A 43,500-nucleotide genomic window follows, 5' to 3' on the forward strand; every position below is an offset into this window, starting at 1 on the left:
CGCGGACTATAGCGGCCGCGGTCCCAATTGCAACGCTGGGACGCCCTTTCATTTAGGCCGCTTGCGGCAGCCGCCAAGGCCCGATAAGGCTGCGCTATCAGGAACTTGAGCGATGGCCAAAAAATCCAGTAAAACCGCGGCAAAAGCCGCCTCCAGGAAGCCCGCCAAAGCCGCGACAAAACGCCCTCCGGCGGTGCCGGCGGACGGCCAGGCGTTGCGCATTGCGGACGCGCTGGAAGCCATTGCCGCACGGCTCTCGGCCAATGCCCAAGTGGCCAGTTCGGCCGATTCTCTGCAGCGCGCGGATGCCTTCGTCTGGCATCCGGACGGGCGGCTGTCGCCGGTGCCGAGAGTCAGCCGGGTCGAGATCGGGCTCCTGAAGGGCATCGACCGCATGCGGGACATCCTGATCGAGAACACCGAGCGCTTCGCCGACGGCCTGCCGGCCAACAACGCGCTGCTCTGGGGCGCGCGCGGCATGGGCAAGTCTTCGCTGGTCAAGGCGGCGCACGCCAGCATCAATGTCGACCGCAAGCAGGCCGACCGCCTCAAGCTGATCGAGATTCACCGTGAGGACATCGAAAGCCTGCCGGCGCTGATGGACCTGCTGCGGGAGTCGGATTTCCGTTTCATCGTGTTCTGCGACGACCTTTCGTTCGACGGCAACGACGCCTCCTACAAGTCGCTGAAGGCGGTGCTGGAGGGCGGCATTGAGGGACGGCCGGAGAACGTCATCCTATATGCCACCTCGAACCGGCGGCACCTGCTCTCGCGCGAAATGATCGAGAACGAGCGCTCCACCGCGATCAATCCGGGCGAAGCGGTCGAGGAGAAGGTGTCGTTGTCCGACCGCTTTGGCCTCTGGCTCGGCTTCCACCGCTGCAGCCAGGACGAATACCTTGCCATGGTCAAAGGCTACTGCGACCATTTCGGCATCGGGATCGCCGAGGAAGAGCTGGAGCGCGAGGCGCTTGAATGGTCCACTACCCGCGGCTCGCGTTCGGGCCGCGTGGCATGGCAGTTCACGCAGGAGCTGGCGGGACGGCTCGGGGTGAGGCTGGCGGGCAGGTGATCCCATCACCGGGTTTGACTGCGCTCGCGCGCCAGCAACAGCCCGATCAGTGCGAAAGCGGCCTTATGCGCCGTTGAGGAATTGCAGCGGGTCAACCGGTGAAGATCCCTTGCGGATCTCGAAGTGCAGCTGCGGCGAGCTCACCTCTCCCGATTGACCCGATTTGGCAATGATCTGGCCGCGCTTGATGGTGTCCCCGCGCTTCACCAGCAGTTCACTCGCATGGGCATATGCGGTGACGTAACCGTTGGAGTGCCGCACCAGGATCAGATTGCCATATCCCTTCAGCTCGTTGCCGGAATACGCGACGATGCCGTCCTCGGCGGCCTTCACCGGCGTACCCTCGGGCACCGCGAGATTGATGCCATCATTGGCCTTGCCATTGGTCTTGGCGCCATAACCGGTAATGACCTTGCCGCGCACCGGCCAGCGGAACGACGGCAGCGCGCTGGTCGTCTCGGCCGGCTTGGCGGCCGCCGCCGGTTCAGCCGGCTTCTCTTCCACCTGAACGCCGGACTGGGCCAGGCGCGCGCTCTGCTGCTGCGCGGCCGGCGTGAGGGAGCGCGTGACAGGCGGCGACATGGCCGCGACCTGCTGCGCGGGCGCAGGCGCCGGCTGGACAGCCGCGCTCCTCGCGCCGGGCACGGTGAGCTTCATGCCGATTCCGAGCTTGGCGGACGTATCGAGATTGTTCGCCCGGGCGAGTTCGCCGACCGGCACATGGTTGCGGCGGGCGATGCTGTGCAGCGTGTCGCCGCGGTTGACGACGTGCACGCTCGAGGCAGTTGCGACCGGCTTGGTCGCCGGTGCCGCCACGGCGGGCGCAGGTGCGGCGACGGCCTGACGTGGCGGAATGACGAGTTGCTGGCCCGGCGACAGCGCGCGCGGTCCCTTGTAGCCATTGGCGCGCAGGATATCGGCCGTTGACACGTTGTAGCGCTTGGCGAGGACCTCGAGCGTGTCGCTGGTGCCGACGATGATGGTGGTGCCGCCAGCATGGGCCGGCGGCGTTCGGGTCGCTGCGACCGATTTCGGCGCGACGGCGCCGGTTGTCTCGAGCTTCGGCTGGGCCGGCGGCGTGTAGGAAGAAAGCCCCCGCCCGCCTCCGGACACGCCATGGCTCGGCGCCGGGTAGGACTGCGGCGCAGCGACCGAAGGCGGCGGCGTATGCGGCCGGGAATATTGCGGCAGTTCGCGGCGCTCGACGGGCGCGGCCGGTACCGACGCCGTGGCTTCGGCCTGGGAGGCAAAGGGATTGGGGAAGTTGGTTGCCTGGAAGCGGGTCGACGAATCGGCGCTACACCCCGCAAACCCAACCGAAATAAGCGCCAGTGCCGCGGCCTGCGGCACCCGGCGCGAGCGAAGCAACTCGGCGACACGGGACATGGTTACTCACTCGTACGCAACAAAATACTGTCTTGAGTAAACACGTCCCGAGTAAATAACGGCTTAACCCCCCGATAAGGCCTTGGAAGCAACGGCCAATCCGGCGTTTCCTGAAACGCTCTTGCATTTCGAAATCGCTGATGCCGCCTGTTAGAGTTCGCGGGCAACCCCCGGCAGCGCCGGCACAAAACGCACGTCGACCAGCTCCTTGCGTTCGAACCCCGTCTCCGTCCTGCGCATGCGGACCAGGGTCTGAATGCCGTGGTGCGGTCCGACCGGGGCGATCAGGATGCCGCCGGGCTCCAGCCGATCGAGCAGCCTGTCCGGGATGTTCTCCATCGCTGCGGTGACGATGATGCGGTCGAACGTGCCGAGATCTTCCGGGATGGCGTAGCCGTCGCCGAGGATCACCTCGACGTTGTCGTAGCCGAGCTTCTTCAGCCGCTTGCGGGCACCGTCGGCGAGCGTCCGGTAGCGCTCGATGCTCACCACCTCCCGGCACAGCTTCGACAGCACGGCGGCCTGATAGCCGGAGCCGGTGCCGATCTCGAGCACCCGATGCTGCTTCTGCAAGCCGAGCTGCTCGGTCATGTAGGCGACGACGAAAGGCTGGCTGATCGTCTGCCCGCACTCGATGCCAAGCGCGCTGTCGCGATAGGCGTAGGCGAGGTCACCCTTCTCGACGAACGCTTCGCGCGGCACCTCCTCCATGGTGCGCAGCACCGCCTGGTCGCTGATGCCGCGGCTGCGCAGCGTCAGCTGGAACATCATCTTTTCCGGCGGGGGTTGCTGGGCGGCCATTGCAGGTCTCGATGGATTCCATACTGTAGGGCCTGTTCCCGGCGAGGAACAATCCCGGGGCTTTGACGTTACTGGCTCCGGCTACATCTACATATAGCGATCCGGCCGGGGCAGCCTACGGGCACAATGCCGTGCCAGCGCCAATCGACATTGCGCGTCCGTGCTTTATTTGCCAACCTCGACGGGAAGTGGTCAGGGATTCCAGCGATGACAGCGACACGCCCGGTGGGCGGTTCTGTATTCCTCGTCGAAGACGAGGTGATGATCCGGATGATGGTCGCCGACATGCTGGAGGAACTCGGCTACCGCGTCGCGGCCGAAGCCGGCGAGATCGGCGAGGCGGTCAAGCTTGCCCAGACCACCGATTTCGATTTCGCCATTCTCGACGTCAACGTCAACGGCAAGGTGATCTCGCCCGTCGCCGACCTGATCAAGGCGCGAGGCCGCCCTTTCATTTTCGCCACCGGCTACGGCTCCTCCGGCCTGCCCGAGGAATATCGCGACCGTCCCGCGTTGCAGAAGCCGTTCCAGCTGGAAACGCTGGCGCGAATGATCGACGCCACGCTGAAGGACGCCGCGGCGTAGCTCGCGTGTCCCCCGGCGATGCGAAACATCGTCCGGCGCGACGCCCCGCAGGGTGCTGGACACAAAATCGCGAAAACAACCCCATGCAAAGTAGCTGCGGCCCAAGTTCAGGTCCGCCGGAGACCAGTTAAGGGGATCAGCGTTCCGCCACACGAACCATGCCGGTTTCCTTGATCGTCGGCATCCACAGTCTTGCCAGCACCGGGATCACCAGCAGACTGCAGATCGGCGACAGCAACATGCCGCCGACAATGACGCAGGCCAGCGGCTGCTGCACCTGCGAGCCGATGCCGGTCGAGATCGCCGCCGGGACGAGGCCGATGCACGCCGACAGACCGGTCATGAAGATTTGCCGCATCCGGGTTTCGGCGGCGCGGATGATCGCGTCCTCCGTCCCCATGCCTTCCTCGATGTCGCGGCGGATGTAGGACATCAGCAGGATGCCATCCATGGCGGAGACGCCGAACAGCGAGATAAATCCGACCGCAGCCGATACGCTGAAATTCAGGCCGCCGATATAGAGCCCGAGAATCCCGCCGGCCACCGCGAACGGGATGCCCGACAGCGCCAGCAGGCTGTCCCGTATCGAGTTGAACAGGCTGTACAGCAGCATCAGGATCAGAAGCAGGCTTAACGGCACAATGAGCGCGAGCCGCTTCTTGGCCTCCACCAGCGCGCCGTATTCGCCCGACCAATCCATGGAGTAGCCCTGGGGTAGCGGGACGTTCTTCTGAATCCGGTCCTGCGCCTCGGTCACGGTCGAACCGAGATCGCGGTCGCGGACGCTGTATTTCAGCGGAATGAAGCGCTGGCTGTTCTCGCGGTAGATATAGGCCGCGCCGCTGACGAGCTTGACCTCACCGAGATCGCCAAGCCGGATATAGGCGGTCGGCGTCTTCGAATCCGAATTCGGCAGCGCTACCGGGATCGCGCGGATGGCATCTACATCCCGGCGGAACTCCGGCGCCAGACGCACCGTCAGGGCGAAGATCATCTCGCCTTCATAGACCTTGGAAACTTCCTGGCCGCCGATCGCGGCCTGGACGACGGAATTGATATCGGCGACGGAGAAGCCGTAGCGCGCGGCCTTGGCGCGATCGATCCGGACGATCAGGTTGGGCTGACCGAGCAGATTGAAACTGGCGGGGTCGGCGACCCCACGGACGCCGCCAAGTTCGGTCTTCACCGATTTGGACAGCCGTTCCAGCTCGACGAGGTCCTTGCCGAAGATTTTGATCGAGTTCTCGCCTTTCACGCCGGAGACGGCTTCCTCGATATTGTCCTGGATGTATTGCGAGAAATTGAAGTCGACGCCGACGAATTCGCGGTTGAGCCGCTCGCTCATCTGCTTGACCATCCGCTCCTTGGTCAATCCAGCAGGCCAACTGTCGGCCGGCTTGAGCGGGACAAAGAACTCGGCGAGGAACGAACCGTCGGGATCGGTGCCTTCCTCGCCGCGCCCCTGCTCGGAAAACACGGTCTGCACCGGCGGATAGCTCGAGATCACGGCTCGTATCCTGGCCACTGTTTCCATCCCCGCCTCCAGCGTGATGGTCGGCGGCATCACGGCCCGGATCCACAGATTGCCCTCTTCCAGCTTGGGCAGGAATTCGGTGCCGAGCCGCAAGCTCAGACTGAGACACAACGCCAGAAACACCGCGGCGATGACCGCCGCGCGGCGATAGTTTCGGACGGCACGCGCCAGAACGGCCTGGTAGAGCGTACGGACATGGCGGACCACGAAGGTTTCGACTTCCTTCACATGCGCCGGCAGCAGGATCGACGCGAGCACCGGCGTCACGGTAAAGGTTGCGATGACGGCGCCGATCAGCGCATATGCATAGGTCCGCGCCATCGGCCCGAAGATCTGGCCTTCCACGCCCTGCATCGTGAACAGCGGCAGGAAGGCCGCGATGGTGATGATCACCGAAAAGAAGATCGCCTTGTCGACCTCGACGGCGCCCGTCAGGATCCAGCTCAACTTGTCGCTCTGCGTTGCAGGGCGATCCGGCGACGTCCGCGCCGAATGGTGCGCGATCTGGCGGAAGATGTTTTCCACCATGATCACGGTGCCGTCGACGATAATGCCGAGATCGATGGCGCCGACTGACAGCAGGTTGGCGGACTCGCCCCGCATCACAGTGATCATGACAGCCAGAAACAGCGCCACCGGAATGGTTGCCGCGACGATTATCGCGCAACGCAGGTCGCCGAGAAACACCCACTGGATCAGGAAGATCAGGGCGACGCCGAACAGGAGATTGTGCAGCACCGTCTGAACGGTGATCGCAACGAGGTCGCCGCGATCGTAGAACGGCACGATCTTGACCCCGGGCGGCAGCGACCCGTCGGTGTTGATCCGTTCGACCGCCGTCCGTACCCGCTTGACCACGTCCATCGTGCGTTCGAACTTCTGCATCAGAACGATACCAGTAACGACGTCGGTCTTGTCGTCACGGCTGGCGATACCGAGTCGAGGTTCGAAGCCGATCTGGACCTTGGCGACGTCGGATACCAGCACCGGCACGCCGCCCTGCTGGGTCAGGACGATATTGCCGATATCGGCCATCGACGTGATGACGCCGATGCTGCGGACATTGACCGATTGTTCGCCGATCGCGATCGTGCGGCCGCCGACATTGGAGTTGCTCGCCGAAATCGCGGTCATGATCTGCGGCAGCGTCAGCCCATAGGCCATCATGCGGTCGAGATCGATCTCGGCCTGGAACTGCTTGGTCTTGCCGCCGAGCGCGGCGATGTCGGCGACACCGGGCACGATGCGCAGCTTGCGCTCGACCACCCAGTCCTGCAGCGACTTGAGCTGCATGACGTCCATGCCCGGCGGTCCCACCAGCTCGTAGCGGAAGATCTCGCTGATGCCGCCGGCGGGCGAGATCACCGGCATCACGCCGGCCGGCAACACGACGTCCTTCAGCCGGTTGATGGTCTGCTGACGCACAAAATGATAGTCGCGGCCGTACTCGAACTGCAGCCGGATGAAACCCAGCCCGTAGACGGTGTTGGAGCGAATGAACTTCAGGCCCGGCGTGCTGGCGACCCCGATCTCGATCGGGATCGTGATGTAGCGCTCGACTTCCTCGGGGGACTGGCCCTGCTGCTGGGCGATGATCTCGATGATGGGTGGCGCCGGGTCGGGATAGGCCTCGATGTTCAGCGTCAGGAAGGTAACGTATCCAAGGCCGACAAAGGCCGCGAATGCGACCATCACCAGCAGCCGCCGGGACAGACAAAATCCAATGAGATTACGCAGCATAAAATGTTCCGGGAACCCGAATCATTGACGCCACTCGTTATCGACAAAAATCGCACCGCGGGCGACCACCAATTCGCCGATGGCGAGGCCCGCGCGAATCTGCGTCAAGCCGTTCTGCTCAATTCCAATTTCGACCAAACGGCGCTTGAACAGCATCGGCTCGGTCTCGACCCACACCGTCGCAACGTCAGCTTCGCGAATGACCGCGACGGTCGGCACCGCCGGGGCTTCCGCGGCCGCTTCAGTCTCGATCTTGAAACTCGCGAACATGTCGGACTTGAGCGCGCGGTCTGAATTGTCGATCTCCGAGCGGACCATGACACGGCGCGTCGTCAGGTCGGATGCCGAGCCGATCATGTTGATGCGACCCCTGAATACCCGGTTCGGCGCAGCCGAAACCCTGGCTTCGACCTGCTGGCCGACACGTACGAATGCGATATCCTGCTCGAAGATCTGGGCCTTGAGCCACATCGTCGAAAGGTCGGCGACAACAAACAACGCCTCGCCCGAATCGGCCTTGACATACTGACCCGGCCCAATCTTGCGCGCGATCACGGTGCCGTCGATCGGCGCGACGATCCGGGTGACGCGGGTGAGAGCACCAGTCTGCTCGAGCGCCGCAACTTCGGCATCGGTGCGGCCGAGGATGCGCAGGCGGATGCGAGCGGCCTCGAACGCCGTGTCGGTCGATCGCATGTCGCTCTCGGCGGCGGCGAGTTGCGCCTCGGCCTGCTGCAGGTCCTTGGACGGAGCGGCCTTACCCTCGTGGAGATCGCGCACGCGCTTCTCGACGATCTGCGCCAGGTTGAGCTGGGAGCGCGCCTTGTTCCTGGCGGTCTGGGCGGCGATGAATTCGTTCTGCGGCGCGACCTGTTCGAGGCTGTCGATTTCGAGCAGCGGATCGCCTCGCTTGACCTGGCTGCCGACGTTGGCGATCAGGCGGATAACCCGGCCGGAGAACGGCGTCAGAACGTTGGTGGTGGCGTCTTCATTGAACACGATATGACCGATGGCCGATCTCTGAACGCGGAAGGCGTAGGGCTCGACTTTTACGACTTCAAGCTGGTGCATCTGATCGGCGACGACACGCACATGATCGCTACCCTTCTTGGTGCCTTCAGCCGCAAACGATGTCGCCAGCGCCATGCCAAACATCATTGCGAGCAGCCGATACGTTGTGGCTGCCGTCGCCGAGGTCATGAACGAGCGTCCTCCCAAAGCTTCCTCTTTTGCACTGCAGCACGAAGTTGCCGTACTTCCTTCAGATTCGACGCGGCATAGCGGACGTAGCAGCAATTCACCAGCAGAAAACGGACGTCCGTAAAAACCCCGTTTGCGGGCGAGCGCGGCGAAGGTTAGTAGATGGCGACGCCGCGGCGTCTGCACCGAAGGGCTAATGCTTAACAGATTTGGAAATCTTGGCCGTTCCCGGCTGGCCGCAGGTGTGGGCCTGATCGCGCTTGGCGCGGTTGCCGTTGCCGGGCTGCTCTATTCAAGGAGCGGGCAAGTCGGCCATTCGGACGTGTCGAGCCAATCCCGCAAGGGCATGCAGCGCTACGCCCTGACGCCGGCCGAATGGGCCGGCCTGACCATCCGGCCGGTGACGGTGCGATCCTTCCGCGAAGAACATGTGACGGAAGGCGTGATCGCAGTCGACGAGAACCGCTCAACGCCGGTGTTCTCGCCTTATTCCGGCCGGGTCACCAAATTGCTGGCGCAGCCGGGCGACAGCGTCGTGCAGGGGCAACCGCTGTTCGTGATCGAGGCCGCCGACAACGTGCAGGTACAGAACGAATGCATTGCGGCAATGACAGGCCTCAACAAGGCCAGATCGGCCCTCGAGCTCGCGCAGCAACAGGACAAGCGCGCCAAAGACCTGTTCGACGGTAGGGCCGTTCCGTTGAAGGATTATCAGCAGAGCCAGGCGGCCCTGGTCCAGGCGCAGAACGATTTGCGCTCGTCGCAGGCGGCACTGGAGGCGGCGCATAACAAGCTGCGTCTCCTCGGATTCACGGACGAAGCGATCGCGACTTTTCAGGAAAAAGGCAGCATCAATCCGGAGACGACGATATATGCGCCGATCGCGGGCACGGTGGTCCAGCGCAAGGTCGGCCCCGGTCAATACGTCAATGCCGGCGCCACCGATCCAGTGTTCGCAATCGGCGATCTCTCGAGGATCTGGCTGGCCGCCTTTGTGCGTGAGACCGAGGCCGCTTCCGTCGTGGTTGGCCAGGAACTGACCTTTGGTCTGACGGCCTTGCCCGGCCGCGTCCTGACCGGCCGCATCGATTACATCGCGGCGGCGATCGATCCCGCCACCCGCCGGCTGCCGGTCCGTGCCACGGTCGACAATGAAAATGGCCTGTTGAAGCCTGGAATGTTCGCAACCGTGACAATCCACGCGCCCGGCGAACAGCCCTCGGTCGGCGTGCCCAGGGTGGCGCTGATCTACGAAGGCGACCAGGTCCGGGTATGGGTCGCACACGAGGACAAATCGATCGAACTCCGCCAGATCAAGACCGGTCTCACCAATGGCGACCTCGTCGAGGTTCGTGGCAATTTGAAGCCCGGCGAGCAGATCGTCACCAACGGCAGCCTGTTTGTAGGCCGCGCTGCGTCCGGCAGCTAATCTCCAAGCTCCGAGCTGAATAGAACGCCTTGTCTGCAGGCGAAATATCCCGGCACCGTGGCCGTCATCCGCACCGGCGAACTTCAACTGCGACCGGTAATGACCTGCAAACTATCGCTACAGCAGGATGGCGCCCGGTTCGCAACGCTCGGTTGCTGCGCTGCGCCCCGGACACGGGAGCTATTTCAGCGTCTTCGTCAGCGCTTCCGAAAACGCCTCGTCGGTGCGGTCGAGCCGCAGCGGCGTCACCGAGACGTAGTTCGCCGCCAGCGCCGCCAGATCGGTGCCCTCGGCCGGCACATCCATCATCGCGGCGCGCTCGAAACCGATCCAGAAGTAAGGATTGCCGCGGCCGTCGCGGCGCTCGTCGACCTTGAGGAAACCGAGGTTGCGCTTGCCCTGCCGCGTCACGACGACGCCGCGCACCTCCTCCGGCGTGCAGGCGGGAAAATTGACGTTGATGACGGTGTTCTTCGGCACGCCCGCCTTCATCACCTTGCGAAGGACGTCGGGCGCGAACGTCAACGCGGTCTCCCACAACGGCATCTCGCGCGTCTCCATCGAGAATTCCTGCGACAGCGCAAACGAGGGCAGTCCCAGGATCGTGCCTTCCAGCGCGCCGGCGATGGTGCCGGAATAAACGACGTCCTCGGCAACGTTGCGGCCGCGGTTGACGCCGGACAGCACGACGTCGGGCATCCGGTCGGAGAGGATGTGGCGCGCCCCCATGATGACGCAATCGGTCGGCGTGCCCCGCACCGCGAAATGGCGCGGCCCCACCTCGCGCAGCCGCAAGGGATCGTTCAGCGACAGCGAATGCGACACGCCGGACTGGTCGAGCTCGGGCGCCACGACCCAGACGTCATCGGACAGCGCACGCGCGATCTCCTCGACCGCCTTCAGGCCGGGCGCATGGATGCCATCGTCATTGGTGCAGAGAATTCGCATGCTTCTTCAAGGCCTTTTCGGGTCGATTGCTCGGTACGCGGGGCCGGTTTATCCGCCTATAGCCGGCAACGCAAACCCATCAAAACCGGGCGATCTGGCCATATCGGCGATATCCGCCGGGGTCTTGCCCGTGCTATCGATGGTCATTCCGCCTGCATGCTCGGCATTGAATTTCCGCTCGGCTTCGGGATTTCATCGTGGCCCGCCTTTTGACCTTGATGGCCATTTCAGTTTGCGGCGCGCTGCTGGCGCCGGCCGGCGGATTTGCGCAATCGGACCAAGGGAGCCGATGCTTTCCCTGGCAGGAGCTTCGCGACGGCGCCTGCGTGACCAAGCCCGCGGAGGCAGCGCCTTCCGGCCAATCGCGCCAGCTCACGAAGACGCCGCGCGACGATCCGCCGGCGGCGGCGCCGGTCACCGTTCCGCCTGCCGTCGCCGTGCCGACCGCGCCTGTCGCGCCGCCGCTTGGCGCCGCCGCTGCACCGGTTGCTCCTCCGCCGGTCGCAGTACCGCCAGCCGCGGCCCCATCCGTCGCCATTCTTTGCGACGGCGGGACTGCCGCCGGTGGCGCCTGCACCTGCCCGGTCGGGTACACCCTGCTGCCGGCGACGACGGGCGGCGGCGGCACCTGCGTTCGCAGCAATGCCGAGAATTGCCGCGGCGGCGTTCTGACGGTGGCAGGCATCTGCCTCTGCGACGGCCGCGTGACGATGTCCAGCGAAGTCTATGCGCTCGAATTCCTCGGCGGCAAATGCGTTCCCAAGCGGTGTCCGGACAAGTCCTTCCTGAAGGAAGGCAAATGCGTTGCCAGCAACGACACCCGCTTCTCCTTCACCTGCCGCACCGGCTACCTCCCCGACGATTCAATTTCGGGCACGGCCGCAACCGGCCTGCGCTGCGTGCCGGATCCGACCTTCTGTCCGCCCGGGTCGAGGCGGAAGGACGGCACGTGCAAGACGTCCGCGATCGCCATCGATTGTTTCGAGGGCCGCTGCACCTGCGGTCCCAATGCGGACTGGGTGAACTATCTCTGCCAGTGCACCGCGCCCTATCGCAACGTGAACGGAACGTGCGTGACGGCAGCGGCGGACTCGGAGAAGAAAAAGCCGGAGCTGCAATCGGCCGATCCGTCGCCCAGGCGCAAGGCGTGCCCGCGCGGCACCGTGCGCACGCAATCCGGCAATTGCGTTGCCGCGCGGCCGAGACTGCCGAGCGCGGGCGAACTCGGTACCTACTACGAGCGCGCCTATCGCTATCGCGAATATCCGCAGGGGCAGCCGTATAATTTGCGCTAATCCTGGATGGAATTGGGTTGAATCGATTTGGGATTCCCAAAGGCTGGAGGAAACTCGTTTAACCTGCCAACAAAAAGCTCATCAGAACCTATGCATGACGAATCTGCCGGCGAGCTACCGCCATGAAAGCGCGCGCTGCGGCGGTCTGATAGCGATGCGTGTCCCAAAGCAGAGCGCCCGAGCGCTTGATCCACGGCGGTCCGATCGGGACGACCGCGAGATCCTTGCGACCTCCGAGACTGCGATCCGCAAGGACGGTTGGGAACCCACCGTCCTTTGCGAGTTCGATCAGAGCCTCGACCGAGTTCATCTCTACCTTGATGTCGAGCTTGCTCCCAGGGCCGAGCGCAGCATCTAGAATCCGTCGAGTCGCGAAAGCGCTCGTCAGCAGGGCGAGAGGAAGGTGCCTGAGAGAGCTGATTGGTATCGAGCGGCGCGATGACCATGCGTGGCCCTTGGCAACCACCAGCGCGAGACGCTCCTCGAACAGCACATCGACACCCAATGCCGGATGCTCCGGTGGAGCGAATGCGATGCCAACGTCTAGCTTGCCGGAAAGGATTGCATGCTCGACACCAAGGGCAGTGGCTTCCTCGACCTTGAGGCTGACACCTGGATGACGCTTGCTGAACGCCGCGATAACCTTTGGAAGAAAGGCAGTGCTGTAGGTATGGATTATGCCGATGGACAGCATGCCGCTCGTGCCGCTCTCGAGTTCGGCAATCGCGATGCGGGCCGCTTCGGCGTTTGCCAACAACCGGCGGGCATGGTCGCACAGCAAGCGCCCTGGTTCGGTCAACTGCATGCCGCGCCCGGTACGGTCGAACAGCACGCTTGCCAGATCGCGCTCAAGCGCGCCGATCTGTTGCGATAGTGTTGGCTGCGAAACATCGAGCGCACCGGCCGCCTTGGCCATGCTGCCGTGTTCGGCGACCGCCAGAAAATATGTCAAGCGCCGCAAATCCATAGTCAATTATAAATTCCTATCGATGCGATAGTCCATAACGGATTGTCCAATAGCTGGACGACCGGCAAGGTATCGGAGACCGAACGCAGGCGAGAAAGCCTCGCGGTCTGGGACGAAGCACTTGGGAGGCACCGCCATGCGAGACGATCAACGCCATCATCATGACGCAGCCAAATTCGACCGCGCCACGCGGCGCTCGATCCTGCTCGGCATCGCCAGCGTCGGCTCGGTTGCAACCTCGGCCGCCGCGGCTCCGCACCTGCTTCCCGGTATGAGGCTGGCGCCCACTCCAAGCATCGACCTCATCAACGACAAGTCGGCACACGCGTTGCCGAAGCCGCTCGTCGCGACCGCCAATGACATTCTGGGCCCATTCTGGCGCGCCGGCGCGCCTTTCAGCACGAGCATCGTTCCGAAGGGAGCAAATGGGCGCAAAGTCGCGCTTTCCGGAACGGTTCGCGATACCGACGGCAAACCCGTGGAGGGCGTCGTCCTCGACTTCTGGAACGCGGACGACGCCGGCAAATACGATCTGGAGAACCCGTTCCAGGCATTAATGCCGAACGAGTACAGGTATCGCGGCCTCGTCAAGTCCGACGGCAACGGCAAGTACACGATCGAGACAATCGTCCCAGGCAAGTACCGCATACCGCCGCGATTGCCGGGCTTCGAGTCGTTTGACGGTTTGCTGCGTCCCTCGCACGTCCACCTGATGACAAGCCACAGCGGTACCGTGCCGCTGATCACGCAGATCTATTTCACCGGAGATCCCGAGATCGCCAAGGACCCCTGGGCATCGAGGTCGAAAAGCATCGTCAACCTGGACAAGGCAGGCGATGCGCTTGCGGCACGGTTCGACATCGTTCTGCTGCGGATGGGTTAATCGTGAAATGACGGCAAGAGACAAGCACGGATGATTATCGATCGGATCGAGGCGATACTGGTCGACGTCCCGACGAAACGTCCCCACAAGTTGGCGTTTGCCACGGTTGCCGAGCAAAACTATGTCATCGTCCGCGTCTTCGCGGACGGTGCCGTGGGAGTTGGCGAGGCCGCTACCATCGGCGGGCCGCGATGGGGCGAGGAGTCGACGGAAGGTATCAAAGCGGTGATTGACGGCTACATCGCACCCGTGCTCGTCGGCCAGGATGCCCGCAATCTCAACGCCGTCGAGACGCGAGTTGCACGGGCGGTGCACGGCAACGCGTTCGCCCGCGCCGCTGTGGTAATGGCCGTGTACGACATGGTCGCCCGCGCCGACGGCGTCAGCGTCGCGGGCCTGTTGGGCGGGGCGCAGACCCCGTCGCTTGAACTGATCTGGACGCTTGCGTCCGGAGACACCGACCGCGACATCGCTGAAGGCGAGGAGATGTTGGAAAGCCGCCGACACCGGCACTTCAAGATCAAGATTGGCTTTGGCGATCCCGAGCGCGACGCCGCCCACGCTGTGAAGTTGGCGCAGGTGTTTGCCGGCCGCGCCTCGATCCGCGTCGATCTCAATCAGGCATGGGACGAACCCACCGCGCGCCGGCTGCTGCCGAAACTGGCCGGCGCCGGCGTGGCCCTCGTCGAGCAGCCTTTGCCGCGCTGGAATGTGGAAGGTATGGCCCGGTTGTCGGCAACCAACCCCGGCATCGCCATCATGGCGGATGAGGGCGTCGCTTCATCCCATGACGCCCTCGCCCACGCCCGCCTGCGCGCCGCTGATGCATTCGCGCTCAAGGTGACGAAATCCGGCGGCTATGCCGAAACGCGGCGCGTCGCGGCGATCGCGGAAGCAGCCGGCATTGGTCTTTACGGCGGATGCATGCTGGAAACAGGTATCGGCACGGCGGGTTACCTGCAGCTGTTCGCAACGTTCAGCCATCTCGCCTGGGCGTGCGAGCTATTTGGACCACGTCTGCTTCAGCATGACATAGTCGCAACCCCCTTGGCGATGCGGGACTTCGCCATCCACCTGCCCGACGGCCCCGGCATAGGCGTCGCAATCGATCCGGACAAGCTCAACTTCTATCGTCGCGACGGTAACCGCCAATCCAGAAAGGCCGGGTGAAAGGCATGCTGTACATGGTCGAGATGACGGTGGAGTTACCCTCGGACCTTGCACCGGAAAGGTCGAAGGAACTGATTGCGGCAGAACGTGGATATGCGCAGGAGTTGCAGCGACAAGGGACGTGGCGGCACCTTTGGCGCGTGACCGGCCGCTACGCCAACGTCTCGATCTTCGACGTTGAAAACCATGATGCCCTCCACGACACGCTGACCCGGCTTCCGCTGTGGCCGTATCTGAAAATTAGCGTCACGCCTCTCTCCAAGCATCCATCCTCGATCGATTGACAACCAGCGAGCTTCTCGTCATGCCAACCATCTCCCGCCGGAGCATTCTTGCCGTTACCACAATCGTCCTGTCCGTGCTCGCTTGTCCGCCGGCTGGCGCGCAGGAGTTTCCGAGCAAGCAGATGCGGCTGATCGTTCCATTCGCTGCCGGCGGCGCTGCCGACATAATCGGACGCACCATCGCCGACAAGCTCGGAGCGCTCTATGGCAAGACGGTCATCGTCGAGAACATGGCGGGTGCCGGCTCCAATATCGGAATCAATGCCACAGTAAAGGCGGAGCCAGACGGCCACACGCTGGTGCTGGGTTCGATCGCCGTTGCCGTCAACCCCTTCCTTTACAAGCAGATGCCGTTCGACCCGGCTAAGGATTTGGCTCCACTCACGCTGGCCCTCGAGACGCCCAACATCGTCATCGTGCCTGCCACCTCGAACGTGCAGACTCTGGCTGACCTCATCGCCAAAGCGAAGGCGGCTCCCCTGAACTACGCGTCGGCGGGCATCGGCTCGTCCCTGCACCTGGCGGCCGAACTCTTCAAGCAGCAGGCCAAAGTTGACCTTGCGCACGTCGCCTATCGTGGCAGCAACCCCGCGCTCACCGACCTCATCGCTGGCCGCATGGACGTTATGTTCGACAACGCATCGACAGCGCTGCCGCAGATCGAGGCCCGCACCGTCAGAGCCATTGCGGTTACTACCAAAGCGCGCCTCGCAACTTTGCCTGACGTACCAACCGTCGCCGAAGCCGGCGTGTCGGGCTACGAGATGGGCAATTGGTGGGCATTCTTCACTTCGGCCAAAGTGCCGTCCCCCATTACCGCCCGCCTTTCCGCCGACTTGCGCAAGATCCTCATCGACCCCGACGTTCAACGAAAGATGGCGCAAGTTTCCGGGCGCATTATCGCGTCCAGCGCCGACGATCTGGCAGCGCATCTGACCGCAGAGACCTCGAAATGGAAACGAGTTGTCGAATCGGCCAGCATCGGTGCGAATTAATAGGCGTTCGATCTAAATTAGCTTACCGTCGCCGCAGCGCGCGCCATACCCGCAGCAATTTCGCAGGATGGGAAAGAATGCGCATTTCCGGGAATGAAGGCGCAGGCGTTGGCGGATTGACCGGTTCTGGCGCTGCCTCCATGGCGGCGATCGGCGAGGCTTTAACGAGGCTGCCGAGCGCGGGCGAACTCGGTACCTACTACGAACGTGCCTATCGCTATTGCGAATATTCGCCCGGGCAACCGTACAATTTGCGTTAAAGCGTGATGAGATCAGGTTGAACTGAAGCGGCATCGGGATTCACCTCTCCCTTGGGAGAGGTGAACCGAGCCCGCCGGACGATCGATTCAACCAATCACCATCGCGCTCTCACAGCGCTACCACCTGCACAAGATCGTCCAGGTCGACAGAACCGGCACTTCCGCATGCGTCACGGCGCGGCAGCTGTGAGGCGGGCGAGGCGCAGCGCAGGAGGCGGATGGGGATGGTGAAAGCTTGCCCAGACCGGCTCCGGCTCAGGCGCTGCCAGATTGGCGCCGAACAATCGCGTCAGCGCCGATGCATAGATCTTCGTGCCGGCGAGACTGGCCGCGTGGCGGTCTGCGGCACTCTCCCATCGGCGGATCAAACGAGTCTCTAGCGGCCGCACGAACAATCCCAGCGCGGGCAAGGCCAGCAGCAGCATCGCCGCGCTCTCCTGCGGCGCATCTCCACCGCCAAGCAGCGCTGCGGCGAACGCCGCGCCCAACGCAGCAATCAGGCGCCAGGCGATGAACCACTCCCGGTGGCGCCCCGCGAGGTGACCCGCTTCGTGGGCAGCCACGGCGAGAGCCTGTCCGGTCGTCAATCCGGCAACAAGCGTATCGTCGAGAACGATACAGCGCCCCGCCACGATGCCCTGCGCGCGCGCATTCATCTGGTTCGACCGTCGCGACTCGTTCGCAACTCGCACCTCGGTTCCCTCCAACCGCGACTTCCGCAGCATCGCTGCGATCTCGGTCGCCAGTGGTCCCGGCGCAATTGCGGACAGCGTGCGCCCGGATGGCGGCACAAGCTCCCGCAGGATGAGCGCGCTCGCGAAACCGGCCCAGGCCACCAGCCACCACCCGGCTTCCGGCATGGCCAACCCTGCGAGCGCAGCAATGGGAACGCTTAGTCGAGCTTCCGAATACAGTAGTCGCCACCGCTCCTGAAAAAAGCTGCGCCAATCCGGTTCACGGCCTCGAGCCCTGGCGGCCACTGGAATGTCGAGCAAGGCAGGCAGCACCGCTGCGATCGGCAACAGCAGCGGTCCGCTGAGCCGGGCGAGCGCCGCCGCTCCTCCCAGCGCAGCAGCCAAGGCAAGGAGCGAGCTGGCGGCTCCTCGCCAGGCGAACTGCCTGACCCGCCCGGTCTCCCGCGCCAGCACGGCTCCCGTTGTTCGTCGCCCGAGCCATGCCACGGCACGGCGGGCGATCCAAAATTCGATCGCCACCGCACTCACCGCCAGTCCTGCGATCGTCGCTGGAAGCAAGTCGATCATGATGCGACTTTCAATGAACCTACGACCTTAGGCCTATTGCTGCTGCAAGAGTTCGCCAAACACAATGACGGCGCAGTCGACAAGGATGACTGCCGCAGGCAGTGCCGGCGAACGACGCGGAAACGGAAAACGCCCATCGGGAGGATGCATGTCCGAGGTCACTCGACCAAGCCTAACCGACATTGTCGAACTCCATCCAATGTATTTCTTGCGGTGGGAAGATTCCGAGCAGGCGCACGTTCTTCTCTATCCCGAAGGAATTGTGAAGCTCAACTCCTCCGCCGCCGAGATTCTCAAGCGAGTAGTCGGCGGCCGCCGGATCGACGAGGTGGTGGCGGAATTGACCGCGCTCTGCGACGGCCAGGACGTTTCCGCCGATATTCTGGAATTTCTGGAGATTGCCAATGACAAAGGCTGGACCCGCGTTAAGGCTTGACGGTCAGGGCAAGCCGCTTTGGCTCGTCTGCGAACTGACCTACGGCTGTCCGCTGAAATGCCCGTGGTGCAGCAACCCGCTCGACCTCGGCTCCGCAAAGAATGAGCTCTCCACCGAAGAGTGGATGCGGATCATGCGCGAGAGCCGCGCGCTCGGCAGCCTGCAACTCGGCTTCACCGGCGGCGAGCCGTTGATGCGCCGAGACCTCGAGGAGCTGGTCAGTGAGGCCGATCGCCTCGGCTACTACACCAACCTGATCACCTCCACCGTCGGCCTGAGCGCCAAGCGATTGGCGCGGCTCAAGGACGCGGGCCTGAAGCAAATTCAGGTCAGCCTTCAGTCCCACGACGCTGCGACCACCAATGCCCTGGTGGGAGCGCCGGTCCACGATCACAAGATCGCCATGATCCGGGAAATCAAGGCGCAGGGATTTCCGGTCGTGTTGAACATTCCGGTCGTGCGGCAGAACATCGCCCACACCAGCGCCTATCTGGAGATGGCGCTGGATCTGGGTGTCGACTACGTGGAATTTGCCAACGTTCAGTACTACAACTGGGCACTCGTCAATCGAGACGAACTGATGCCGACTCTCGAGGAGCTGAAGGCATCGGAAGCGGCAATCAATTCGTTCCGCCAGCGGATCGGCAGGAAGATGATCATCTTCTTCGTCATCCCGGATTACTTCAACGGACGTCCCAAGGCGTGCATGAACGGCTGGGGAAGCATCATCATGACGATCGCGCCCGACGGCCTCGCTCTGCCCTGCCAGGAAGCGCGCGTGCTCAAGGGGCTCGACTTCCCCTCGGCGCGTGAGCATTCCATGCAATGGATATGGAATGAATCTCCTGCATTCCGCCGCTATCGCGGCGACGAATGGATGAAGGAGCCGTGTCGGAGCTGCGACGAAAGGGAGAAGGACTTCGGTGGCTGTCGCTGCCAGGCCTATCTGCTGACCGGCGATGGCGCCAACTCCGATCCGGCTTGCGCGAAGTCGCCGTTCCACCACCTGGTCGAGGAGGCCATCGTCGAAGCCCATCGGCCGCAGCGCAATTCACGCCCGCTGGTGATGCGCGAGGCCGGCGCGGCTCCCTCGACATAGGCCTACTACCTATTGCCGATATTCGCAGCGGTAGGTCGCGCCTAGCTTCGAGTGTGCACGTTAGACCATGGAAAGGTGTGCTATGAAGTGGGAAAAGCCTGCCTATTGCGACTTGCGAATGGGTTTTGAAGTCACAGCCTACGTCTTTGTCCGCTAATTCGAGAAGGGAGAGGGACCTTCGGGTCCCTCTCCGCCCGCCTGCACAACCCCGATCGAGCTCCTCATGGCCCCGCCGCCCCCGTTCCGCGCGACCGTCTTGGATTCCGTCTGGGGCACGATCGCTTGCGGCGTGGCGTTGACGGTCGTTATCGCACTCGCAATTCGCGTTCTCGTCCTTGGACACTTTTGATGCATTCCGGCTGATCGATCTCGCCTTGCGCTGGCTGCACGTCGGCGGAGCCCTGATCTGGATCGGCCACAACTACGCCAATTTCATTTCTCGTCCCGACTTTATCCCGTTTGCCGGCGAGGCCCGGCCTGCCGATGCTGCCGGGAACGACTTTCAATCCCGACTTCAGCGCGAACACGGGACCTTCCGCTGGGCTTCGGTGGTGGTCTGGTTGACAGGCTTGGCAATGCTGTCGCGCAACGGGATGCTGGTGGATGCCGTGACCTTGTCGGGAGCTGCGGCTCCTATCGGGGTTGGATTCTGGATCGGGACCATGATGGTTATGAACCTCTGGCTCGTGCTTTGGCCACATCAGAAGAAAGTCCTGGGATTTGTTCCGGCGTCACATGAAGAGAGGGTGCAATGCTCACGCGTGACGTTCCTGTCGGCGAGGGTCAACACCATGCTGTCCATTCCGCTGCTGTTCTTGATGATGGCAGGCGGGCACGGTTTGCTGCTGGGCTGAAGACCGGCGTCCATCGCCTTGCGCTGACTGCTTGCGAACTCGCTTGCACGGTGCCGGTCGCACCGCGAAGCTCCTCGAAGGCCGATGCCTTCGGCATCAGCTTCACCTCACCCGTCGGCGTTGCCGCAGGATTCGATCGTTTTGGCCGCGTCGGCCGCCGGTTCGGTCATCTTGGATTCGGCTTTGCGGAACTCGGAACCGTCAGCCTGAACGGCGGCCCCGACCGCCCGTCACTTGCGCAAGCCGTGCTCGCGGCCCGCCGTCCCGGTCCGGCCAGGCTCGGCATTGTGGTCGGCCCCGACGACGGAGGCACCTTGACCCAGGCAATGGACGGCGTGGCGCAATGCCTTGAGGTCCTGGCTTCGTCGGCCGACTACGTCAGCCTCAGCTTGTGTGGCAAGGGCGGTTCATTGCGCTGGCCACTGCCCCAAAGCCTTGCCCTCCTGCGGCGGGGCGCCCGGGTCGTCCGCGCAGGACCGTTGCTGCTGAAGATCCCGGCGGGGCCGCATCTCGGCGATCTTGCCGAAGCTGCCGGCGCAGCATGTTTCGACGGGATCGTCGTCGAGGGAGCCGACGCCGCGCTCATCGCGGACCTTCACTCCCTCATGCCCGTTGTCGCGGTTGGAGGGATTCATTGTCGCGGCGACGTGCGGAATCGGATGGATGCCGGTGCTTGCCTCGTTCAATGTTGCCGCCCGCTGATGCGCTACGGACCGTTGGCTGCTGTCCCGTTCTGGCAGCAATGAGGGGCGCCAATCCTCAGGCCTCCCGCCATCTACCGGCGCCGCAGCGCGCGCCAAACCCGCAGCAATTTTGCAGAATGCGAAAGGATGCGCATCTCGGGGAAGGACGGCGCCGGCTTCGGCGAATCCACCGGTTCCGGCGCTGCTTCCATGGCGGCGATCGGCGGGGCTTCGACGGCAGGGATGACGGGCGATGCGGATGGCTGCGGCACTGCGCGCGGCGCGCTCGCCTGCAGCAGCCGCTCTACCGGCAGCGGTGCCGCCGGCCTTTGCGGCTGCGGATGACGCGCCCGCGCCACCGCAAGCCCCTTGTCGAAATCGTCGGGATTGAACCACTTCTGCCCGCGCAGGATGTCGATCAGATCGTCATCCCACAGCCGTTCGATCGGGATGTCGAACTCGCCGCCGTGCTTCTGGTTGATCGCCTGCATCCCGAATCCGGTGACCGCCCATTGCCGGCCGATCCAGAAGATATCGCGATGCAGAGGCATTTCAGAGCATGATCCCGAAAAGTGGGAGCCGGTTTTCGGACAAGATCATGCTCCAATCAAGATAACCAGCCTATTCGATCGTCTTGAGCCCGCCCATATAGGGTTGCAGCACGTCGGGCACGGCGATCGCACCGCCCTGCTGCTGGTAGGTCTCCATGACCGCAATCAGCGCGCGGCCGACCGCGGTGCCGGAGCCGTTCAGCGTGTGCACGAAACGCGGCTTGCCGTCGGGACCGCGCGAGCGCGCATCCATGCGCCGTGCCTGGAAATCGCCGCACAACGAGCAGGAGGAAATTTCCCTGTAAGCTCCGCCGTCGCCCTGCCCGGGCATCCAGACCTCGATGTCGTAGGTCTTCTGTGCGGAGAAGCCCATGTCGCCGGCGCACAGCGTCATCACGCGGTAATGCAGGTCGAGCCGGCGCAGCACTTCCTCGGCGCAGGCCAGCATGCGCTCCAGCTCGTCCTTGCTGTTGTCGGGCGTTGCGATCGACACCAATTCGACCTTGCTGAACTGATGCTGGCGGATCATGCCGCGGGTGTCGCGACCCGCCGCGCCCGCTTCGGCGCGGAAGCACGGCGTCAGCGCCGTCAGCCGCATCGGCAGCTCCTTCTCGTCGAGAATGGATTCACGAACGAGATTGGTGAGCGAGACTTCGGCGGTGGGGATGAGCCCAAGGCGCTGGCTGCGCAACTCTTCGGCCGGCGCGGCGAGCAACTCGCCCTTGATTGCCCAGAACTGGTCGTCCTCGAATTTCGGCAGTTGCCCGGTGCCGAACATCACGTCGTTGCGCACCAGCAGCGGCGGATTGATTTCGGTGTAGCCATGCTCGCCGGTGTGAAGATCGAGCATGAACTGCCCGATCGCGCGCTCCAGCCGCGCCAGCCCCTTCTTCAGCACGACAAAGCGCGCGCCGGAAAGTTTGGCGGCCGCCTCGAAGTCCATGTAGCCGAGCGCGCTACCGAGATCGTCATGCGGCTTCGGCGCAAAACCGTATTCGCGCACCTTGCCAAATACGTGATGCCGAACATTGCCGTGCTCGTCGGTACCATCGGGCACTTCGTCGAGCGGCAGGTTCGGGATCGCCGAGAGCTCACGCGCCAGTTCCTCGTCGGCTGTCTTTGCGGCGGCCTCGAGCTCCGGCATCTTGGTCTTGAGCTCTGCGACCTCCGCCATCAGTTTGTTGGCACGCGCCTCGTCCTTTGCCTTCTTGGCGTCGCCGATTTCCCTGGAGGCCGCGTTGCGCCGCGCCTGCGCCTGCTCGGAGGCCAGGATCGCGGCACGGCGCCGCTCGTCGATCGCCAGCAGCGACGGCGACGATGGCGCGAGCCCGCGCCGCTTGAGGCCGGCGTCGAAGGCTTGCGGGTTATCGCGGATCGCTTTGATGTCGTGCATGGCCAGTCATTCCTGCGTCATGGCCGGGCTACTCCGCTCAAGCTCCGGCGAGCCGGGTGAGCTCGTTGCCTTGGCGGAGCCGGGTCGCGGCCCCCCTCTTCCGTGCAAGGTCTGTAAAAGACGCGGATGCCCGGGACAAGCCCGTGAGCGACCCATATCTTGATGATTGTTGTCGGCGATGCAGGGTCTGGCATACCCGGTCATCAGGCGGTACGAGCCAGTATTCGCAACTATTGTTTTGACGCGGTCCAGCGTCCGCTACATCCATCGGATCGCACAAAGGAACCGGAGCCGGTTGTCCCTGAGAAGCGGCCAGTGCTGGTCCAGCTCAAACCCGAGGCGGATCCGCCGGACCGCGTGGAGCCATTGGGGCTGACCTGACCCGAACTCAATTCGCCCGAAATACGGCCGCCGGAGACGACAAATCGCTCGGTGCTTCTGCCGCAGGGTGTACCCACGGCAACGGCAACCCAAGCGCCGTCGAAATTTCCGCCACCGCCGCCGCTCCCACCTTCGCTTTTCCGCGACGCGCGACGGGGCGTCTCGGCCTCGGGCTTGCTTTTTCGCGCGGGCTTTTCGCTCTCGACCGCACGCGGAGTCTGGCGCGACCCGGACAGCGACTTTTCGTCATTGCCAATGCTGCCGCCGGCGCTGCCGGACTGCGCGAGCGCAAGGCCCGCTCCAGACCCGACCGACAGCAGCAGCAACACCAGACCAGTCCTGGTCGAACGGCGAATGACATTTTGGACAGGCATTGCCTTCAAATTCCTCAAGGAAAAAACCCTAGCGGCCCGAGCCGTCGGCACAGACCGCGCCAATCACCCGGCAAGACTTGCCAGTCTTGCCGCACTCGTCAAGCGCGGCTTGTTTGGCGCGCTGAATGGTTTCGCGCTCAACCAGCGACCAGGATTCGGCCGAGATCGCGAAGGCGCCGCATCGGTCGCCAAAGAAGCTCAGCTCCATCGCGCATTTGCTCGCCCCGCAATTCTTGCGCGCATCGTCAACCGCGGCCCGGCGCGACGTGTGGTTCCAGGAAATTCCCCATTTGTCGTTGTCGGGGCCGTAGACAATCGATCCCCACGGTTTCAGATCGTTCATTTTCCGCAAGCGCATCAGCACCCCTTGGGTGGCTTCGCCTGACGGCTTCAAATTGCTCTTTTCCTGAAACTTGGCGATCGCCAGCTTCATGCCGGTCTTGCCGTCGGGCAGCTCCGGATCAAAATTGTGCTCGTACAGACGTTCGCTCAATTCCCGCAGTAGCGCTGCATCCTTGATCGGCACGTAGTCGGGATCCGGGCGCAGCGTATCGGCGACCCGCGCCTCCGGCGGAGGTGCAATGGCTACCTTGGGCAACGAAGCCGCCGCCGCAGGCGCGACAAAATAGAAAGTGCCGTCGATCGGCGAGGAGGACACCCACGGTTGCTGCGCCCCGCCGGTCTCCCGCTTTACGGTGAGGCCGACCTGATTGAAGGTCTGGAAGATGTCCAGCCCCGGCTGTTTGACTGTCGTGGCCAGCGCCCTGGTATAGGGGCTGTGGCCATCGCGGCCGTCCAGGGCGACGCTGCCGGGCTGTGTCGCATAGGAGATCAGCGTGCCCTCCGGAGCCCGCATCTGGGCAAGGCCACCCTCGGACGAGCGCAATCCGCGGGCGCCGAAGGGATTGTTGCGGCAGGCGTCGAGGATTACCATGTTCAGCCGCGTACCGGACCCCTGCATCTGGCGCAGCACGAGATTGACGTCCACCATCTGGAAATCGACGTCGGCCTCGCGCGTCGGATTGGCGCTGACCGGCACCAGATAGTTCGAGCCTGTCACTTGAACGCCGTGGCCGGCATAGTAGAACAGCGCGACGTCGGCGCCCTGGATCTGCCGCCCGAAGTTTTGCACGGCGTTGTCGAGCGCCATCTTGTCGAGGTCGAGCTGGGCGCGTCCGCCGACAAGGGTGAAGCCGAGGCTCGACAGGGTATCTGCCATCAGCGTCGCGTCGTTGCGGGGATTATCGAGCCGAGCAATGTTTTGATAGGCTGAGTTGCCCACCACCAGGGCAATGCGCTTCGCCGCAGCGGCGGGACCGGTCGACAGAAACGACAGCACGACAACCGCGGCTGCCACCGCGTGGCGATTTCCTGAATGGATCGATAGTGCCCCCCGCATCCCTAACGCATCCCACAATTCAGCTGTGGCAGACTAGCATCCGGCAGGCACTGCGAAAAGCGCCGCCGCTCCCTGATCTGCCCCCTCAGCGATCTTGCGGTAGATAACCCCTATTCCGCGGGATTGGTGGCGGACGGCGCGCCGGCGGAGGCCGTACTGCTCGCGGTCGCCTTCTTTTCCACGATCTGCACGGCGAAGATGGCGCCCTCGTAGAGCACGAGCAGCGGGATCGCCAGCGAGGCCTGGCTCAGCACGTCCGGCGGGGTCAGCACGGCCGCGATGATGAAGGCGCCGACGATGAAATAGCGCCGCTTCTCGCGCAGCATTTTCGAATTGACGACGCCGATCCGCCCCAGCAGCGTCAGGATCACGGGCAGCTGGAAGGCGATGCCGAAGGCGAAGACCAGCGACATCATCAGCGACAGATATTCGCCGACCTTGGGCAACAGCTGGATCTTGGCGGTGTCGTCGCCGCCCATCTGCTGCATGCCGAGCGAGAAGCGGGTCAACATCGGCATCACGACGAAGTAGACCAGCATCGCGCCGAGCACGAAGAACACGGGGGTGGCGACCAGATACGGCAGGAAGGCGTTGCGCTCGTGCTTGTAGAGGCCGGGCGCGACGAACTTGTAGATTTGGGTCGCCACGATCGGGAACGAGATGAAGGCGGCGCCGAACAAAGCGAGCTTCAGCTGGGTGATGAAATATTCCAGCAATGCCGTGTAGATGAACGTCGAGTTCTCCGCCCCGGCCACCCAGACATACGGCCAGACCAGCACGTTGTAGATCGGCTTGGCGAAGAAGAAACAGGCGATGAAGGCCACGCCAAAGCCGAGCAGCGCCTTGATCAGCCGCGAGCGCAGCTCGATCAGGTGATCCATCAACGGCGCCTTGCTGGCCTCGATGTCTTCGGCGCTCATGACGCTTTGGCTTCCTTCGGCGCGTCGATTGCCGGCGTTGCTTCCTGCGGCGGGACTTCAGTTTCGCGGACGATCGCAAGCGGCTCGCTTGCCGCCGCATGGGTCTCGGCCTCGACGAAGGTCTGCGGCGTCGGAGCCGTGGGCTCGGTCGGCATCACCGGCTCGCTGGCGGTGGAGGCGGCCTGCGCGTCGGCGGGCTTGTCGATGGCGAGCGCGTCGCTGACGTCCTTCTGCAACTCGGTCATCACATTGGCGCCGCTGAAGCCGGTGGCGACATCCTTGACCTCGTCAAAACTCTTCTTGAGGTCGGCCATCTCGGCCTCGCGCATGGCCTCCTGGAACTGGCCCTGGAATTCGGTGGCCATCCGGCGGGCCTTGCCGATCCACTGGCCGACCATGCGCAGCACGCCGGGCAGCTCCTTCGGGCCGATGGCAATCAGCGCGACGACCGCGATGACGACCAGTTCAGTCCACCCGATATCGAACATGAAAAAATCCGCTCACGCGCGAAGCCAGTCAAAACCCCCGTTCCTTAGCAGGATTTGAGGGTGCCCGCGGCTCTTCTCGACCGGCCTCGCCCGGACTTTAGACGGCCTTGCTGCCGACGTCCGACCGGCTCGCCGTAGGCGCCGGCGTGGAATTGTGGTCGATGGTCTTCACCGGCTCGGCAGGCTTTTCGGCCTCGTCTTCCTTCATGCCCTTCTTGAAGGCCTTGATGCCGTTGGCGACGTCGCCCATCAGGTCGGAAATCTTGCCGCGGCCGAACAGCAGCAGGACCACTGCGATCACGACGATCCAGTGCCAAATGCTAAGCGAACCCATCCTGCAACCCTCCAAAGATACTGGGCCCGCGCCGGCCCTGGCTTTGAGCGGAAGGTAGGCCCGCAAGGGTCCAAAAACAAGGACTTGGGCCGCGGCAAATCGCTGTGGGCCTTACGTATTTTTGCTACCGTTAACCCCGGAAAGTTCAGTTGAGGGAACTAGTTGCCCTCGCCTTTCTCAGGGTCTTTTTCCGGTTCTGCGGCGGGCGCCAGCAATAGCTCCAGCGTATCGCCCGGCTCCAGCGCGTCCTCGTCCTCGCGCAGCGCCGGATCGTCCGACGGGTTCGGCACGTTGAAGCCGGTCGGCAGGCGGGAATCCAGGAGGCCCGTGCCCTTCAGCTCGTCGAGACCCGGCAGGTCGGACAGCTGCTCCAGGCTGAACTGGGTCAGGAAGGCCTCGGTGGTGCCGAAGGTCAGCGGACGGCCGGGCGTCTTGCGGCGGCCGCGCGGGCGGATCCACCCGGTTTCCAGCAGCACGTCCAGCGTGCCCTTGGAAGTGACCACGCCGCGGATTTCCTCGATCTCGGCGCGCGTCACCGGCTGGTGATAGGCGATGATGGCGAGCACCTCGATGGCCGCGCGCGACAGGCGCCGCGTCTCCGTGCTTTCGCGGGTCATCAGCCAGGATAGATCGCCGGCGGTGCGGAAGCCCCACTTGTTGGCGACGCGCACGAGATTGACGCCGCGCGGCGCATACTCGGCCTGCAGCTGCGCCAGCGCCGCCTTGATGTCGACGCCATCGGGCAAGCGCTTGGCGAGCGTCGCCTGATCGATCGGCTCGGCGGACGCGAACAGCAGCGCCTCCAGCAGACGAAGCTCCTCGGGGCGTGCTTGCAGATCGGCGGGGGGTGCCTCGTCGTCCGCCACGCGTTTCTCCGCCAGGCTTGCCATGGGCAAAGTCTCCTTCTTCACTTACTCGACCGGAGCTTCCGGCGCGGCAGCGGCTGCCTGCGCCGGACGTTTCCGGAAGTACAACGGCGCGAACGCCGACTTCTGGTTCAGCTCCATCTCGCCTTCGCGCACGAGCTCCAGCGCCGAGGCAAAGCTCGAGGCAAACACCGTGGCCCGCTGCGAGGGATCGACGACGTATTGCATCAGCAGCTCGTCGAGGCAGCTCCAGTCCTCGGCCATGCCGACCAGCCGCTCCAGCGAGGCGCGCGCTTCCGACAGCGACCACACCGTGCGCTTGGCCAGATGCACGCTCGCCAGCACGCGCTGCTGGCGCTGCGAGGCGTAGGCCGTCAGCAGGTCGTAGAGCGTGGCGGTATACCGGGGATGGCGGATCTCCGCGATGTTTTCCGGAGCGCCGCGCGGAAAGATATCGCGCTGGAACTGCGGCCGGTTCATCAGCCGGTTCGCAGCTTCCCGGATGGCTTCCAGCCGGCGCAGACGGTTGGCGAGCGCCGTCGCCATCTCTTCGGCGCTCGGCCCGTCCGGCGTCGGCGGCTCCGGCAGCAGCAGGCGCGACTTCAGATAAGCGAGCCACGCCGCCATCACGAGATAGTCGCCGGCAAGCTCCAGGCGGATCTTTCGAGCCGCCTCGATGAAGGCGAGATACTGGTCGGCCAGCGCCAGGATCGAAATCTTGGAGAGGTCGACCTTCTGCTGCCGCGCCAGCGTCAGCAGCAGGTCGAGCGGCCCTTCATAGCCGCCGACGTCGACCACCAATGCCGGTTCGCCCTCGGCGATCTCGGCCGGCCGCCCGGTCTCGAAGGACAGAATTTCCGCGGTCATGCGATTCCCGTTTGTTGCACCAACGCGTCGAGCTCAGCCCGCGCCGCCTCGCGGTCGAACGGCACTGGCGGCTTGCGCGACGCCAATGCTTTGTTCGCGCGCTCCAGCGCCTTGCCGGACAATTCCGGCGTTTGGCCGGCGACCTCGCGCATCTCGTCGAGCTTGCCGTTGCAATGCAGGACCATGTCGCAGCCGGCCGCGACGATGGCCCGCGTCCGCTCGGCGATCGATCCCGCCAGTGCGTTCATGGAAACATCGTCACTCATCAACAAGCCCTGGAACCCGATACTGCCGCGAATCACCTGTTCGACGATTGTCGCAGAAGTCGTCGCCGGTTGGGCGGGGTCCAGCGCGCTAAACACAACATGTGCAGTCATCGCCATCGGCAGGTCCGCCAATGGGATAAACGCCGCGAAATCGGTCCGTTCCAGCTCCTGGCGCGAAGTATCGACCGTCGGCAGGCGGAAATGGCTGTCGGCCGTCGCCCGCCCATGGCCGGGGATATGCTTCAAGACCGGCAGGACGCCGCCCTGCTCCAGCCCGTCGGTAACGGCCCGCGCGATTGCCGCGACCTTGGCGGGCTCGGTTCCATAGGCACGGTTGCCGATCACGGCGTCGGCCCCGGCCACGGGAACGTCCGCCAGCGGCAGGCAATCGACGGTAATGCCGAGCTCGGCGAGATCGGCGGCAATCAGCCGGTTGCTCAGCCGCGCCGCCTTCAGGCCCAGCGCCGGCTCGCGGTCATAGAGGGAACTGAATACCGCTCCCGGCGGGTAGACCGGCCAATGCGGCGGCCCAAGCCGCTGCACCCGGCCGCCCTCCTGGTCGATCAGCACCGGCGCATCCGCTTCGCCAACGGCCTGCCGCAATTCGCCAACCAGCCGAGCCACTTGGGCCGGGCTATCGACGTTGCGCTTGAACAGGATGAAGCCCCACGGCCGCTCGGCGCGAAGAAAATCGCGTTCGGCGGCGGTCAGCTCGGTGGCGGATACGCCCGTAATGAATGCGCTAGATGGCATCGGGCGGGTTTGCCCTCAGCCCGCCCGGGGGTCAAGGAAACCGCGATTAATTGCTTTGGACGACGCACTGCCCGCCGGCGGTCTTCAGGCTGCCGCAGAACTGGACGGCCTCGTCCCGGCTGCCGAACGGTCCGACCATGGCGCGGTAGAACACGCCTTTTTCGCCGAGATCGGCCCGCTTGATCAGGGGCGAGCGGGATCCGAGCACGTTCGGGAACTTGCCTTGCAGCGATTTGTAGGACGCCTGCGCGTCAGCCTCGGTCTTTTGCGAGGAGACCTGTACGACGTAGCCGCCGCTGGTCGGGGCCGGCGCGGGATTGACCGCAGCGACCCTTTGAGGCGGTTCGTTGGCTGCAGGCGCGCCCGGGGTAAGCGAGAGCGGCGCGTTGGCGCTGGCGTTGGCCGAGGTCGGCGGATTGCGCGGCGCAGTGGCCGGCGGCGGAGCGGCGGGCTGGGTCCGGGGGGCAGCAACCTGTGCCGGAGCCGCGCCTGGCTTCGGCGCACCGCCGGGCATGCCAGCATCCGCAGCGTCACCCTTCACCGACAGCGTCTTGACCCGCCGCGGCTCGTTGTTCGGCAAGGTGCCATTGGCGGCGGTGTTCGCCGGCGGCGGGTTCGGAACGACGCTCGCGGGCGAAGGCGGATTGGCGTTCTGGTTCAGCGGCGGGAACACGACGCGCGGACCGCTGCGGGCGTTGACGTCGACAGGCGTCTCTTCGCGCGGGACGATCTTCTCGTTGCCGTCGCCGAAGGTCATGCGATCCGGCGCCTTCGGCGCGGCCTCGGATTGCGCCGGCACGATCTTGGTCGGGCTGTGGTCGGCCTTGATGATCGGCGGCTCGCCGCTGCGCGGGGAGCCGACGAAGGTGCGGTAGGCAAAGGCCGCGCCGGTGCCGACCACGGCGAGCACCAGCACCGCTGCAACCGTGATGATGCCGCCGCGCTTGCGCGGCTGCTCCTCCGGCTCCTCGTCATAGGCGCCCTGATAGGCATAGGGATCGTCGGGATAGGCGGGCTCGCGCTGATAGTCCTGCGCGGACTCGATCTGGCCGTACAGCGCATCGTCGTAGCGCGACGGATCGGTCTGCTGCGGCTCCTCGGCGTATTGCGGCTCTTCCCGGTATTGATACTGCGCATGCTGCTGCGGCTGCGCGGCCTGCTGCGCCCCATGGCGGTGCAGCGGATGCACCGGGGCCGGCTGACAGTCCGCTTCGTCGTCATATTGCGGCTGCTGCGGCGCTCCCTGCTGCGCTCTCGCATTGGCGCGTTGCATCCACGGCGGCGGGCCTGCCGGCGGCTCGGATTCCGGCTCGTACTGCTCCGGCTCGTACTGCTCGGGCTGATACTGCTGTTGCGGCTGGTATTGCGGAGCTTCGTAACGCGGCGCGGCCTGCGACTGCGGCTTCGCATTGGCGCGACCCATCGCAAACGGATCGGTCTGGCCGATCAGGCGGGCGAGCTCGGCGAGCGGATCGCTCTCGGCCTTGTGGCCATGCTGATCCGTGCCGCGACCATAGTCGTCATGGGCGGGAAACGGTCGGTCCTGATATCGATCAGCCATCGCTATCGATGCATCCCCTTCAGGAAGGAGCCAAGTCGTACGAGCAACGAATTGTCACCTGCCAGATGCCGCGGACATCCCCATGTGCGCGGCCTGCTACCCCTAGCTACTCAAAGCTACCTCATTTCGGTCGGAGCGTGGACGCCAAGTACGGCCAGTCCAGACGCCAGAACCGAAACGACGCCCTGGACCATGGCCAGGCGCGCTTTTGTAAGCTCTGCATCATGATTGATAATGAAGCGTAAATGGGGCAAATCGCGGCCCTTGGTCCAAAGCGCATGAAATTCGCTGGCTAAATCATACAGGTAAAAGGCGATTCGGTGTGGTTCATGTGCGGTGGCGGCCGCCTCCACCGTCCGGGGGTAGACCGCCAAGCGCCTCAATATTTCGAGTTCCGAGGGCTCGGTCAGCCGCTCGACCGCAGAGCCCGCCAGATACGCCAAACGGGCCCCGGCCTCCTCCGGCAGGTCGGGAACCACCTCCTCCCGCGCGTTGCGGAAGACGGAGTGCCCGCGGGCATGGCCGTACTGGACGTAGAAGACGGCGTTGTCCTTGGACTGCTCGATCACCTTGGCAAGGTCGAAATCCAGCACCGCATCGTTCTTGCGGAACAGCATCATGAAGCGCACGGCGTCCGAGCCGACCTCGTCGACGACCTCGCGCAGGGTGACGAAATCGCCCGACCGCTTCGACATCCTCACCTGCTCGCCGGCCCGCAGCAGGCGCACGAGCTGAACGATCTTGACGTCGAGCGTGGCCTTGTCATCGGTCACAGCCTTGATCGCGGCCTGCACGCGCTTGATGTAGCCGCCGTGGTCGGCGCCCCACACGTCGATCAGGTCGCGGAAGCCGCGATCGTACTTGTTCTTGTGATAGGCGATGTCGGAGGCGAAATAGGTGTAGGAGCCGTCCGACTTGATCAGCGGACGGTCGACGTCGTCGCCATAGGCGGTAGCGCGGAACAGCGTCTGGACGCGGTCCTCGTAGTCCTCGACCGGCTTGCCCTTGGGCGGCGGCAGGCTGCCTTCGTAGATGTCGCCCTTGGCGCGCAGGAAATCGATGGTCTCGGCGACCTTATTGTTGCCGGCCTCGATCAGCGAACGCTCGGAGAAGAACACCTCATGCTTGATGTTGAGCGCGGCAAGGTCGCCCTTTATCGCGTCCATCATCATCGCGATCGCCCTGGCGCGCACGACCGGCAGCCACGCGGCTTCGCTCATCGCCTTGAACTTGTCGCCATGCTCCTGCGCGAGCGCCTCGCCTACCGGCTTCAGGTAGTCGCCGGGATAGAGTCCTTCGGGGATTGCGCCGATGTCCTCGCCGAGCGCCTCGCGGTAGCGCAGGAAGGCCGAGCGCGCGAGCACGTCGACCTGGGCGCCGGCATCGTTGATGTAATATTCTCTGACAACATCGAAGCCGGCGAACTGCAGCAGGCTTGCCAGCGCATCGCCGAACACCGCGCCGCGGCAATGGCCGACATGCATCGGCCCCGTGGGATTGGCGGAAACGTATTCGACGTTGACCTTCTGCGCTGCACCGATTGCGCTCTGGCCGTAGGCGGCACCCTCGCCCAGCACCGTACGCAGTTCGGAAATCCACGCCGACGGCTTCAGGGTGAGATTGATGAAGCCGGGTCCGGCGACATCGACCGCCGAGATCAGATCGTCGGCGCGCAGCTTCTCCGCGATCCTGTCGGCGAGCTCGCGCGGCTTTGATTTGGCGTCTTTGGCGAGCACCATGGCGGCATTGGTCGCCATGTCGCCGTGGCTGGCATCGCGTGGCGGCTCGACCACAATGCGCGAGAAATCGACATTCGGGGGCCAACCGCCCTCGGCGGCCAACGCGCGGCAAACCGCGTGAACACGGGCCAAAACGGCGGCAAACAGGTGCTGGGACGGGGATTTTTCGGCCATAAGCCGCCGCCTAACGTAAATCCGGGGTCGAGTCAAAAAGCCTTTGATGCTCGATCAGCGCGTAGCGGTCGGTCATCCCGGCGATGAAATTGCCGATCCGGCGTATGCGTTCCGTCTCGGTTTCCTGGCCCGTGCCCTCCAGCCATTCCGCCGGCAGGTCGCCGGGCGATTTGCGATAGCGTTCGAACAGGTCGGCCACGATCCGCTCGGCCTCCCCCATCACCCGCATCACCCGCGCGTGGCGGTACATGTGCTGATAGAGAAACGCCTTGATCCCCGCTTCCGCTTCCGCCACGCCGGCCGGGAAGGCGATCATCGCCTGCTTCTGGTTGCGCACGTCCTGCGCCGATTGCGGCTGCGCCGCGGCAATCCGCTTCCCCGCCTCCGTCATGACGGCGGTGATCAGATAGGAGATCAGCTCGCGCACCAGCTCCGCCCCGCGCCGGACCTCGTCGAGGGCGGGATAGTGCTGCGCGATGGCGGCAATGACGTCTGCGATCAGCGGCATCACTTTGAGGTCGTCGACGCGGAACAGGCCCGCGCGCAGGCCGTCGTCGATGTCGTGCGCGTCGTAGGCGATGTCGTCGGCGATCGCCGCGACCTGCGCCTCCATCGAGGCGAAGCTCCAGAGCTCGAGGTCGAAGTCCCTGACGTAGTCGGAGATGCCGACGGGAACGCCGTGCGCGCGATATGGCCCGATTGGCGTGCCGCCCCGCTCGGTGAGCGGGCCGTTGTGCTTGACGATGCCTTCCAGCGATTCCCAGGTCAGGTTCAGTCCGTCGAATTCGGGGTAGCGGTGCTCCAGCGCGGTGACGACACGCAGCGCCTGCGCGTTGTGGTCGAAGCCGCCATGGCCGTTCAGGCAGGCATCCAGCGCCCGCTCCCCGGCATGGCCGAACGGGGGATGGCCGAGGTCGTGGGCGAGCGCCAGCGTCTCGGTGAGGTCTTCGTCGAGTCCGAGCTGCCGCGCCATCGCGCGGGCGATCTGGGCGACTTCCAGCGAGTGGGTCAGGCGGGTGCGGTAATGGTCGCCCTCGTGGAACACGAAAACCTGCGTCTTGTGCTTCAGCCGGCGGAAGGCGGTGGAATGGATCACCCGGTCGCAATCCCGCCGGAACGGGCTGCGGGTCCGGCTCGGCGGCTCCGCAAACAGCCGCCCGCGGCTTGCGTCGGGGTCGCAGGCAAAGGGCGCGCGCGGGGCTGCCATTCCGACCGTCACGGCAATTTAATCCTTATGCATTTGATTCCGCTTGTCCGCGCACTTAACTATGGAGAACGCGGGATACCAAATGAATTGGCTATGACGCCCGAGCATGATCCGGAAAAGTGGGCCCCGGTTTTCCGAAAGATCATGCTCAAAATAGAGAGAGACGAATATGACTGCTGCCATCACCGTCAGCGAGCGGGCTGCCCGCCGGATCGGCGAGATCCTCAAGGGCGAAGGCGACGGCGCCATGCTGCGCATCAGCGTCGAAGGCGGCGGCTGCTCCGGCTTCCAGTACAAGTTCGACGTCGACCACGCCAAGGCCGAGGACGACCTCGTGATCGCCCGCGAGGGCGCGGTGGTGCTGGTCGATTCCGCCTCGGCGCCGTTCCTCGCCGGGTCGGAGGTCGATTTCGTCGACGACCTGATCGGCGCCTCGTTCCGCGTAGTCAACCCGAACGCCACCGCCTCCTGCGGCTGCGGCACCAGCTTCTCGATCTGATTTCCTAATTCGCCGCGAACAGCGCTTTCGCGTTGCCATTGGCGATCTGCGCCGCGACATTCGGCGGCAGCTGGTCGAGCCATGCCCGATAGCCGGCGATGATGTCGCCGTAGCTGGCCCAGCGCTCGGATATCCAGGTGTCCGAGCCGATCAGGAAGCGGTCGGGGAATTTCTCGAACAGGCCGCGCCACTCCGCCGTCAGCTTGCCGCCGCCATCGACGATGCCGCTGCGATAAGACAGTTCGCCCCACAGCTTCGGATACTTCGTCAGCAGCGCCGCGACGCGATCGGTCGACAGACCGAAGCCGGTATGCGCCCAGACGATCTGCGCCCGCGGATTGTGCCGCATCAGGATTTCGACCGCTTCCTCGTCGGCATGGGCGTGGAGGTAGAGGTTGTTGGCGACGGCGAAATCGACGACCTTTTTCACCACCTCGGTATCGGCCGCGCGTCCCGAGATGTGGAATTCGCCGATGCCGCGATAATAGCCGCGCTTGAACTCTTCCTGCACGAGCTCCAGCGTCAGCGGATCGCCGAACCAGGTCTGGATATCCGCGCGAACGCGGTAGGGGCGGATGAAGGGCACCACCCATAGCCCTTCGGGCCTGGCGTCAACAAGCGCATGGGTGCCGGTGTTGGGACGGCTGGTGGCGAGGATGCCGGTGACGCGGTTCTTGCGGAACAGCGCCAGGACTTCCTCGACCTGATAGTGGGGCTTCGGCTCCCAATTGTAGTGCAGATGGGCGTCGAAGATTTCGATCGGCTCGGCGGCGCGGGCATCGCGGGAAAATCCCGCGAACAGCACAAGGGCGGCGAGCGCCGCGGCGGCCCGCATTGCCCTGCCCGCTCCGGTCATTCGGCCGCCACCGCGCGCGGCGGCTCTCCATCGCCGGCATCCTCGGCCTGCGGCTCGAGACGGCGCTTGAGGCGGCGGTCGATGCGGTCGAGATAGATGTAGACCACGGGGGTGATGTAGAGCGTCAGCAGTTGCGAAAGGCAGAGACCGCCGACCACGGCAACGCCCAGCGGCTGGCGCAACTCCGCGCCCGCGCCGGCGCCGAGCGCGATCGGCAGCGTGCCGAAGATCGCGGCGAAGGTCGTCATCATGATCGGGCGGAAACGCAGCAGCGCCGCCTCGCGGATGGCGTGCTCGGCCGACAGGCCGACGCGGCGGCGCTCCAGCGCGAAGTCCACCATCATGATCGCGTTCTTCTTGACGATGCCGACCAGCATGACGATGCCGATCATGGCGATGACGGACATCTCCATCTTGAACAGCATCAGGGTCAGGATCGCGCCGATGCCGGCCGACGGCAGGCCCGAGATGATGGTGATCGGATGGATGAAGCTCTCGTAGAGGATGCCGAGGATGACGAAGGCGGCGAACACGGCGGCGAGGATCAGGACGCCCTGCCCGCTTTTCGAATCTTCGAAGACCTGCGCGATGCCCGAAAAATTCGTAACGATCGTGGGCGGAAGATTTGCGGCGCGTTCGAGATCCTTGATGCGATCCGTCGCATACCCCAGCGAAACGCCCGGCGCGAGGTTGAACGAGATCGTCACCGCCGGCTGCTGGCCCTGGTGGTTGATCTGCAGCGGGCCGACGCTCGGCATCAGCTTTGCAACGGCATCGAGCGGGATGGTCTGGCCGTTCGCCGTCTTCATGTAGAGCTTCGACAGGTCGGACGGATCGACCTTGAAGCGCGGGTCCGCCTCCAGGATGATCTGGTAGTCGTTCGACGGCATGTAGATGGTGCCGACCTGGCGCGTGCCGAAGGCGTTGTAGAGCTGGTTGCGCACCTGATCGACGGTGACGCCGTAGATCGCCGCCTTCTCGCGGTCGATGTCGACCGTCATTTGCGGGTTCTTGATGTAGAGATCGGTGGTGACGTCGAGCAGACCCGGGAGCTTCTCAATCTTGTCACGCATCTCCGGCGCGGTGCGATAGAGCGCCTCCGTGTCGCCGCTCTGCATCACATATTGATACTGGCTCTTCGAAATCCGCCCGCCGATATTGAGGTTCTGGATCGGCTGGAAGAACACCTGCATGCCCGGCACCTCGCGCGCCTTGGCCCGAAGCCGTCCAATGATCGCGTTGAGATTCTCGCGTTGCTTCTTCGGCTTCAGCGCTACGAACAGGCGTCCGTAGTTCGCCGTCGTGTTCGGCCCGCCGGCTCCGACGGTGGAATTGATGTAGTCGATCGCCGGATCGGCCTTCAGCAGATCGACCAGCGCCAGCTGACGCTCCTTCATCGCCTCGAAGGAAGTATCGGTAGCGGCTTCGGTCACGCCGATCAGGAAGCCGGTGTCCTCCTGCGGGAAGAATCCCTTCGGCACGATCATGTAGAGGTAGACGGTGCCGCCCAGCGTTGCGAACGTCACCATCAGCATCAGGAACTTGCGGGCCAGCACCCGGTCGAGCGTCCACTCATAGGCGCGGAGCCAGGCATCGAACATGCGCTCGAACGCCCGCAGCACGACGTTGGGCCTCCTGGTCGCGTCATGCGCCTTCAGCACGCGCGCGCACAGCATCGGCGTCAGCGTCAGCGATACGAAGCCCGACACCAGGATCGCGACCGAGATGGTGACGGCGAACTCGCGGAACACGCGGCCGACGATGCCGCCCATCAGCAGCACCGGAATGAACACCGCAATCAACGAGAAGGTGATGGAGATGATGGTGAAGCCGATCTCGCGCGCGCCCTTGAGCGCCGCCTCGAACGGCCGCATGCCGCGCTCGATGTGGCGGACGATGTTCTCCAGCATGACGATGGCGTCGTCGACCACGAACCCGACGGACAGCGTCAGCGCCAGCAGCGTCATGTTGTTGATGGAGTAGTCGAGCGCGTACATCGCCGCACAGGTACCGATCAGCGAGATCGGTACTGCCAGCGCCGGAATGAAGGTGGCGGAGGCCGAGCGCAGGAACATGAAGATCACGAGGATGACGAGCCCGACGGCGATCAACAGCGTCGCCTCGACGTCGGCGACCGCCTGGCGGATCGAGATCGAACGGTCCATCAGCACGTTGATCGAGACCGATGGCGGGATCGCAGCGCGCAGTGCGGGCAGTTTGGCAAGGATGGCGTCGACCACCGCCACCGTGTTGGCGTCCGGCTGCTTCTGGATGCCCAGCACGATCGAGCGGTTGCCGTTGAGCCAGCTCGCGATCTTGTCGTTCTCGACGCTGTCGTAGATGCGCGCGACCTCGTCGAGCTTGACCGGCGAGCCGTTGACCCACTTGACGACGATCTTGCTGTAGTCGGCCGCCTTGTCCATCTGGCCGGAGGCCTGCAGCGCCACGTCCTGCTTCGGCCCGTTCAGCGTGCCGACCGGCGTCGACGAGTTGGCGCTGGCGACTGCGCTGCGGATGTCTTCCATCGACAGCCCGCGCGCGGCCGCCGCCGCCGGATCGGCCTGGACGCGGATCGCGAATTTCTGCGCACCATACACCGAAACCTGGGCGACGCCCGGCAATTGCGAGAGTGCCTGGCCGATGGTGATGTCGGCATATTCGTTGACCGTGGACAACGGCAGCGTCGGCGATCCGAGCACGACGAACAGCACGGGGAAGTCGGCCGGGTTCACCTTGCGGAAGCTCGGCGGGATCCGCATCTCGATCGGCAGCCTGCGCTGCGCGATCGTGAGCGCGGTCTGCACGTCGAGCGCGGCAGCATCGATATTCCGGTTGAGGTCGAACTGGACGGTGATGACGCTGGTGCCTTGCGAGGAATTCGACGTCATCGAGGAGATGCCGGCGATGGTCGAAAGCTGACGTTCGATGACGCCGGCGACCGAGGCCGCCATCGTATCGGCGCTGGCTCCGGGCAACGTCGCGGTCACCGCGATGGTCGGGAAATCGACCCTCGGCAACGCCGATACCGGCAGCAGGCGAAATCCGAACACGCCGAACGCGATGATCGTCGCCGTGATCAGCGTCGTCATCACCGGGCGGCGGATGCAGAGTTCGGAGAGCGTCATGGGCTACGCCCCGGCCTTCCTGGCGCGCGGCTCGACCCGCGTTCCTTCCGACAGCAACAACTGACCGTCGGTGACGACGCTTTCGTCGCCTGACAGGCCTTCGGCGATCACCGAATAACCCTGGAAAGTGCGATCGACCTTCACCGGCTGCACCCTGGCGGCGCCATCCTTCACGACGAAGACGAAGTTGCCGCTCTGGCTGCGCTGCACGGCGATGGTCGGCACCACGACGGACTCCTCGGTGCGGATGATCAGCTTGGTCGAGACCAGCGTCCCCGGCCACAGCGTCTCGTTGCCGTTGTCCATGATGCCGCGGACGGTGATCATGCCGGTGGCGGCATCGACGGCATTCTCGACCATCGCGACCTTGCCCTCTTCCGAACTATGCCGGCCGGGAACGGTCGCAATCACCCGCGAGCCGTCCTTCGCCATCGCCTCACGCAGATCGACCAGCACGCGCTGCGGGACCGCGAAGGTGACGTAGACCGGCGCCATCTGGTTGATGACGGCAAGCGGCTGGGCGTCGGCCGGGCGCACGAAATTGCCGACCTTCACGTTGGCCGTGCTGATGCGCCCGGCGAACGGCGCGCGGATCTGAGTGTAGCTCTTCTGGACCTTGTAATTGTCGAGCACGGCCTGATCGGCCTTGATGGTGGCGGTCAGCGTGTCGGACTGCGTCCTGGCATTGTCGAGATTGACCTGGGTGGTCGCACCCTTGGCGACGAGGTCGGTGTAGCGACGCAGGTCGCGCAACGCACCTTCGAGCTGCGCCTGGTCCCTGGCCAGCGTGCCCTCGGCCTGCTCGATCTGGGCATCGATCTGGCGGGAATCGAGGGTGAACAGCAGATCGCCTTCGTTGACCCTGGCGCCGTCCTGGAAATGCACGGCCACGATGGTCGTCTCCAGCCGCGATTTCAGCGCCACGCTGGAGATCGGGGTGACAATGCCGTTGGCATCGACATCGATGGGAACCGGTTGGCGCTCCGCCTTGGCAAGCTCGACCGAGACCGCGCGCGGACGCTGCGGACCCTGGGTGCTTGTATTGCCGCCCATCCAGGAAGTCCGGGTCACAAAGGCACCCGCCGCTGCAATGCCAAGCGCGCCTGCCAGGAATATCCAGGTTCGTTTGTTCATCGTTGTCACGTCCGCCGGTCAATAACACCGGCGCCGCCTGTTCCGGCCTCTTGACGGCGAATTTTGTGCCTTGTTTGTAAATGGTTATCACAGCCGGGCGGCACATGGTATGCCACTAAGCTAAATTGTCGGTAATGGTCGGCCTTCTCCATGCGCATTGCTACCTGGAACGTTAATTCGATACGTCAGCGGCTCGAAAACCTCCTCACATGGCTGAAGGAATGCTCGCCGGAAATCGTCTGCCTGCAGGAGACCAAATGCACTGACGAGGCCTTTCCGCGGCTCGAGATCGAGTCGCTCGGCTACAACGTCGTCTGCCACGGGCAGAAGACCTTCAACGGCGTCGCGCTTCTCTCCAAGCTGCCCTTCGACGAGACCAAGTCGGGCTTGGCCGGCGACGACGAGGACGCCCATGCCCGCTTCATCGAGGGCGTGGTCACGCTGAAGCGCGGCGTGATGCGGGTGGCGTGCCTCTATCTGCCTAACGGCAATCCCGCCCCCGGCGACAAATATGCTTACAAGCTCAAGTGGATGTACCGCCTTCTTGAATATTCGAAGGAGCGGCTAAAGGCCGAGGAGCCGCTAGTGCTGGCCGGCGATTTCAATGTCATCCCGGCGGCCAGCGACGTCTACAACCCCGCGGCCTGGACTGACGACGCCCTGTTCCGCCCCGACACCCGCGAGGCCTTCCAGGCCCTGCTCGGCCTCGGCCTGACGGACGCGCTGCGCGCCGTCAGCGATGCGCCGGGGCAATATACGTTCTGGGACTACCAGGCCGGCGCCTGGCAGAAGAACTGGGGCCTGCGGATCGATCATCTGCTGCTGTCCCCGCAGGCCAGCGACCGGCTGGTCGATGTCGGCATCGATAGCTCTGTGCGGGCCTGGGAGAAGCCGTCGGACCATGTGCCGGTCTGGGCGGATTTCGATCTCGAGACGGCCTGAAGCGACCCGCCGCAGCCTCAGTCGCGGCGGCCCTTGACCCAGTGCTCGATCATCTGCAGCGCCATGGCGCGGTCGCTCTCGGAGGCCTTCGCGATCGCCCGGTTGTAGCTTTCCTTGATCCAAGCCTCGTCGGCACCGGCGTTCTCGCGCGCCAGGATCAGCCACATCAGGCCGCGGGCGCGCTGCGGCGGCATCTGCTCGCCGTTGAACAGCATCTGTCCGAGCAGCGCCTGGGCTTGGTACTGGCCCTTCTGCGCGGCCAGACCCAGCCAGCGGATGCCCTGGCGGAAGCTCTCGGGCGAATTGCCGGTGCTCTTGAAGTAAAGCCGGGCTAGGTCGTACTGCGCGTCCGCATTGCCGAAATAGGACGCCGCATAGGAGAACATCTCCCGCGCCCGCTCCGGATCGGACTTCACCTTCGAATTCGGAATGCCGCTGAGGTAATAGCGGCCGAGCGCGACGAAGGCGTTGGCGACGATGCCGGCCTGCGGCGCCGACGGATTGTCCTCGGCGTGCTGGTTGGCGATCCGGCTGAAATATTCGAAGGCGCGCAGGTCGTTCTGCGCCACGCCGTCGCCGTCGGCATACATCCGCCCGAGCTTCCACTGCGCCACGGGATGGCCGCCCTCGGCGGCATATTCCAGGGCCATCATCGAGGAGGACGTCGCGTTCGCAGGCCCGGGAACCGCGGATGCCGGCACGGCTGCCGGCGGAACCGGCTTGTTGTTGAGCTGCGCGGCCGCCGCGGGCGGGGTCGCTACGACCCCCAGCGGCGCCGCCGACTTGACGCGCGAGTTGACCGGCGTGCCATCGAATCCGAGCGCGGGAGCCAGCGGGATGGCCCCCAGAACGAACGCAATTATGGTACGCCTAGATGTCCGCATAACACTGTTTCTCGTGTGCGCCACCTGGGTGGGTAACCGCCCCATCCACCGCCGGCCCAACCTGCTGGGCATACTTCCACAGCGCACCCGACGTATGATTAGTCGCGCGAGGGGCCCATTTGGTCTTGCGTTGAGCGAGTTCGGCGTCGGTCAATTTTACGTTAAGGGTACCGGCCTCGGCGTCGATCTCGATGATGTCGCCGTCCTGCAACAGGCCGATCGGGCCGCCAACGGCCGCCTCGGGGCCGACATGGCCGATGCAGAAGCCGCGGGTGGCGCCGGAGAACCGGCCGTCTGTGATCAGGGCGACCTTGCCGCCCATGCCCTGCCCGGTCAGGGCCGCCGTGGTCGACAGCATCTCCCGCATGCCCGGACCGCCGCGCGGCCCCTCGTAGCGGATGACGAGGACCTCGCCCTCTTTGTAGGTGCGCTTCTGGACGGATTCGAAGGCGTCTTCTTCGCGGTCGAAGCAGCGGGCCGGCCCGGTGAATTTCAACTTCGACATGCCCGCGACTTTCACGATCGCACCTTCTGGGGCGAGATTTCCCTTCAGGCCGACGACACCGCCAGTGACGGTGATCGGCTTGTCGGCTGGGCGCACGACATCCTGGTGCGCATTCCATTTCACGCTTTTGAGGTTCTCGGCGATCGTTCGGCCCGTCACGGTCAGGCAATCGCCGTGCAGAAAGCCATTATCGAGCAACGTCTTCATCAGAAGCGGAATGCCGCCAACCTCAAACATGTCTTTGGCAACATAACGGCCGCCCGGCTTCAAATCGGCGACATAGGGTGTTTTTTTGAAGATTTCGGCGACGTCGAACAAATTGAATTTAATGCCGCACTCGTTGGCGATCGCCGGCAAATGCAGCGCGGCGTTGGTCGAGCCGCCGGAAGCGGCGACCACGGCGGCGGCGTTTTCCAGCGCCTTGCGGGTGACAATGTCGCGCGGACGCAGGTTTAGCGCGATCAGCTCAACCACTTTCTCGCCGGCGGCGGAGCAGAAGGCATCGCGGATCTCGTAGGGCGCCGGCGCGCCGGCCGAATACGGCAGCGCGAGGCCAATCGCCTCGGAGACGGTCGCCATGGTGTTGGCGGTGAACTGGGCGCCGCAGGCCCCTGCCGAAGGACAGGCCACGCGCTCGATTTCGTCCAGATCATCGTCGGACATCTCGCCGACCGAGTGCTTGCCGACGGCCTCGAACATGTCCTGCACGGTCACAGGCTGGCCGCGGAAGCTGCCGGGCAGGATCGACCCGCCGTAGATGAAGATCGAGGGCACGTTGAGGCGGACCATCGCCATCATCATGCCGGGCAAGGACTTGTCGCAGCCGGCAAGGCCCACCAGGGCGTCGTAGGCGTGGCCGCGGACGGTCAGCTCGACCGAGTCGGCGATGCATTCGCGCGACGGCAGCGAGGAGCGCATGCCGTCATGGCCCATGGCGATGCCGTCGGTGACGGTGATGGTGCAGAATTCCCGCGGCGTGCCGCCGCCGGCCGCCACGCCCTTTTTCACCGCCTGGGCCTGGCGCATCAGCGCGATGTTGCAGGGGGCGGCCTCGTTCCAGCAGGACGCCACGCCCACGAAGGGCTGGTGAATCTGCTGGGTCGTCAGGCCCATGGCGTAGAGGTAGGACCGGTGCGGCGCGCGCTCGGGCCCTTCCGTCACGTGACGGCTGGGGAGCCTTGCCTTGATGTTCGTCCTGGCGTCCATCGCGCGGGTCCGTTCCACCGGACAACTCGCTTGCGGTCCCGGGAGGTCCCTCCCTTCGCCTCTGCCAGCCCTGTGGATTTCTGGGGAAATGATTTCATGGAGGGGTGTGGCTAAAAAGCGGCGTTCGGTTCCACCATCCGCCTTTCCACTCAAATGTTAGCCATCTGTTGCCCCGGCGACACAATCGTTGCCG

40 protein-coding genes are annotated in these 43,500 nt (G+C 64.4%); 15 read left to right on the top strand and 25 right to left on the bottom strand.

Annotated elements, in window-relative coordinates; genetic code table 11:
• The first annotated feature begins 112 nt into the window (after positions 1 to 112).
• The gene (locus tag ACT4OC_RS10450) at positions 113 to 1,072 is read left to right on the top strand and encodes an ATP-binding protein (RefSeq protein WP_444838905.1); all 960 of its coding nucleotides are present in this window, start codon (positions 113 to 115) and stop codon (positions 1,070 to 1,072) included.
• 63 nt (positions 1,073 to 1,135) lie between these two features.
• Here the strand turns inward: ACT4OC_RS10450 and ACT4OC_RS10455 are convergent, their stop codons facing one another.
• Positions 1,136 to 2,458, bottom strand: coding sequence for a peptidoglycan DD-metalloendopeptidase family protein (locus tag ACT4OC_RS10455; protein ID WP_444838906.1), 1,323 nt, complete (start codon positions 2,456 to 2,458; stop codon positions 1,136 to 1,138).
• 150 nt (positions 2,459 to 2,608) lie between these two features.
• Positions 2,609 to 3,259, bottom strand: coding sequence for a protein-L-isoaspartate(D-aspartate) O-methyltransferase (locus ACT4OC_RS10460; RefSeq protein WP_444838907.1), 651 nt, complete (start codon positions 3,257 to 3,259; stop codon positions 2,609 to 2,611).
• 207 nt (positions 3,260 to 3,466) lie between these two features.
• On the opposite strand from ACT4OC_RS10460, the gene ACT4OC_RS10465 reads away from it, so the two are divergent.
• Complete coding sequence (locus tag ACT4OC_RS10465; RefSeq protein ID WP_444838908.1) at positions 3,467 to 3,844, top strand: response regulator; 378 nt, start codon at positions 3,467 to 3,469, stop codon at positions 3,842 to 3,844.
• A gap of 136 nt (positions 3,845 to 3,980) precedes the next feature.
• On the opposite strand, the gene ACT4OC_RS10470 is transcribed toward ACT4OC_RS10465, so the two are convergent.
• On the bottom strand, positions 3,981 to 7,118 hold the full coding sequence (locus ACT4OC_RS10470) for an efflux RND transporter permease subunit (protein WP_444838909.1): 3,138 nt from the start codon (positions 7,116 to 7,118) through the stop codon (positions 3,981 to 3,983).
• A gap of 21 nt (positions 7,119 to 7,139) precedes the next feature.
• Complete coding sequence (locus ACT4OC_RS10475; RefSeq protein ID WP_444838910.1) at positions 7,140 to 8,318, bottom strand: efflux RND transporter periplasmic adaptor subunit; 1,179 nt, start codon at positions 8,316 to 8,318, stop codon at positions 7,140 to 7,142.
• A gap of 196 nt (positions 8,319 to 8,514) precedes the next feature.
• Between ACT4OC_RS10475 and ACT4OC_RS10480 the strand changes: the two genes are divergently transcribed.
• Positions 8,515 to 9,747, top strand: coding sequence for an efflux RND transporter periplasmic adaptor subunit (locus ACT4OC_RS10480; RefSeq protein ID WP_444838911.1), 1,233 nt, complete (start codon positions 8,515 to 8,517; stop codon positions 9,745 to 9,747).
• A gap of 180 nt (positions 9,748 to 9,927) precedes the next feature.
• On the opposite strand, the gene surE is transcribed toward ACT4OC_RS10480, so the two are convergent.
• On the bottom strand, positions 9,928 to 10,695 hold the full coding sequence (surE, locus tag ACT4OC_RS10485; protein WP_444838912.1) for a 5'/3'-nucleotidase SurE: 768 nt from the start codon (positions 10,693 to 10,695) through the stop codon (positions 9,928 to 9,930).
• A 197-nt stretch (positions 10,696 to 10,892) separates the two neighbouring features.
• On the opposite strand from surE, the gene ACT4OC_RS10490 reads away from it, so the two are divergent.
• The gene (locus ACT4OC_RS10490) at positions 10,893 to 11,990 is read left to right on the top strand and encodes a hypothetical protein (protein WP_444838913.1); all 1,098 of its coding nucleotides are present in this window, start codon (positions 10,893 to 10,895) and stop codon (positions 11,988 to 11,990) included.
• An 88-nt stretch (positions 11,991 to 12,078) separates the two neighbouring features.
• Here ACT4OC_RS10490 and ACT4OC_RS10495 read toward each other — a convergent pair whose 3' ends face one another.
• Positions 12,079 to 12,942: a LysR substrate-binding domain-containing protein gene (locus tag ACT4OC_RS10495; protein WP_444838914.1), complete on the bottom strand. Its 864-nt coding sequence runs from the start codon at positions 12,940 to 12,942 to the stop codon at positions 12,079 to 12,081.
• Positions 12,943 to 13,078: 136 nt separating this feature from the next.
• On the opposite strand from ACT4OC_RS10495, the gene ACT4OC_RS10500 reads away from it, so the two are divergent.
• The 4 genes from ACT4OC_RS10500 to ACT4OC_RS10515 are packed head-to-tail and all read left to right on the top strand — an operon-like array spanning position 13,079 to position 16,289.
• Positions 13,079 to 13,840, top strand: a complete 762-nt coding sequence (locus tag ACT4OC_RS10500) for a dioxygenase family protein (RefSeq protein ID WP_444838915.1) — start codon at positions 13,079 to 13,081, stop codon at positions 13,838 to 13,840.
• A gap of 30 nt (positions 13,841 to 13,870) precedes the next feature.
• Positions 13,871 to 15,010 (top strand): muconate/chloromuconate family cycloisomerase, encoded by a 1,140-nt coding sequence (locus ACT4OC_RS10505; protein WP_444838916.1) that lies wholly within the window; start codon positions 13,871 to 13,873, stop codon positions 15,008 to 15,010.
• Between the two features lie 5 nt (positions 15,011 to 15,015).
• Positions 15,016 to 15,294, top strand: coding sequence for a muconolactone Delta-isomerase (gene catC, locus ACT4OC_RS10510; protein WP_444838917.1), 279 nt, complete (start codon positions 15,016 to 15,018; stop codon positions 15,292 to 15,294).
• Between the two features lie 20 nt (positions 15,295 to 15,314).
• Entirely contained in the window at positions 15,315 to 16,289 is a 975-nt protein-coding gene (locus ACT4OC_RS10515) for a Bug family tripartite tricarboxylate transporter substrate binding protein (RefSeq protein WP_444838918.1), read from the top strand.
• Positions 16,290 to 16,719: 430 nt separating this feature from the next.
• Here ACT4OC_RS10515 and ACT4OC_RS10520 read toward each other — a convergent pair whose 3' ends face one another.
• The gene (locus ACT4OC_RS10520) at positions 16,720 to 17,811 is read right to left on the bottom strand and encodes a M48 family metalloprotease (RefSeq protein WP_444838919.1); all 1,092 of its coding nucleotides are present in this window, start codon (positions 17,809 to 17,811) and stop codon (positions 16,720 to 16,722) included.
• A gap of 148 nt (positions 17,812 to 17,959) precedes the next feature.
• Between ACT4OC_RS10520 and pqqD the strand changes: the two genes are divergently transcribed.
• The 5 genes from pqqD (at position 17,960) to ACT4OC_RS10545 (ending at position 20,946) form a co-directional block, all read left to right on the top strand.
• The gene (gene pqqD / locus ACT4OC_RS10525) at positions 17,960 to 18,247 is read left to right on the top strand and encodes a pyrroloquinoline quinone biosynthesis peptide chaperone PqqD (RefSeq protein WP_444838920.1); all 288 of its coding nucleotides are present in this window, start codon (positions 17,960 to 17,962) and stop codon (positions 18,245 to 18,247) included.
• Positions 18,216 to 19,346: a pyrroloquinoline quinone biosynthesis protein PqqE gene (pqqE, locus tag ACT4OC_RS10530; RefSeq protein ID WP_444838921.1), complete on the top strand. Its 1,131-nt coding sequence runs from the start codon at positions 18,216 to 18,218 to the stop codon at positions 19,344 to 19,346. The genes pqqD and pqqE overlap by 32 nt, the downstream gene beginning before the upstream one ends.
• Positions 19,347 to 19,428: 82 nt before the next feature.
• Positions 19,429 to 19,503 carry a pyrroloquinoline quinone precursor peptide PqqA gene (gene pqqA, locus ACT4OC_RS10535; protein WP_008618162.1) on the top strand — a complete coding sequence of 25 codons (75 nt, stop codon included), beginning with the start codon at positions 19,429 to 19,431 and terminating at the stop codon, positions 19,501 to 19,503.
• A gap of 178 nt (positions 19,504 to 19,681) precedes the next feature.
• Complete coding sequence (locus ACT4OC_RS10540) at positions 19,682 to 20,200, top strand: urate hydroxylase PuuD (protein ID WP_444838922.1); 519 nt, start codon at positions 19,682 to 19,684, stop codon at positions 20,198 to 20,200.
• Entirely contained in the window at positions 20,098 to 20,946 is an 849-nt protein-coding gene (locus ACT4OC_RS10545; protein ID WP_444838923.1) for a hypothetical protein, read from the top strand. The genes ACT4OC_RS10540 and ACT4OC_RS10545 overlap by 103 nt, the downstream gene beginning before the upstream one ends.
• A 29-nt stretch (positions 20,947 to 20,975) precedes the next feature.
• Here ACT4OC_RS10545 and ACT4OC_RS10550 read toward each other — a convergent pair whose 3' ends face one another.
• The 13 genes from ACT4OC_RS10550 to ACT4OC_RS10610 form a co-directional block, all read right to left on the bottom strand.
• Complete coding sequence (locus tag ACT4OC_RS10550; RefSeq protein WP_444838924.1) at positions 20,976 to 21,434, bottom strand: hypothetical protein; 459 nt, start codon at positions 21,432 to 21,434, stop codon at positions 20,976 to 20,978.
• A gap of 70 nt (positions 21,435 to 21,504) precedes the next feature.
• Positions 21,505 to 22,827 carry a serine--tRNA ligase gene (gene serS, locus ACT4OC_RS10555; RefSeq protein WP_444838925.1) on the bottom strand — a complete coding sequence of 441 codons (1,323 nt, stop codon included), beginning with the start codon at positions 22,825 to 22,827 and terminating at the stop codon, positions 21,505 to 21,507.
• 230 nt (positions 22,828 to 23,057) lie between these two features.
• Positions 23,058 to 23,537: a hypothetical protein gene (locus tag ACT4OC_RS10560; RefSeq protein WP_444838926.1), complete on the bottom strand. Its 480-nt coding sequence runs from the start codon at positions 23,535 to 23,537 to the stop codon at positions 23,058 to 23,060.
• Between the two features lie 73 nt (positions 23,538 to 23,610).
• A complete protein-coding gene (locus tag ACT4OC_RS10565; protein ID WP_444838927.1) occupies positions 23,611 to 24,981 on the bottom strand; it encodes a caspase family protein in 1,371 nt (456 codons plus the stop codon).
• Between the two features lie 110 nt (positions 24,982 to 25,091).
• Positions 25,092 to 25,901, bottom strand: a complete 810-nt coding sequence (gene tatC / locus ACT4OC_RS10570; RefSeq protein ID WP_444838928.1) for a twin-arginine translocase subunit TatC — start codon at positions 25,899 to 25,901, stop codon at positions 25,092 to 25,094.
• Positions 25,898 to 26,389: a Sec-independent protein translocase protein TatB gene (gene tatB / locus ACT4OC_RS10575; RefSeq protein WP_444838929.1), complete on the bottom strand. Its 492-nt coding sequence runs from the start codon at positions 26,387 to 26,389 to the stop codon at positions 25,898 to 25,900. Before tatB ends, tatC begins: the two co-directional genes overlap by 4 nt.
• Positions 26,390 to 26,486: 97 nt before the next feature.
• Positions 26,487 to 26,723, bottom strand: a complete 237-nt coding sequence (locus tag ACT4OC_RS10580; protein ID WP_444838930.1) for a twin-arginine translocase TatA/TatE family subunit — start codon at positions 26,721 to 26,723, stop codon at positions 26,487 to 26,489.
• A 158-nt stretch (positions 26,724 to 26,881) separates the two neighbouring features.
• Positions 26,882 to 27,613 (bottom strand): SMC-Scp complex subunit ScpB, encoded by a 732-nt coding sequence (scpB, locus tag ACT4OC_RS10585; protein WP_444838931.1) that lies wholly within the window; start codon positions 27,611 to 27,613, stop codon positions 26,882 to 26,884.
• 21 nt (positions 27,614 to 27,634) lie between these two features.
• Complete coding sequence (locus tag ACT4OC_RS10590) at positions 27,635 to 28,456, bottom strand: segregation and condensation protein A (protein WP_444838932.1); 822 nt, start codon at positions 28,454 to 28,456, stop codon at positions 27,635 to 27,637.
• A complete protein-coding gene (nagZ, locus tag ACT4OC_RS10595) occupies positions 28,453 to 29,475 on the bottom strand; it encodes a beta-N-acetylhexosaminidase (RefSeq protein ID WP_444838933.1) in 1,023 nt (340 codons plus the stop codon). The genes ACT4OC_RS10590 and nagZ overlap by 4 nt, the downstream gene beginning before the upstream one ends.
• Before the next feature lie 46 nt (positions 29,476 to 29,521).
• A complete protein-coding gene (locus tag ACT4OC_RS10600; protein WP_444838934.1) occupies positions 29,522 to 31,036 on the bottom strand; it encodes an SPOR domain-containing protein in 1,515 nt (504 codons plus the stop codon).
• 116 nt (positions 31,037 to 31,152) lie between these two features.
• The gene (gene argS, locus ACT4OC_RS10605; protein ID WP_444838935.1) at positions 31,153 to 32,949 is read right to left on the bottom strand and encodes an arginine--tRNA ligase; all 1,797 of its coding nucleotides are present in this window, start codon (positions 32,947 to 32,949) and stop codon (positions 31,153 to 31,155) included.
• Positions 32,950 to 32,959: 10 nt separating this feature from the next.
• On the bottom strand, positions 32,960 to 34,168 hold the full coding sequence (locus ACT4OC_RS10610) for a deoxyguanosinetriphosphate triphosphohydrolase (protein WP_444838936.1): 1,209 nt from the start codon (positions 34,166 to 34,168) through the stop codon (positions 32,960 to 32,962).
• Between the two features lie 157 nt (positions 34,169 to 34,325).
• On the opposite strand from ACT4OC_RS10610, the gene erpA reads away from it, so the two are divergent.
• Complete coding sequence (gene erpA / locus ACT4OC_RS10615) at positions 34,326 to 34,655, top strand: iron-sulfur cluster insertion protein ErpA (protein ID WP_444838937.1); 330 nt, start codon at positions 34,326 to 34,328, stop codon at positions 34,653 to 34,655.
• 4 nt (positions 34,656 to 34,659) lie between these two features.
• Here the strand turns inward: erpA and ACT4OC_RS10620 are convergent, their stop codons facing one another.
• The 3 genes from ACT4OC_RS10620 to ACT4OC_RS10630 are packed head-to-tail and all read right to left on the bottom strand — an operon-like array spanning position 34,660 to position 39,770.
• On the bottom strand, positions 34,660 to 35,490 hold the full coding sequence (locus tag ACT4OC_RS10620) for an amidohydrolase family protein (RefSeq protein ID WP_444838938.1): 831 nt from the start codon (positions 35,488 to 35,490) through the stop codon (positions 34,660 to 34,662).
• Positions 35,491 to 35,507: 17 nt separating this feature from the next.
• The gene (locus ACT4OC_RS10625) at positions 35,508 to 38,636 is read right to left on the bottom strand and encodes an efflux RND transporter permease subunit (protein WP_444838939.1); all 3,129 of its coding nucleotides are present in this window, start codon (positions 38,634 to 38,636) and stop codon (positions 35,508 to 35,510) included.
• Positions 38,637 to 38,639: 3 nt separating this feature from the next.
• The gene (locus tag ACT4OC_RS10630; RefSeq protein ID WP_444838940.1) at positions 38,640 to 39,770 is read right to left on the bottom strand and encodes an efflux RND transporter periplasmic adaptor subunit; all 1,131 of its coding nucleotides are present in this window, start codon (positions 39,768 to 39,770) and stop codon (positions 38,640 to 38,642) included.
• A 150-nt stretch (positions 39,771 to 39,920) separates the two neighbouring features.
• On the opposite strand from ACT4OC_RS10630, the gene xth reads away from it, so the two are divergent.
• Positions 39,921 to 40,712: an exodeoxyribonuclease III gene (gene xth, locus ACT4OC_RS10635; RefSeq protein WP_444838941.1), complete on the top strand. Its 792-nt coding sequence runs from the start codon at positions 39,921 to 39,923 to the stop codon at positions 40,710 to 40,712.
• A 17-nt stretch (positions 40,713 to 40,729) separates the two neighbouring features.
• On the opposite strand, the gene ACT4OC_RS10640 is transcribed toward xth, so the two are convergent.
• Together ACT4OC_RS10640 and ilvD are read right to left on the bottom strand one after the other, a co-directional pair.
• Complete coding sequence (locus ACT4OC_RS10640) at positions 40,730 to 41,596, bottom strand: tetratricopeptide repeat protein (protein ID WP_444838942.1); 867 nt, start codon at positions 41,594 to 41,596, stop codon at positions 40,730 to 40,732.
• Positions 41,583 to 43,307: a dihydroxy-acid dehydratase gene (gene ilvD, locus ACT4OC_RS10645; protein ID WP_444838943.1), complete on the bottom strand. Its 1,725-nt coding sequence runs from the start codon at positions 43,305 to 43,307 to the stop codon at positions 41,583 to 41,585. The genes ACT4OC_RS10640 and ilvD overlap by 14 nt, the downstream gene beginning before the upstream one ends.
• Positions 43,308 to 43,500 lie beyond the last annotated feature (193 nt).

Source organism: Bradyrhizobium sp. (assembly GCF_052389815.1).
GTDB lineage: Bacteria > Pseudomonadota > Alphaproteobacteria > Rhizobiales > Xanthobacteraceae > Bradyrhizobium.

Excerpts from the sequence above, each read along its gene's own strand:
- ACT4OC_RS10450 (WP_444838905.1), top strand. The coding sequence starts at position 113 with ATGGCCAAAAAATCCAGTAAAACCGCGGCAAAAGCCGCCTCCAGGAAG.
- ACT4OC_RS10455 (WP_444838906.1), bottom strand. The coding sequence starts at position 2,458 with ATGTCCCGTGTCGCCGAGTTGCTTCGCTCGCGCCGGGTGCCGCAGGCC.
- ACT4OC_RS10460 (WP_444838907.1), bottom strand. The coding sequence starts at position 3,259 with ATGGCCGCCCAGCAACCCCCGCCGGAAAAGATGATGTTCCAGCTGACG.
- ACT4OC_RS10465 (WP_444838908.1), top strand. The coding sequence starts at position 3,467 with ATGACAGCGACACGCCCGGTGGGCGGTTCTGTATTCCTCGTCGAAGAC.
- ACT4OC_RS10470 (WP_444838909.1), bottom strand. The coding sequence starts at position 7,118 with ATGCTGCGTAATCTCATTGGATTTTGTCTGTCCCGGCGGCTGCTGGTG.
- ACT4OC_RS10475 (WP_444838910.1), bottom strand. The coding sequence starts at position 8,318 with ATGACCTCGGCGACGGCAGCCACAACGTATCGGCTGCTCGCAATGATG.
- ACT4OC_RS10480 (WP_444838911.1), top strand. The coding sequence starts at position 8,515 with ATGCTTAACAGATTTGGAAATCTTGGCCGTTCCCGGCTGGCCGCAGGT.
- surE (WP_444838912.1), bottom strand. The coding sequence starts at position 10,695 with ATGCGAATTCTCTGCACCAATGACGATGGCATCCATGCGCCCGGCCTG.
- ACT4OC_RS10505 (WP_444838916.1), top strand. The coding sequence starts at position 13,871 with ATGATTATCGATCGGATCGAGGCGATACTGGTCGACGTCCCGACGAAA.
- catC (WP_444838917.1), top strand. The coding sequence starts at position 15,016 with ATGCTGTACATGGTCGAGATGACGGTGGAGTTACCCTCGGACCTTGCA.
- ACT4OC_RS10515 (WP_444838918.1), top strand. The coding sequence starts at position 15,315 with ATGCCAACCATCTCCCGCCGGAGCATTCTTGCCGTTACCACAATCGTC.
- ACT4OC_RS10520 (WP_444838919.1), bottom strand. The coding sequence starts at position 17,811 with ATGATCGACTTGCTTCCAGCGACGATCGCAGGACTGGCGGTGAGTGCG.
- pqqD (WP_444838920.1), top strand. The coding sequence starts at position 17,960 with ATGTCCGAGGTCACTCGACCAAGCCTAACCGACATTGTCGAACTCCAT.
- pqqE (WP_444838921.1), top strand. The coding sequence starts at position 18,216 with ATGACAAAGGCTGGACCCGCGTTAAGGCTTGACGGTCAGGGCAAGCCG.
- ACT4OC_RS10545 (WP_444838923.1), top strand. The coding sequence starts at position 20,098 with ATGCTCACGCGTGACGTTCCTGTCGGCGAGGGTCAACACCATGCTGTC.
- ACT4OC_RS10550 (WP_444838924.1), bottom strand. The coding sequence starts at position 21,434 with ATGCCTCTGCATCGCGATATCTTCTGGATCGGCCGGCAATGGGCGGTC.
- serS (WP_444838925.1), bottom strand. The coding sequence starts at position 22,827 with ATGCACGACATCAAAGCGATCCGCGATAACCCGCAAGCCTTCGACGCC.
- ACT4OC_RS10565 (WP_444838927.1), bottom strand. The coding sequence starts at position 24,981 with ATGCGGGGGGCACTATCGATCCATTCAGGAAATCGCCACGCGGTGGCA.
- tatC (WP_444838928.1), bottom strand. The coding sequence starts at position 25,901 with ATGAGCGCCGAAGACATCGAGGCCAGCAAGGCGCCGTTGATGGATCAC.
- tatB (WP_444838929.1), bottom strand. The coding sequence starts at position 26,389 with ATGTTCGATATCGGGTGGACTGAACTGGTCGTCATCGCGGTCGTCGCG.
- ACT4OC_RS10580 (WP_444838930.1), bottom strand. The coding sequence starts at position 26,723 with ATGGGTTCGCTTAGCATTTGGCACTGGATCGTCGTGATCGCAGTGGTC.
- scpB (WP_444838931.1), bottom strand. The coding sequence starts at position 27,613 with ATGGCAAGCCTGGCGGAGAAACGCGTGGCGGACGACGAGGCACCCCCC.
- ACT4OC_RS10590 (WP_444838932.1), bottom strand. The coding sequence starts at position 28,456 with ATGACCGCGGAAATTCTGTCCTTCGAGACCGGGCGGCCGGCCGAGATC.
- nagZ (WP_444838933.1), bottom strand. The coding sequence starts at position 29,475 with ATGCCATCTAGCGCATTCATTACGGGCGTATCCGCCACCGAGCTGACC.
- ACT4OC_RS10600 (WP_444838934.1), bottom strand. The coding sequence starts at position 31,036 with ATGGCTGATCGATATCAGGACCGACCGTTTCCCGCCCATGACGACTAT.
- argS (WP_444838935.1), bottom strand. The coding sequence starts at position 32,949 with ATGGCCGAAAAATCCCCGTCCCAGCACCTGTTTGCCGCCGTTTTGGCC.
- erpA (WP_444838937.1), top strand. The coding sequence starts at position 34,326 with ATGACTGCTGCCATCACCGTCAGCGAGCGGGCTGCCCGCCGGATCGGC.
- ACT4OC_RS10620 (WP_444838938.1), bottom strand. The coding sequence starts at position 35,490 with ATGCGGGCCGCCGCGGCGCTCGCCGCCCTTGTGCTGTTCGCGGGATTT.
- ACT4OC_RS10625 (WP_444838939.1), bottom strand. The coding sequence starts at position 38,636 with ATGACGCTCTCCGAACTCTGCATCCGCCGCCCGGTGATGACGACGCTG.
- ACT4OC_RS10630 (WP_444838940.1), bottom strand. The coding sequence starts at position 39,770 with ATGAACAAACGAACCTGGATATTCCTGGCAGGCGCGCTTGGCATTGCA.
- xth (WP_444838941.1), top strand. The coding sequence starts at position 39,921 with ATGCGCATTGCTACCTGGAACGTTAATTCGATACGTCAGCGGCTCGAA.
- ACT4OC_RS10640 (WP_444838942.1), bottom strand. The coding sequence starts at position 41,596 with ATGCGGACATCTAGGCGTACCATAATTGCGTTCGTTCTGGGGGCCATC.
- ilvD (WP_444838943.1), bottom strand. The coding sequence starts at position 43,307 with ATGGACGCCAGGACGAACATCAAGGCAAGGCTCCCCAGCCGTCACGTG.